Source organism: uncultured Ferrimonas sp. (assembly GCF_947489035.1).
Taxonomy (GTDB): domain Bacteria; phylum Pseudomonadota; class Gammaproteobacteria; order Enterobacterales; family Shewanellaceae; genus Ferrimonas.
The window spans coordinates 1-56,383 of sequence record NZ_CANLCI010000020.1 but is presented as its reverse complement, the minus strand read 5'-3'; the positions used below and the strand labels follow the sequence as shown (position 1 = coordinate 56,383).

The following is a 56,383-nucleotide window of genomic DNA, read 5'->3' as shown; positions in this document are numbered from 1 at the left end:
ATCGTCGGCGGCGTCTTCGTGCCCCCACTTATCCAGCGAGAACGGTGGGTTGGCGGTTACCACATCAAAGTGCAGCAGGCCGCCGCTTTTGTCCTGCAGCTTAGGGTTGCGAATGGTATCGCCCCATTCGATGCGGTGGTTGTCTTCGCCGTGCAGGAACATGTTCATCTTCGCCAGTGACCAGGTAGAGCCAATGGCCTCTTGACCAAACAGGGCGTACTGCTTAGAGCCGTTGTGGTTCTTTTGTACCTGCTTGCCACACTTCATCAGCAGCGATCCCGAGCCACAGGCCGGGTCGCAGATCTGGTCGCCCGGCTTTGGTGCCAGCAGGATTGCCAGTAGGTCGGATACCTCAGCTGGGGTGTAGAACTCGCCAGCCGATTTCCCGCTGCCAGCGGCAAAGTGCTTAATCAGGTATTCGTAGGCGTTGCCAATCACATCCAGCGAACCAACGCGGCTTGGGCGCAGGTTCAGTTCGGCCTTGCCAAAGTCTTCCAGCAGGTGACGCAGGATGTCGTTCTTTTGCTTTTCGTCGCCCAGCTTATCGGTGTTAAAGCTGATGTCTTGGAACACGTTCTTTAGCTTGCTGCCGTTGGCTTCTTCAATGGCGTGTAGCGCCAAATCGATGCGGGTGCCGTTACCGGCTTCGTGGCGAGATTCATACAGATCCCAGAAGGTTGAGCCAGCAGGTACTTTGAATGATTGGGTCGCCATCAGTTCGGCGATCAGCTCTGGTTCGTCGCCGTATTCCGCCTTTAGCTGGTCGTATTGGTCTTGATGCACATCCGAGATGTACTTCAAAAACAGCATGGTCAGGATAAAGTCTTTGTAGATGGATGGATCTACGGTGCCACGGAAGGTGTCACAGGCGCCCCATACGGTTTTGTTGATCTGATCTTGGTTAATGGTCGACATCAATTTTTCCAATTGTCTTGTTATTCAGTTAGTTAAATAAGTTTTGAGTGACGGCGTTGATCTCTTGCTGCCGTAGCTCGATAAGTCGTTGAAAGGCTTGTTGCTCTTGTTCGGCACACTGCACCAACTGCATGATCTGTTGTTGCTGGCTAAGTGGCGGCAATGCTATGGGCGTGTTTTCCAAAATGGTACGGCGAATGCTTAGTTGCACAGAGCCTTCCCCCGACATTTGGAAGTAACGCTGTGCTGCCGCTTGGTTAAGTTGCCATGCTAGAAAGCTTGGCAAGATAACGCTGTTATCTTTTACTTCAATCACATAGAAATAGGGTGAACACACCACCGGCTGGCTTACCCCAGCTAGCAGCGATGCCACGTTGTTACCACCCCGAGCCAGAAAGAGGATGTCGCCATCTTTAAGCCATTCTGGTGGTTTACGCCCTGTTACTTGGGCTTTTATTAGGTTGGCCCAGTTGATGCGGCCATCGGCAGATTGATCCCGCGGCTGGATCACCAAGCCATTGCCATCTTCCGCAGGGGCTATTGCCCCACGAAATCCATGTCCGGCTCTCACGTTAGCGACTTGATCTAAGGTCATTGGTCAAATTGCTTCATTTAAAATGATGCAGAAAATAATGAGGGTTTGGCGGCTGAACGTCAATGTGAATTAGCCAATATGTTTTGATTTTTTGTGCATCATCAAAAAAATGCATATCACATCGGTCGGATCCAACGTCAACTTTGGTGGCGGCCGCTCAGCGACAAACCGCGACTTTTAGCAGCGATGCCCAGTGGTGATTGTTGCTGGGGGAATGGCCGTCGCCGATTGCCGCGAAGGCTGCCGAGTAACGGTGATGTACTGGTGGTGATGATGTGGCAAATTTAGGGCAGAAAAGTTGGAAATTCAGAACCGCCAATGGCACAAAAAAACGGTGCCCAGCGAACTTTATGAGATCGCGTTTCTCCCCCTTCAAACTCAGCCTAGTTATTTATAGTTCCTCCCCCCGTTACTCGGAATACGAGCATTGTCTGAGTAACGGTGTCTAGTAACGGTATCGGCATAGTCCGAGTAACGCTGTCTAGTAATGGTATGGGCATAGTCCGAGTAACGCTGTCTAGAACGGAATGGGCATAGTCCGAGTAACGGTGTCTAGTAACGGTATCGGCATTGTCCGAGGTCTGGTGTCGAGTAACGGCCAGGTCGGCTAAAAGCGATGCCTGAATGATTGGATGATTTCGGTCGATCGCCAGTGCCGACAAAATAGGGATCAGCGAGCTGCAGTCGGATTGTGGCTAGGAGTGCATTCCAAGGCGCGTCGAGCCAATCATTGCTTTAGGCGAGGTTCAATGATTGAAGGGGGAGGGGGGCTTCAATCTCCGTCAATGGAAGTTAGCGACTCTAAGGGCGGTGTGATTGCTTAATGGTGAGGGCGTGCTTGCGTGCTGTAGGTTTGGGCTCTTATTATCGAGGGAGTGTTCATCATCAACAGGATCTTACGCCGATCTTTTGTAAACCGGACGACGCCAGTTGGCATTTTCGGGGTTTTAATAGGTTGGGTGTTTTTCTGGGTTCATATAAAAAAAGCGGCTTTCCCATGGTAGGAAAACCGCCATTAAATCAAAAACTTACCCCCTTTGGGGTTAGTTCATGCCGTATTTCTTCAGCTTCTTACGCAGCGTGCCGCGGTTGATGCCCAAGATGTTGGCTGCGCGGGTTTGGTTACCGCGGGTGTACTGCATCACGATGTCCAGCAAAGGCTGTTCAACTTCGCACAGTACCATTTCGTAAACTTCAGAGGCTTCTTGGCCATCCAATTGGGCAAAGTAGTTGCTTACAGCGCGCTTTACGCTATCACGCAGCAGCTGTGGCTTTACAGTGCCGTTAGGGGTCTCGATTTGGCCAACGGTCAGTTGGTGTGCTTCAGAAAAGGAGTTCTGCTGATCAAACATACTGTCTTTGCTCTGTCTCTTAACTAATGTTTACTTCAAAAAAGCGGGCGAGAGCCTCTCGCTGCGCCATCGCCGAATCCAATTGATTGAACTGACGACGTAAATCCGGTTGTTGCTGGTTATCGAGATACCAGCCCACGTGTTTGCGGGCGATACGCATGCCGCGTTCATCGCCGTAGAACTCGTGTAACTGTTGCAAGTGTTCCTGCATCAGTTGCCAGCGCTCGTCTAACGACGGTTCTGGCAAGTGTTCTCCGGTGTCCAAATAATGGGCAATTTCGCGGAATATCCACGGTCGACCCTGCGCCGGACGGCCTATCATCAGGCCATCCACGCCAGTCTTGTCCAATACTTGGCGTGCCTTCTCTGGGCTGTCGATGTCGCCATTGGCAACCACCGGCAGTGAGACGGCATGTTTTATTGCCGCAATGGTGTCGTACTCGGCTTCGCCTTTGTACATGCATTGTCGTGTTCGACCATGCACGGCAAGCGCAGCGATGCCGCTTTGCTCTGCAATACGAGCGATATCAACGCCATTGCGGTTTTCCGGATCCCAACCGGTTCGGATCTTCAGCGTTACCGGCACTGCTACGGCGTTAACCACAGCGGCACAGATGTCGGCCACAAGCTCCGGGTGGCGTAGCAGGGCGGAACCTGCCAGCTTCTTATTAACTTTTTTTGCTGGGCAACCCATATTGATGTCGATGATCTGAGCGCCACGTTCCACATTGAAACGGGCGGCCTGAGCCATCAACTCGGGTTCGCAACCAGCGATTTGCACGGATCGGATCCCACTTTCGTTAGTGTGGTCCATACGTGACATCGATTTCTCTGTCTTCCAAACCTCAGGATTGGAGGACAGCATCTCACTCACGGCCAGTCCGGCACCTAAACGGCGACATAACTGACGAAAAGGTAAGTCAGTAACGCCGGCCATCGGTGCCACGATCAGCTGATTCTGCAGTTGATAGGGTCCAATTTTCATAGTCACTTTTTAACCCGCTCCGAAACGAGGGAGCGAATATTACTCTTTTTTGGCGGTGGTGGGAAGGTCAGAAAATGTACGCAGCGCAAATTAATTCGCTTGACTTTCAAAGTGGGGATCTAGAGCGGCTAAGCAAAACCACGTTAGCGGTTACTCACTTCCGTGGTTTTGCTTGGGTTGGCTAAATTTTGCCCGCTTTAGCAGGATCAGTAAGATTTAGCGTTTTGTGCCATCTAATCGACACCAATCGCCTTCGATTGCGGTTGGATTCAGATCAAACCATTGGCTGTAGATCGCGCGCAGTTCATCGGCTTGCTCTTGCAGTAACCCAGACAGCGCCAGTTGGCCACCGGTTTTTACCAGTGCGGCAATCACCGGAGCCAGTTCACGCAGCGGCCCCGCTAAGATGTTGGCCACTACGGCATCCACTTGCAGGTCTTTAGGCTGATCTTTTGGCAGGTAAACCGTCAGCTTGTCTTTAATGCCGTTGCGTTCGGCGTTATCGGCCGAGGCGGTCAGTGCTTGCGGATCGATATCAAGGCCGATCACCTCTTTGGCGCCCAGCTTGATGGCGGCGATGGCCAAGATGCCAGAGCCACAACCAAAGTCGATCACCTGTTTGTCGGACAGATCTTGCCCATCCAGCCAAGTTAGGCACAAGGCGGTGGTGGGGTGCGTGCCGGTACCAAAGGCCAAGCCTGGATCCAGCAACACGTTAACGGCGTTCGGCTCTGGGGCTTGGCGCCAGCTTGGGCAGATCCACAGGCGGTTACCAAACTTCATGGGGTGGAAGTTGTCCATCCACTCGCGTTCCCAATCCTTGTCTTCCAGCGCTTCGACTTTGTAGACCATCTGGGTTGCCAGCTCTGGTACCTGCTTCAGCTGCTCGATAACCGGCGCCATGTCGGTAATGGCGTCGTACAGGCCAACCACGTCAGTGTCGCCCCACAGGCGGGTTTCGCCCGGTGCCGGTTCAAACACTGGGGTGTCTTGTGAATCAAGGAAGGTGACCGAAACGGCACCGGTTTCCACTAAGTGATCGCCGATGATCTCGGCGGTTTCAGAGGTGGCGTTTAAGCGAATTTGGATCCAAGCCATGAATAACTCTGTCGATTGATGAGGGCAATTGGCGAATTGTAAACGCAAACGACGATCTAGGCAGCGGCTTTTTCGGCGTGATTGTGGTCACGAGGTGAAGAACAGGGGCTAGATTGAGTTTTGCCAGCATGATCACGGTCATGTTTACCGATGCCATTGCTGCGTAAACTTCCATCGAGTTGGACTCGTTTAGTGGCCTTGACCACAACCTCAGTTCAATTGGCTTACTTTATTTAGGATTGCTATCGAATGCCGCAGCCTGCTCCGCTGGATCGTCGCTTGCCTAGAATGGAGATCCTACAAGGGATCAGTGGTGCCATTCTTACCCTGTTTTTGTTGGTGCACCTGCATCTGGAAGCCAGCGTGTTGTTTGGCCCCGGTGCGTTTGATGCCATGGCAGACTTTCTGCACGCCAAATGGGCGGATCCCGCTGGCCACGGCTTCAGTGCGTTAGTGGTTATCGCCGCTTCGCTTATGTTGTTGATTTTGCTGGTTCATATCTATGCGGTGGCGCGCAAGGTGCCGCAAAAACTGGCGCAATATCGGCAGCTACGGCAGCACCTTAAAGTGATTCATCATGGCGGCACTCGGCTGTGGTTGTGGCAGCTGGGCAGTGGCTTAGCGCTGCTGTTATTGGTGCCGATCCACCTGCTGACCATGATGCTGATCCCAGAGCAGATCGGCGCTGATGCCTCGGCCTACCGAATTGTGTTTCAAGGGGGCTGGTTGCTGTACGGCTTAATGTTGCCGCTGTCGGTGCTGCACGCCACTGCGGGGATCACCCGCTTATGGCTGAAGTGGTGCCCCATCTCGGAACCGCGCTTTATTGGCCGCAAATTGATGCGCGGCATCACCATCTACCTGATTGTGCTGGGGGCGGCGAGCATTGCGATGCACGTTGTTCACGGCCTGCTGGCTTAAACGGAGTCGACTGATGAAAACCATCACCACCGATGCGCTGATCATCGGCGCCGGCTTAGCGGGATTGCGTATTGCGCTGGCCTGCCAACAGCAGGGGCAGCAAGCCACCGTATTGTCGCTGGTGCCCGCCAAGCGTTCTCACTCGGCCGCGGCTCAGGGCGGCATGCAGGCCAGTTTGGGCAACAGCGCCAAAAGCCAAGGCGACGATGAAACCGCCCACTTTATTGATACCGTAAAAGGATCCGATTGGGGCTGCGATCAAACCGTGGCGCGCATGTTTGCCCATGTGGCGCCCAAGGCGGTACGGCAAGCGGCGGAGTGGGGCGTGCCTTGGAGCCGCATTCAGGCGGGGCCACGCGCCGCGGTGATCAACGGCAAGATCACCACCATTAAAGAGTCGGCCAAAAGCCACGGTTTGATTCATGCCCGTGATTTTGGCGGCACCAAGCACTGGCGCACCTGCTACACCGCCGATGGCACTGGCCATTCGCTGCTGTACAGCATGGACAACAAAGCGATCGCCGCAGGCATCGACGTGCATGAACGGGTGGAAGCACTGCAATTGATCCACGATGGCGAGCGTTGCCATGGCGCCATTGTGCGGGATCTGATCAGCGGCGAGTTGATCACCTACCTGGCCAAAACCACCACCATCTGCAGCGGCGGCTATGGCCGTTTATGGGCGGCATCCACCAACGCATTGATCTGCGAAGGCACCGGCACCAGCATGGCGTTAGAGACTGGCTTGGTGCCGGTGGGCAACCCCGAAGCGGTGCAGTTTCACCCCACGGCCATCGTGCCAGCGGGGATCCTCGTTACTGAAGGCTGCCGTGGCGATGGGGGGGTGCTGCGCGATGTGGATGGCCACCGCTTTATGGTGGATTACGAACCCGACAAAAAAGAGTTGGCCTCGCGCGATGTGGTGGCACGGCGGATGACCGAGCACATGCGCCGTGGCAAAGGGGTCGCAAGCCCTTACGGTGAGCACCTGTGGCTGGACATCACCCAGCTTGGGGCGGCACACATTGATAAAAACCTGCGCGAAGTGAAAGAGATCTGTCAGAACTTTTTGGGGATCGATCCGGCCAAAGAGTGGATCCCGGTACGGCCAACCCAGCACTACTCGATGGGGGGCATTCGCACCAATGAACGCGGCGAAGCCTACGGCCTGGCGGGGTTGTTTGCGGTGGGCGAAGCGGCCTGTTGGGATCTGCACGGCTTTAACCGTTTAGGCGGTAACTCGCTGGCAGAAACCGTGGTTGCGGGGATGATTGTTGGCGAATACGTGGCCACCACCAGCGCCAGCGCGGCGGCACCGGATCCCACCGTGGCGGCGCCTTTTGCACAGGCAATCGCCACGGAAATCGACGAGTTGCTGCAGGCAACGCAAGGCCACGATCCCTATGCCCTGCGAGCGCAGATGGAGCAGATCATGATGGCCAAGGTGGGGATCTTCCGCCGTGGTGACGAGCTCAGCCAAGCGGTAACCGAGCTGACCGAGCTGCAACAACAAGCGCAATCGCTGCAGTTGCAACACCGGCAACGTCACAGCAACCCAGAGCTGGTGGAAGCGCTGCGGCTGCGGAAGATGCTAAAGCTGGCGTTGGCGGTGGCAACGGCCGCTTTGGCGCGTACTGAGTCCCGTGGCGCTCACGCGCGCGAAGACTACCCTCAGCGCAACGACGCCATCTGGTTGAAGCGCAGCTTGGTGCATTGGCGCGATGGGGCGCCGCAATTAAGCTACGAACCGATGGATGTGCATGCCATGGAGCTGCCGCCGGGCTTCCGTGGCTACGGAGAGGATCACAGCATCCCTCACCCCGACAGCGCGGTGCGCTTAGCCGCCATAGAGCAGTGGCAGCAGCAACACCCCAACGCCACCCCCGAGCAACGCCAGCACGCGTTGATGCCGTTTAGCCTGCCTGCGCTGTTAAGCCAGCCCAACCAACGCAAAGGAGCGGGCAAATGACCGGCCGCACATTAACCTTCAACATTTTCCGCTGCGATCCGCAGCACGCCAACAGCAGCGCTCGCATGCAAACGTTCGAGCTGACTGAAACCGCAGGGATGACGGTGTTTATTGCACTGCAGCAACTGCGGCAAGAGCAAGATCGTTCGTTGCAGTTTGATTTTGTTTGCCGCGCGGGGATCTGCGGCAGCTGCGCCATGGTGATCAACGGCATGCCAACGTTGGCCTGCAAAACCCTAACCAGCCAGTTTGATTCCAGCACCATCACCTTGATGCCGTTGCCGGGCTTTGAATTGATTGGCGATCTGTCGGTGAATACCGGCAAATTTATGCGCTCGCTGAGCGAACGCTTGCAAGGCTGGTTGGTGCCAAATGGCGAAGAGCGCAGCTTTGATGCGGTGGAAGCCACCATGGAGCCAAACGCCGCCGAGATGGTTTACGAAGCCGAACGCTGTGTCGAATGCGGCTGCTGCGTGTCTGCCTGTGCAGCGGCGCAGATGCGCGACAGCTTTATCGGGGCAGTGGGGATGAACAAGATCGCCCGCTTTGCGCTGGATGTGCGCGATAAGCGTGGCCCCGATGATTTCTACCATGTGCTGGGCACTGCGGATGGGGTGTTTGGCTGCATGACCCTGCTAGGTTGTGTCGACTCCTGCCCGAAGGGGCTGAATCTGCAGATGCAGATCAGCTACCTGCGTCGCAAATTGGCGCTGAACCCGGATCGGATCATCTAGCCGATTCGCTTGCCGATCGCCACGAACAGGCCGCAAGCGGCATGAGCCGAGGCTCAGCCCTGCAACACGCGATTGAAGCGATCAATGCTGTCGCGGATCGACAGGATCGCGCTGGCGTTGCGGCGAAACGCAGCGCCGGTGCTGAGATCGATGCCCAACCCCATGATGGTTTGATCCAGCAACACCGCGCCAGTATGAGAATCCGTTAGGGTGTAGTGCAGTAAGGTGGCGGTGGTGGCGCTCAGTGGTGCCTGCTGTTGCTGCTGCAAGGTAACCTGCAACTGGTAACGACCATCGCGATTCAACCGCTGCTGCTGGTGCAAGCTGCGCTGCAGTTGTTGGCTTACCTCAAAGGCACCGGGGCCATCGGCTAACCACCGATCGGCGCCAATCAGCTTATCGCCGTTCAGGCGGGTGGTTTGCGGTGGCTGGATTGGCAGCAGGGCAATGTTGCGGTAGAAGTCGCTGCGATAGATGCGGTTGCTGTCCTCGGTGCGGCTGGCGCTAGCCTTCGGCTCCGGATCTGGAGCGACCGGCACGGTGCCAAGGATGCTGTAACACCCACTTAAGCTGATGGCAAAAATGGCCGCGCTTAGCCATAACCGTGTGCTCATGTTGCCCCCTTATCGCCGTTGCGATCCCATCCTATTGCGTTGCTTAATCCCTCTTTTGCTGTGGTTTGACTATATCCCGCTTCAAGGTACTCGCCAAATTTGTGATTGCTGTCACGGTTGGTGCGCCGTGCTGTGCTTACCAAGAACCGTGGCGAATGGCGCTGAGTAAAGCCAGTAAACCTTCTTTTTGCTGCCGGTGAGTGGCTGTTCGACCAGCGTGAAGTGCGGCAGAAAATAGCGGCATTCTTGTTGGAGTCACAGCAAAGTGGCACTGCGTTAAATCGCGACAGTGATCCAGCTAACCCTTTGCGCCTGTACTGATTGTGTACAGTGCTCAACCCAGCAACACTAGCGCCAATCAGTAAATGAAGATGTTTCAACGTTAGGGGTAACAAATGACAACGATGATAAAACGGATCCTGCCACTGGCTATTGCCGCTGCGTTAGTAGGTTGTGGCGGCGGTGGTGGTGGCAGTGACACCCCAGCGGCAGCCGCAATGGGCAAAGTGATCGATGGCTATGTGTCTGGTGCTACTGTATTTCTGGATATGAACGGCAATGGTCAGCTTGACGGCGCCGAGCCACGCACTGTCTCGACCGAGGGGGGCGACTACCGCTTAGAGCTGAGCACTAAACAACAACAGTGCGCCCAGTATGTGCCAATTGTGGTGGACGTACCGGTTGGTGCCGAAGACGAAGATTTAGGCCCAGTGGAAGACGCCTATCAGATGGTGATTGCGCCGCCGCTGCAGACTCTGTCTGACGAGTATCTGGTTAACGTAACCCCATTAACCAGCTTGGTGTGGCAAACCGTGCAGCAAGAGCTGTATAAAGAAAGCGCCTTTATCGGCGACAGCTGTGATGCCTTGCTGGCGGATGCCGCCAAGCGCGAGCGGTTAGCCACACTGCTGGCCGATGCCACGGCTTATGTGGTGGATCACTACAACATCGCCGCCGATAAGATTGCGGCGGATTACATTGCCGACAACGATCAGGCTGCCTACGACACCGCCCAAGCGGTGGTTAAAGGGTTGCAGGCGTCTCTGAAAGGCACGGTAGCCCTGCAGGAGCTGCACCCACAAAAGCACGTGAGCGTTAATTTCGCTCGCTTTAGCGCGTTAGATGCTGAAGAAGCGTACCCGTTGGCGTGGTACCGCACTTCCTACATCTCCGATAACAGCGGCAGCCAGTATGAGCACATGAAGATGAATGACGCGCTTACTGTGGCGCAGCGGCTGATCATCAGTGATGAAATCGAGAAAGGGCTGTTTGACGGCGGTGACTTTTTGCAGTCGATCATTTACCAATCTCGGGGCGGAGACGACAGCGACTATAACTGTGATTTAAGCGAACAGATGAGCTTTATGGTTGCTGGCAAACAGTACACCATCAGCAATTTAGAGGATGCCGGTGACACCGGTAGCATAGATGCTTGTCAGTTGCAGGACTTTGCCAGTGCAGACAGTCGCTACCTGTTCGTCAACTATGAACAGGGTGAAACGCGCTTCAGCGCGCAGTACATCTTCTTCAGCGACGGCAACCCATTCAGCATCGCGCCAGAGGCGATCAACTTCCCTGAAACCGCCTCGAAGCTGAATTTGACCGAGCTGGCAGCCGAGATCGCCAACTTACCTTACGGCTGGGACGATGGCCAATCGGTGCCATACGACGTGAGCCGGTGGGTGAAAAGCAAAACCTACCCTCACGGCGACGACGAGTACCGTGATCAGCAAAACAGCGACGGCGAGTGGACCCGCACCATCACCTACGCCAACGGCACGCACGAGCAGCAATGCAGCGACGACGGTCAAAGCTGGGGTGATTGCGGTCAGTAACGGCCAGTGAATCGACCATAAAAAAGGGAGCCATCAGGCTCCCTTTTTTGATCCGCTCATTGGCGTCGAGATTAAGACTCTTGCTCGAGTTTCTTTTCCAAGTAGTGGATGTTCTGCATTAAACATTTATTAATCAATGTGTTGTGTGTTTTGTGGTGGTTCTTTTTTATTCAGGGTACGTCGTGGGGTACAAAAAATCACACTTAATCGACTTCAATCACCCCACTCTAATTAGTGAATTGGCCTGCTAAGTTGCGAATGGTGCTTTTTAGATTGAAATACTGCCAAGTAATCGAGCTGGCCGTGGTTCACTTTGAAATACAAAAAGGGGAGGGGGGGACACCCCATCCCGCCGATGCACGTCGAGTTAGCTTCACTGAGCCCCTCGGAAATTCTCAGTAAATTTTTCAAACCAGCAGTGGCAATTTTAATGGCTTCATTTGTGTCTGAAGCTGATTATGGGTGGGCCACCATCATAAGGACAAACACCCGACACCTTTAGCTTCCTTGTTGTATCGATCCACACCGTTGCACTGCCAATCTGTGAAAGTTGCTTAAGCTGATTCATTTTCAGGCCAAGCTGCTCGATGTATGCGGAATAATCTGTAGGTTTTCCAAATGTACAGTTTGCGTTTTCTGTAAAATCGATGGAGATAAAGCTCACTGAGTCAGGCTTGTTTAGCTCAAACAACAGCTTTACGTTGCCCTTGATAACAACAAAGTTTCCCCCTTCATTTGGCTCAATACCATATCGATTCTTTAGCTCGTTACGGCTAAGTCCTAGATGCTTTTGGGGCAACCAAAGCATCTCTTCAAACAGTCCTGAAGCCAATGGGGTGTCATTTGTTTGAGCTTGAAACTCAGCAAGACATTGCGCCTGTTGTTGAGCCGTTGAATAGGCATTGCAGATTTGCTCTTCAATGGTATCGGCGTACAGTGCTGGTACCAAAATAAGGGAAAATAAAGCAATAGCCGAGAGAGAAATGCGCCGCATGCGTCATCCTTGAACTGTGCGAAAATCTCACCTTAACGAGGTTACATTGCCTGTTGCAAACCTTTAACTAACGAACAAAATTACTGGCTTATCAATGCCAGTAACCACTTCCTCGATCTCCGTTATTGTCACAGCTTGTTGCCACCATTAGACTCGCTCTACTTTAGTAATACTCCGATCATCGCGTCGGTATAAAAGACGGTTCATCTATGCCCCACCATCTCACACTGAAACAGCTTGAATCCTTCCTTTGGGAAGCCGCCGACATCTTACGTGGCAACATGGATGCGTCCGAATTTAAGGACTACATCTTTGGCATGATGTTCTTAAAACGCCTATCCGATGCCTTTGATGAAGAGCAAGAACGGGTGATTGCCCACTATTTGGCTGAGGGTGAGACAGAAACCGAAGCCAAGGCGCTGGCACAAGATGAGGACGAGTACGATTCGACCTTCTTCATGCCAGAGAAAGCCCGTTGGGAAAAACTGAAGGATTTGAAGCACAACATCGGTGAGGCACTGAACACCGCAGCAGATGCGATTGAAGAGCACAATCCCGCTCTTGAAGGGGTACTGGCGAGCATCGATTTCAACATCAAGAACAAGCTGTCAGATACCAAGCTGCGGGATCTGCTGTCGCACTTTAATCAACACCGTCTGCGCAACAGCGACTTTGAAAAGCCGGATCTGCTTGGCACCGCCTACGAATATCTGATCAAGATGTTTGCTGACAGCGCCGGTAAGAAGGGCGGCGAATTCTACACCCCATCCGAGGTGGTGCAACTGCTGGTATCCCTGCTTGAGCCTCATGCCGGTATGCGGATCTACGATCCCACCTCGGGCTCTGGCGGCATGTTGGTGCAAACCCGCAACTACTTGGCTAACCACGGTGAGAACCCTGCCAACCTGTCGCTCTATGGCCAAGAGATGAACCTTAATACATGGGCCATCTGTAAGATGAACATGTTCCTGCATGGGGTGATGAATGCCGATATTCGCAAGGGCGATACCCTGCGCGAGCCACAGCACACCCAGCACGGCACTTTGATGACCTTTGACCGCGTGATCGCCAACCCGCCGTTCTCGCTGAAGAAGTGGGGTAAAGATGAGGCCGATGCCGATAAGCAGGGTCGCTTCCCGTATGGCACACCGCCGAAAGACGCCGGTGACTTAGCCTTTGTGCAACACATGATCGCCAGTACCAACGCAGAAGGTATGGTCGGGGTGGTGATGCCACATGGGGTGTTGTTCCGTGGCTCAAGCGAGAAGGCCATTCGCCAAGGCATTCTGCAAGACGACCTGTTAGAGGCGGTGATTGGCCTGCCCTCTGGCTTGTTCTACGGCACCGGCATTCCTGCCTGTCTGCTGATCATCAACAAAGCCAAGGTGGCCGAGCGCAAAGGCAAGGTGTTGTTTATCAACGCCGAGCTGGAGTGTGAAGAAGGCAAGAACCAAAACAAGCTGCGCCCGCAAGACATCACCAAGATCGTTGAGACCTTTGAGCAGTACAGCGAGATTGCACGTTACTCCACCGTGGTGGCGCTGGCGGACATTGCCGACAACGATTACAACCTCAATATCCGCCGCTACGCCGACACCTCGCCACCAGCGGAAATCTTCGATGTTCGTGCATTGCTGCACGGTGGCGTGCCAGTGCGTGAAGTACAAGATAAGTACATCCAAGAAGCAGTGCTGCAAGGCTTTGATGTGTCCATTATATTGGAGCCTCACAACGCCCCAGCGCAGCGTAACGACTACCTGCAATTTAAAGCCGAGATCACCGATAAGGCGCAGATCCGAGCTCAGATTGAAGCCGCTGGTCTAGAGGTTGAAGCCAAGGTAATCAGCCAACTCGAGCGCTGGTGGGACAAATACCACGTGTCACTGGCTCAACTGGACAGCCAAGTGAGCGAAGCCGAGCAGACCATGCACAGCTACTTGAAGGAGCTGGGGTATGAGTGAGGTGTTACCAAACGGATGGGGTCAATGTAAATTTGGCAATCTATTCGAAATCGCAATTGGAGGAACTCCAAGTCGGAGCGAGCCCAAATACTGGGACAGCTCAAAAACAAGCGGTAACAGTTGGGTGTCTATTAAAGACCTTAAAGGGCGCTACGTACAGGATACTGCTGAGCAAATCACTGACATTGGCGTCTCTAACTCTAATGTAAAGCTCATTACTCAAGGCACGGTCATCATGAGCTTCAAGCTTTCTGTTGGCAAAGTGGCTTACGCTGGGAAAGACCTATATACAAATGAAGCTATTGCTGCATTTAAGCCGACTACAGATCAAATTGACGTTGACTACTTTTACCACGGTTTGCACTTTTGGGATCTTCTTAGTGACATAGACCAAGCCGTGAAAGGGGTCACCTTAAATAAAGAAAAGCTAAAAAATATCGATGCTTTGCTACCTCCACTCCCAGAACAACGCAAAATCGCTGAGATCCTAACCTCGGTCGATACGGTGATTGAGCGCACGCAAGCGCAGATTGACAAGCTGAAAGCGGTCAAGACCGGCATGATGCAGGAGCTGCTGTCGCCTACTCCAGAGAACTATCGAACCGGTGATGGCAGCAATACCGCCTTCAAGGACTCCCCCCTTGGCTTGATTCCGGAGGGGTGGGAGATTGAAACTCTAGAAACCCAATTGGCTTCGACAAAGTATCCAATGCGCAGTGGACCATTTGGAAGCGCCCTACTTAAGAACGAGCTCGTACCTAAAGGACATCCGTATCTAGGGATCGACAATGTTCATGTTGAACACTTTGAATCTACCTATCGGCGATATGTGAGCGATGAAAAATTCGCAGAGCTAAAGCGGTATGCCGTATTCGAAGGCGATGTAATGATTACTATCATGGGTACTGTTGGCCGTTCCTGTGTCGTGCCTCGGGGAGTCGGGAAAGCACTATCTTCTAAACACGTTTGGACGATGACATTTGACCAGAGCAAATACCTATCGGTGTTGGCATGCTGGCAACTTAATTATGCCACTTGGGTTCAAGAGCAGTTTAGAAACGAGTCCCAAGGAGGAGTAATGGAGTCCATTAGTTCGAAGACACTGAAGAATCTTTTATTACCGATTCCACCAATCGCCGAACAATTGAAAATAGCTAAAGCTCACAATACGATTTCTCGAACAATTGAATTTAGACTTGCGCAACTCGAGCAAGCCCAACGGCTCAAAAAAGCCCTCATGCAAGACCTGCTCACTGGCAAGGTACGAGTGACGGTCGACAGCTAAACTCGCACAGCCAACGGTAAACACCCACTGTTGGCTAACACCCAATTTTGCGAACAATAAAAGCCACTACAATGAGCACGGATGCTTCAAAACTCAACTCTCAACAGTCGTCCAATCTATCGGATGAGTCGGAGTATTACGATCCATTTACCTTTCTCTCTGACGACCTAAGTCAAGAGCACCGTCGTGGCGAAAAGGTCCACTTTACTCCCCTTAAACATAATCACTTGTTCTTACCGCCAGTTAACAAGTTCATTGAATTTATTGGTGTGCAGTTCTCCTACCCACGATTGTTTAAGCTCTTGGAGAAACAAAGCGGCTACAGACTGAATCTGAGCAATAGCACCATTGCCAACTTCATTGGCAGCACTGGCATAAGCCAAAAGTCTGCCAAGAAACTTAATGAGTGGCTGACGCAAGCTGCAGAGCCATTGAGAAAGATGTTCTCAGTGCCAGAGTCGAAGGAGGTTGAGCGCGCACAGCTCGCCCGTTCTAACGGGGCTGATTGGCTTTCGGCAAGATTGGGATTAAAGGGGAGCCCAGCGATAAAGGGTAGCTCAAAAAGTGAACTGCTACTGACGATGCAGTTTGTTCAGCAACGAGCCAATGCCGATACTGAGTTATTTGAAATAGTGCGCGCTTTTGTTGCGACCAACCCCAACAACAAAGAAGACCCGCAAGTTCAATGGCAACTCATCAAGCCGGTCTGGGAGCAGTTCAGCCTTATCCCGCAAGCTGAGCTGGAGCGGTTTGGCCGTTATATGCTCCAAAGGGATTCACTGCATCAACTTGCCGGTAGCGACAAATTGGCATTGGTGAAATGCGGCTTTTATCTGGTGCTGGATTTTTATCTGCACATGTTAGCCAGCTTTGAAGTTGGCACCGTTGTACTGAGTGGGGAACCCGAAGACAAGCTTCGCAAGGTACCTTGGTTACTTTGCCGGGCGCTCAGCCGAGTTGCAGATCCAGATGGGGCACCTGTGACTTGTTTCGGCGCATTACTCGAAGAACTGCGACTGAGCGTAGCTAAGCTGTGGGAAACGGATATCGGTGAAAGGGAATTTGCCCAATATATTCCGATGGCCAATGACTCCAGCACCTTATCGTTTGAGAATGAGCGGGACCGCCGCTACAACGTGTTAAAGGCATGGCGCAAAGGCGAAGATCTACCTAGCTTTGAGCGACTGGAAGCATTCATTGCTAATGCAACTGAACCGTTGCAACCCGTAAATAATGCGCCGATTGCCCTGATGGGCAGAGTAGCAATGGGGTTAGATAAATTAACAAGTCAGCTACAATGCGGAGCAGTACGTGACGTAAACAACCCAGAAGCCGTAGCTCATGCAATGGAAGAGGTGCTATCACGCTACCCCGTTTACTATCAGCATTATCTAGACAAGCATTTCAGTGCAATCGCCAAAGCCTAACCTTAGCGATTACTACCGAGCCAGCTAAGGCTTGGTATTGCCACGAGCGCAGCGCTACTGCCAATCCTTGGGGCGCCTGTTGAATCCGTGAGATCTCCAATATTGATCGTTATTTGGATTAAGTTGGTTACTGCGGTTAGTGTTGTTTCTTTCCATCTGAGTGCCCTCTCAAGTCGATGCGAAATAGGCACTGCGGCAGCAGTGCCTAACGGTGTTTGCTAACGATTACTCATCTTCCAAACGCTCTTGCCAGTCATCGGGGCGTTCGTCTTCACCACGGCTTTGCCAGTAGGCGTCGTGTTCTGGGTTCAACTGGCAGCTGCGGTTGTCGTCGTCATGTTTAGGCATGTTACTTACCTCCGTTCTTAGACGAGTTCTTAGCGGCGGCGCTTTGCGCCCGTGAAGCCACGCTGCCCTTAGGCACTGAACCACCGTTTTGCTTGGCAACTGTGCTTTGAATACGAGCGGCTGCATCGCTGGTCATTGGGGTTTTACTTTTGGTCATTATTTTTTCTCCATTGTGTGAATGACGCTGGCAGAAGCCTCTACCAACGAAGGAGATAATGCAGAATTGATTAGCGCCTGCAGTGGGGGGGGAAGCGTACAAGTTTTGAATAGGCGCAGTTTTTTACTTAATTGCGGAGCTGTTTGCTGGATATGTCGCTATCTGGCTGTACCATCGTGAAAAGATGTTTTGCCCAACCACTCGGCCAGTAGTACTAATGATCCAAGACGAACTCATTAAAGTTGAACAACCCGCGCTAGAGCAACTGCAATCCCTTGGCTGGCGTTACGCCGCTGGGGCAGCATTGTCGCCAGAACATGCACAACAGGAGCGTGACTCGTGGCGCGATGTGGTGTTGACCAAGCGATTGGCGCGGGCAGTTAAGAGGCTCAACCCTTGGCTATCTGCGGATAACCTGCGCAAGGTGATGCGTGAGCTAACCCACCCGACCCAAACCGGTTTGATGGAGTACAACCAAACCCTGTGGCGCTTGCTGTGCGGTGATGGGATCTCGGTTGAGCAAGACCTTGGCAAAGGCAAGAAAGGCCAAACGGTAAAGCTGATCGACTTCGACCAGCCAAGCAATAACGAGTTCTTGAGTACCAGCCAGTTCAAGGTTGAAGGGGCACAGAACATCATTCCCGACATCCTTGGCTTTGTGAATGGCTTGCCGCTGTTGGTGATTGAGTGCAAATCTCCTTACATCACCAATCCGGTGGATGACGGCATCGATCAACTTCGGCGTTATGCCAACCTGCGCGGCCAAGAGAGTGACGAGGGCGCGGAGCGCCTGTTCTGGTACAACCAACTGATGGTGACGCTATGCCGGGATCACGCCAAGGTGGGCACCATTAGCTCGGCAGCGCAGCACTACGGTGATTGGAAAGATGCCTACCCCGTTACCGATGAAGATCTTAAACGGCAGAACATCTCTAACTTCATTGCAGCCAAGGCAGCGCCCTCTGACGCTGTGCTTACTCATGCTGCTGAACAGCCCTCCGTGGCTTATGGTGAGTCGCTGACCCCAGAGGTGGATGCGCTTACGGCAGTCACACCACAGCAGCGTTTGATCGCTGGGATGCTAACCCCGTCTAACTTCCTCGATATCATTCAAAACTTTGTCTTGTTCGAGCCCATCGAAGGACGGCTGGTTAAGAAGGTGGCGCGTTACCAGCAGTTTCGCGCGGTGAATAAGATCATCCATCGATTGAAGACCGGCACCGATCGCAAATCCAAGTCTGGGGTGGTGTGGCATACCCAAGGCTCGGGTAAATCGCTCACGATGGTGATGCTGGCGGTGAAGCTACGCCGCGATCCACAGCTACGCCATTACAAGTTGGTGTTCATTACTGATCGAACCCAGTTGGATGAGCAACTATCAAGCACCTTTAAGGCCGCACAAGGGGAAACCGTTCATCACGCTGGCTCGGTGAAGCAGTTGAAGGAGCTACTGAAGCGAGACAGCTCTGATTTGGTTACGGCGATGGTGCAGAAGTTCTTGGATCTCGAGCAAGAGAGCAAAGAGAGCGAGTTCCGCGACTTGAACCCAAGTGACAACATCATCGTCTTGGCTGATGAAGCCCACCGCACTCAGTTTGGTGGCTTGGCGACCACCATCAATCTGGCGTTACCCAATGCCCCCAAGATTGGTTTTACCGGTACGCCGTTGATGAAGACCCAGAAGATGAGCAAAGCCTTTGGCGGCTACATCGATGCCTACAAGATCAATGAAGCGGTGGAAGATGGCGCAACGGTGCGGTTGCTCTATCAAGGCCGCGAGGTGCAATCCAAGGTTGAGGGCGAATCCCTCGACAAGCTGTTCGAAGAGTACTTTGGCGACTACAGCAAAGAGGATCAGCTCGAGATAAAGAAACGCTATGGCGTTGAACGAGCAGTGCGAGAAGCACCCGCGCGCATTCGTTGGGTCTGCCTTGACCTACTTAATCACTATCGAGAGCACATCCAACCGGATGGCTACAAGGCGATGATTGTGGTGGGTAGCCGCCATGCGGCGGTATTGTTCAAAGAGATGTTGGATGAACTGGAAGCACCGCCGTCAGAGGTGGTGATCTCTGGTGATCATAACGACAAGCCTTACATCGCTAAGTACACCGATAAAGCCAAGCAGAAGCAGGTTATTAAGGACTTTAATAAACCGCTGTCCGAAAACCCCGTTGCCTTCCTTATCGTCAAAGACATGCTGCTTACTGGCTTTGATGCGCCGTTGGCGCAAGTGATGTATATCGACCGCAAGCTGCAAGATCATACCTTAATGCAGGCCATAGCCCGGGTTAACCGAACCTGCACCTCACCAGTGAGTAAAGCAGCCAAGGAGTGCGGTCATGTTGTCGATTATTACGGGCTGGCGGACTACCTCAAAGCAGCGCTGGATCAGTTCAGCAGCGATGACATAGAGGGCAGTTACGAAAGCTTGAAGGATGAGATCCCCAAGCTAAAAGCGCTGCACACCGTTGCGATGGCATTCTTCAAAGAGATTAAGACGGCCAAGGATGATGAGGCATACATCGATCTATGCGTCTTGGCTTTGAAGGAGGAATCGGTTCGCGCTCAATTTGAGATCGCCTTTAAGCGCTTCGCCAAGCAGATGAACTTGATCCTACCCGACACCGCTGCCGCAGATTTCATTGGCGACTTAAAGCGCCTTGGCAAGATCCACAATGCGGCGCGCAATCGCTACCGAGACCCGGCATTAGATTTAACTGGAGTTGGTGAGAAGGTGCGCAAACTGGTGGATGAGCACATCATCAGCACCGGCGTAGATCCTAAGATCCCGCCTGTGGATCTGTTGGCTGCCAACTTCAAAGAGGAAGTGGCACAAGCCAAGTCGGATGAATCGAAAGCCTCTGAGATTGAGAGTGCCATCAAGCATCACATCACCGTGAATCTGGAGGAAGACCCCGAGTACTACAAGTCGCTCAGCCTGCGCCTACGCGACATCATCGAGAAGACCGCTGGTAAGTGGGATGAACAGTATCAGTTACTGCTTCATTTAGTGGATACCATCGAAACCGATCGCTCGGCAGGCGCGGAGCACGTTGGTTTATCTGAAACAGAGTACGCCTTCTACAACATCCTTATGGCGGAAGTAGCGAACCTTGATGATGTAGATGTGGTAGATGAAACCAACAGTGAGGCGGTAAAGGCGACCACGCAGTTGCTGGTGCAGATGCTCGATGAGGCCACCGACATTGTCGACTTCTTCAATAAGCCCGATGAGGTAAAGCGGATGAAGAAAGAGATTAAGCGGCGAGTACTGAAACAACCCTTTGGCAATAAGGAACTGGTTGCCGTGTTACAAGATCGCTTCATGGAACTGGCGCAGACGAAGTTTGGGAAGAAGTGATGGCGGCTGAAAAGGGGAGGTCTACGGAGTATCTCCAAGGCGATGGCTATGTCGTCGAAGTACGGCGCACCACGCGCCGCAAGACCGCTTCGATTCAAGTCGAGGATGGGCAGGTGATGGTGATTGTTCCCCATCAACTTGAAGTGGAACGCATCAGTAAACTGATTGCAGCCAAGCATCGCTGGATCATTGAGAAGATCGCCTTGCACGACGCGGTGCTACCGCCAAGCAGCAAGAGCTATGTCTCTGGTGAAGCCTTCCCATACCTTGGTCGTAACTACCGACTGAAGGTACTGACTGGGGCTTACATGCCCGCTAAGCTGGTGCAAGGACGCTTACAGGTTACGGTGCCAGCTTATGGCGATCCAGCCAATGCCGTTCGTAACTCCCTGATTCGTTGGTATCGAAGCCATGCCCACAACAAATTGCGGGAAAAATGTGCGCGATACGCTGAAGTAGTTGGCGTCCGCCCTACGTCAGTATCGGTTAAGCAGTTTAAAAGCCGTTGGGGTAGTTGCACCACTAAGGGCGAACTCGAGTTCAACTGGGTGATTGTAATGGCACCTAATCGCATTGTTGATTACGTGGTGGTGCACGAACTGGGTCACCTTAAGCATCATGACCATTCACCGCAGTTCTGGCGTGAGGTTGAGCGAGTAATCCCAGACTATGCCGAATGCCGAGAGTGGCTGCGCGAGAATTCGGGACGGTTGGTGTTGTAACTGCCTAGGACGGCAAGTCGTAATGTCTTCGTATAATGACTACGACCATTTAACCTTGAGGGGCATCATAGGGTAGGAGCCAAGAGTTAGCCTTTGTGCTTTCTTGGCATAAATGTATCGCAGTATCCAAGCGTTGCGCCAGAGGGGCGAATGCGGATGGCGAGGCCATCACGGTCGGTGATTGAGTACTCTTTGTCTCGAGGTTTTAAGCCCTCGATCTGGGTTGCTGATAACACCATATCTGTCACCTTTGTTGCTGGGATACACCTCGGGGTACAACATTTCAGCCGTTAGGATAAATGCACATCGAAATGCAACCGGATACAAAAAAGGCGCAACCCTTTTAAAATCAAGGTTTGCGCCCTTCGTATCGGATGTATGAGTACGCTTAAGACTCTTGCTCGAGTTTCTTTTCCAAGTAGTGGATGTTGGTGCCACCGTTTTGGAAGTTCTCGTCGTCCATGATGCGTTGCTGCAGCATGGTGTTGGTCTTAATGCCGTTCACCACCAGTTCGCGCAAGGCGTTACGCATGCGAGCGATGGCGATGCCACGGTTCTCACCAAAGGTGATCAGCTTGCCAATCATTGAATCGTAATGTGGCGGTACGCTGTAGCCTGCATAGATGTGGCTGTCCCAACGAATGCCCATGCCGCCCGGTGGGTGGAAGTGTTCAATCTTGCCCGGTGATGGCATGAAGGTTTCAGGATCTTCGGCATTGATACGACACTCAATGGCGTGGCCTTTGATCTTCACTTCGTCTTGGGTGATCGACAGTGGCTGACCGGCGGCAATGCGCAGCTGCTCTTTGATCAAATCAACGCCGGTCACCATTTCGGTTACTGGATGCTCTACCTGAATACGAGTGTTCATCTCGATGAAGTAGAACTCGCCGTTTTCAAATAAGAATTCGAAGGTACCGGCACCGCGGTAGCCGATCTCCAAACAGGCACGGGAACAACGCTCACCGATGAACTTACGCATCTCGGCGGTGATCCCTGGCGCTGGGGCTTCTTCCACCACTTTCTGGTGACGACGTTGCATCGAACAATCGCGCTCGCCTAAGTGAATGGCGCTGCCTTGGCCGTCGGCCAACACCTGCACTTCGATGTGCCGTGGGTTTTCTAGGAATTTCTCCATGTAAACCACATCGTTACCGAAGAAGCTACCGGCTTCAGATTTGGTAATGGCGATCGCTTCAACCAGCTCGGATTCTTTACGAACCACGCGCATACCACGACCACCACCGCCACCAGCGGCCTTGATGATCACTGGGAAACCAATGCGCTTAGCGCACTGAATGTTGTAAGCGTCGTCTTCACCCAATGGGCCGTCAGAGCCTGGTACACAAGGCACGCCGGCTTTCTTCATGGCCGAAATGGCCGACACTTTATCGCCCATCAAGCGGATGGTTTCCGCCTTTGGCCCGATAAAGATAAAGCCGCTTTTTTCTACCTGTTCGGCAAACTCGGCGTTCTCAGACAAGAAGCCGTAACCTGGGTGAATGGCGATGGCGTCGGTTACTTCCGCAGCGGCGATCAACGCCGGTACGTTCAGGTAACTTTCGGTGGCTGGCGCCTTACCAATACAGATGGTTTCGTCGGCCAGTAACACGTGCTTCAGATCGCGATCGGCGGTGGAGTGCACCGCCACGGTTTTGATCCCAAGCTCGCGACAGGCGCGCAAAATACGCAGGGCAATCTCGCCACGGTTGGCGATGACCACTTTATCCAACATGGTCGGCTTCCTTATTCGATGATGAACAGCGGTTCATCAAACTCAATTGGGTCGCCGTTTTCAGCCAATACGGCTTTAACCACACCAGCTTTGTCAGCTTCAATCTGGTTCATCATCTTCATGGCTTCGATGATGCACAGGGTGTCGCCCACGTTTACGGTGTCGCCAACTTCAACAAATGACTTAGCGCCTGGGGTTGGGGCACGGTAGAAGCTACCAACCATTGGGCTGCGAACTTGATGACCGCTTGGGGTTGCGGCTTCATCGGCAGCGACTGGTGCTGCAGCCACTGGTGCGGCAACCGGCGCCGCCGCAACGGGAGCAGCCATTGGGGCTGGGGCAACTAAGGTGGTGGCGGCAGCCGCCGACGGAGCGGAGATCCGTACGCTCTCTTCGCCTTCGGTGATCTCCAATTCGGCAATGCCGGATTCCTGTACCAACTCAATCAGTTTTTTGATTTTACGAATGTCCATAGCGGCGCTTAATCCTGTTGTTCAATGTTCTGTAGATGACGGCAGGCGGCGTCGAAGGCATAGCGATAACCTTCGGTGCCCAATCCGCAAATCACGCCCACGGCCACATCGGAAAAGTACGAGTGGTGTCGAAACGGCTCCCGGCCGTGCACGTTTGATAGATGTACTTCGATAAAAGGGATGGCTACCCCAAGCAAGGCGTCGCGCAGTGCCACACTGGTGTGGGTAAAGGCGGCAGGGTTGATGACGATGAAATCCGCATCGGTTTGATGGATGGCATCGATCAGCGCTGCTTCGCTGTTGCTTTGTAAATGCGACAGGCGAACCTGTTGTCGGTTCGCTTGATTGGTAAGATTGTCGACCACATCCGCCAGCGTTTGTGAGCCATAAACCTCTGGCTCGCGGCGGCCAAGCAGATTCAAGTTAGGCCCATTAAGAACCAAAATGTGTGCTTGTTGCGACATCGTGCGGCAATCCCCAGCAAAAATAGGCTTAAAAGCAGTGAAGTGCAGCGAATGCCAAACTTCGTTCAGTTTTTTAGGCCATCCTAAATCAGTCGAGCCATTATAACGACATGTTCGGATATAGCAGCATTTTACTGGTCTAATCTCCGCATAATGCCGGCAATCTTTGCCTGTTCTGCCTTGTTTTTAAGCGGGTAGCGCGAGCGTCAGTCGAAGCGTTTGGTACGCAGTGCCTTGGTTTGGCCGTGCTTTGTTTTGCTGTCCATGCGCCGACGTTGCGAGGAGCGGGTGGGTTTGGTGGCGATGCGTTTTCGCTGCACCACCATCGCTTGCAGCAAAATGACCTTAAGGCGTTCGAGCGCGTCTTGTCGATTCATCTCTTGGCTGCGGTATTGCTGCGCTTTAATGATCAGCTTGCCCGAGGCGGTCAGGTTTGCGTGGCCGCGGCTGAGCAGTTGCTGCTTGTAGGAGTCCGGCAACGCTTTGGAGGCATTGATGTCGAAGATCAGCTGAATGGCGCTGCTGGTTTTGTTGACGTGCTGACCCCCAGGCCCTTGGGCGCGGATCATCTGCATCTCGATTTCGTGTGCAGGAATGGTAACGCGGGCAGACAGTTGCAGCATGGCCAAGCACTATATATTGATCGGGGTAGATAGGAATTGTCGCTTGCCACCGGCACAGAGGCAATAAAAAAGCGATGCCGAAGCATCGCTTTTTTGGTCTCGCAGCCAGCATTTACATGCTCAGTGCAGCGTGGACCGCTTGGTCGCCATTGTAGAACTTGGCCGCAACCGCGTTGCCGTTGCTGGTCAGTTCGAACTTTTCACCAGTTTTAACGATCTGGTAGTTAGCAGACTTGTCGGCGTTAAATACTACGTACATCGGTCCGGTAACGGTGTAGTCGTTACGTTCACGGCTGTGGATCACGTTCTCTTCGTAACGAACGGTGATCACTTGCTTGCCGTTAGACAGGTCGTGAGCATCTGCAGTAACGGAAACCTCGTTGCCGTTCACGGAGGTGGCGAAGAAGCCATCGTCCAGTTGCAGTTGTGCCGCAGAAGCGGTGGTGCTTAACAGTAGTGCAGTGGCAGCGGTGGCCAGTAAAGTTTTGGTGCGCATTGATGATTCTCCTTCCTTGTTACAGCTCCAGAAGGTACACCGTCGGCATCTAAACCGGGATGAACCCCATTTACCCCGTGACTTTTCTTAATCCAATCTTAGTCACTTGTTGAACAAAGATTGCTCTCTTTGTTCAGGGTTATGCATGTTTTACCACCGCCGGACCGTGAAGTGAACACACTAGTGAGAGCAACCTGTTAATTTGATGTTATTCAGTGTGAAAATATTGGAAACGGCACGGTTAACAGATCGGATCGTCGGTTTAACTTTGCTGTGACCTAAGTCACATTTCTCTGTTGGGGTGAAAAAAGTGGCATTTGCACCAAATTTTAACAAATGGCGTTGAATTTTTATGCAGATGTTAATCGTTTGTGTGTGTTTTGAATTTGGCTCAATTGACATGGCGCCATTGGCAACGGAATATCGTGCTGTTGTGAATCAAATCAGCCGCTTAAAGGAGCATTAACGGTGTCGTTGTTGCAGTTAGTGGTGGGGCCAGAAGCGCGCTACCAAATAGAACATCATGGGTTGGCCTCTGGCTTATTTGATAAGTGGATTGCCGCCAGTGGTGGCCCCAAATGGTTGCCTTTAGCCCCGCTGGAACGCCACTTGATTGAGCACTTTATTCCGGCACAGCAACCAATGACCTTTATGGGGACCTCGTCGGGGGCGTGGCGTTGCGCGGCTTTGTGCCACCCCGATCCGGTCAATGCCCATCAGCGATTGCAGCAAGGTTACATTGGCCAGTGGTACGAAGTGCAGCCCAGCCCTGAGGAAGTGGAACAGCAGTGTCGAGCGCTTCTTAGCCAAGCCTTTGCGGAAGCGGATCGTGCGGCGATGCTGGCGCACAGCCACCGCCACTTAAACCTGATTGTCTGTCATGGGCGCGGCTTGGTCGCCAGCGATAAGCGAGCCGTTGTTGCGGCTGGGGCGGCGATGAGTTCGCTGCTGAATCTGTTTGGCCGCCGTAATCTGGCGGCCTTTTGGCGGCGCTGGGTGCTGCACGCCAAAGCAGACACCCCCTTTGCAGGCATGACCGATCTGCCCAGCAGCAATACCCAGTTGACCGCCAATGGCTTGTTGGATGCGTTGCTGGCCAGCGGCAGCATTCCAATGGTACTGCGTGGGGTCAAAGATCTGCCCAATACCGAGCCAGGCTATTACTACGACGGCGGCGTAACCGATTACCATCTGGATCTGCCCGCGTTGCAGCACGGCGGTTTAACCCTTTATCCGCACTTCTATGCCAATGCTGCCCCGGGTTGGTTTGATAAAGCACTGCCGTGGCGTCGAGCCAGTGCCAACTTCCGTAAAGTGGCGATGCTGGTGCCTTCGCCGCAGTTTGTGGCGCGCCTGCCCGGCGGCAAACTGCCGGATCGCAGCGACTTTGCTCAGTGGAGCAATCAGCAGCGTACCGATAATTGGCATCGAGCCGTCGACATGGGCCACGAGCTGGTAGAGGCATTTACCCAGCTGCAGCAGGATCCCCAGCGTGGCATGGTGTCGTTAGGGCAAGCGTAATCGATTTAGGCGATGAGTTAAGTCGGCATAATATTATTGCAATGCAAATGATAATCACTACCATTAGGTCATTCTGTTTTGTTGCTGCCGAGGCTCGCCATGTTGAAAACCACTACGTTTGCGTTAATGCACTTCTCTATTGCGTTCTCTTTGGCGTATTTGATCACCGGCAGCCTGATGATTGGTGGCTTGCTGGCGATCATCGAACCTGCGGTGAACACCGTTGGTTACATCCTGCATGAAAAGCTGTGGCGTCGCGTTGATCAGCGCAAAGCAAGCCAACGTCGCGCTCAGCAAGGCGCAGACAGCCCCGCGTTAGTGCTTTAGCCACTATCGATTAGCACGTTCTGTTTTATCCACTTTTATTGAGGGTGATTGGCGCTATCCTAGTCGCCATTCCCCCAGTGCATTAGAGGCCCGCCATGTTACGAACCACCACCAAACTGCTGCACGTATCGATGGCATTCATGCTGGCCTATCTGCTGACCGTTACACTGTTAGTCGGTGGCTTATCGCTGGCAGGCTAAGCGTTGCACCCCAATCCATACCCGAGTAATGCCCTTGGTTTTTATCCCGAAAAAGCAGTGACTGTCTACACTTAGTCAGTACCGCTCTAGTAGGAGGCGCTATGAAACGCATAGATGCCACATTGTTGCCTATCGACGCACCGGTGTTGCCCCGAGGCCGCAAAGAGTTGCGGATCGTCACTCCGGGTCAATTACGGATGTTGGCGCAAAGCATGAAACAAGCCAACCAATGGTTGGTGGTGTGCATGAATCGAGAAGAGAAGGGCAGTTTGCCCTGCTATCCGGTTGCTACTCAGGTACGAGTGGTCGATTTTTACGTGTTGGAAGACGGCACCTTGTCGGTGGTGGTTGAAGGCCAGCAAAAAGTACGGATCTCGCAAGTGTGGGCCGAAGCCGATGGTGTGTGGATGGGAAAGGTGCTGCCGATGCCTAACTGGCCATCGCGGCCACTGGAGCAAACCTACGCCATGGTTGGGGAAGCACTGCAAAAGCTGTATCAAGAAGAACCGACCCTAGGCGAAATGTACCCCGAGCCAGAGTTAGAGGACGCCTGCTGGGTGAGCGAACGTTGGTTAGAGATCTTGCCGCTGGTTGAGCAAGACAAGCAGATGCTGATGGATCAGCCCGATTGCCGCAAAACCATGCGTTACGTGTTGCAGTTGATCCTAGCCAAGCACAGCGGCGCCTAAGTGGGGTTGGTTTAGCCTAGCTCAGCGCCCACCAGCCCGACGCAACTCAGAAAGAACAGCCCAGAGACAGCAACGCCCACAGGATTGTGGGCGTTGCTGTTTTGGTTATGGCGAACGGTTAAGGCGCCAACACCTTATCCAGATGCTCGGCAAATTTATCTGGCCCCATAAAGCCGGTAACCCGCAGGGTGCTGATCTCGTTGCCCTGTGGATCGAAGAACAACAGCGTGGGCAAACCCAGCACGTCGTAACGTTCCATGATCACCACGTCGATGTCGTCCATGGCGGTTAAGTCTGCCTGCAGCATCACCATGGTATTGGTGCGCTCGAGCACCTGCGGCGCTGGGAAGGTTTTGTGTTCAAACTCCTTACAAGCGACACACCAATCGGCGTACAAGTCCAGCATCACCGCTTTGCCTTGGGCGTTGGCTTTGGTCACTTCGGCGTTCAGATCGTCAATGGATTTGATCTTCACAAAGTTCAGCTGGGCATGTTCGGCGTTGTTCGATTCCATCACCGAGGTTAAGCCGTAAGAGATGCTGCCCATAAACGCCATGGTTAACACCACAAAGCGGCCAGCCTTCCACCAGCTGTGGCCGGTGTTGCTGTTGCGCCACAGCAGGTAGCCAAACAGGCTCATCCCCAGTGCCATCCACGCCAGATCCAAGTAAACCCCAGCCCAGATCCGCTCCAGCATGATTAAGCTGACCGACAGCAACAGGAAGCCAAACACGTGTTTGATGGTTTCCATCCACGCGCCCGCTTTAGGCAGCAGCTTGCCGCCAGAGGTGCCCAGCAACAGCAGCGGCAGGCCCATGCCTAACGACAAGGCGTACAGCGCCGAACCGCCCACCAGCAGATCGCCAGACTGAGCCACGTAGATCAGCACCCCAGACAGCGGCGCGGTGGTGCAAGGCGAGGCCACCAAACCGGAGATCAACCCCATCAGGAATACCCCCATAAAGGAGCCGCCCTGCTGCTTGTTTGATGCCAAGTTCAGTTTGGTTTGCAAGCTGGCCGGCAGTTGCAACTGGTACAGGCCAAACATCGACAGCGACAGCACCACAAACAAGACGGCTAAGCCAATCAGCACCGTTGGGCTTTGCAGCACCGCTTGGTACTTGGCACCGGCCGACGCCACCACCAGCCCTAAGGCGGTGTAGGTTAGCGCCATGCCTTGCACGTAGGTCATCGACAACGCAAACGCCTTGGTGCTGGATAACTGCTTGCCTTGGCCGGCGATGATGCCGGTTAAGATTGGGTACATCGGGAACACACAAGGGGTGAACGCCAGTAAGATCCCCAACCCAAACAGCGTTGCCAACACCAGCCACAGGCTGCCATTAGCCAGCATGGCGGCTAAGCCGTCTTGCTCGGTTTGTGGGGCGGCAGGGGTGCTGAGGTGAGCGGCAACGACGCCATCGTTGGCGGCCACCGCATTCAGCGGCACCTTAATTTTGGTGGGTGGGTAGCACAGCACCTTATCCAAACAGCCTTGGTAGCTGATGGTCAGCTCGTCGCCGCTGCTGGCTTGCAGGATCGGGACGCTCAGCTCGGCGCTGTTAAAGAACACCGGCAGATCGCCGAAGAATTCATCGCTGTGGATGGTGGCATCGGGGTAAGCCACGTCGCCCAACTTGGCGGCGCCGCTGACACTGAATTTGAACTTGTCTTGATACAGGTAGTATTGATCGCTGGCCATGGTGAAGTTCAACAGCAGCTGGTTGCCTTGCTGATCAAACTCGAACAGATAGGCCTGTTCTACCGGTAAGACTTGCGGTTCGTCCTTGAGAAAGTCAAAGCCAGCTGTGGCACTGCAACTGGCCAGTGTAAGCAGCAAATAGGTAAACAGATTTTTCATAATCAGCAGTTTTGTTTCATCCAATCCAGATAGGGCTGATGTCCCCATTGCACCGGCAATGCGATGATCTCCGGCACATCGAAGGGGTGTTGTTGACGGATGGCCGCCTCCAACTCAGGTAATTGATCACTGTGGGTTTTAATCAGTAGCTGGGTTTCGGTGTCCCGGCATAGCTGCCCTTGCCAGTGGTACATCGACACCACCCCCGGCACCATATTCACGCAAGCGGCTAACCCTTGGCTTAGCAATGCGGTGGCCACTTGCTCGGCAACGGCGTTGCTGGGGCAGGTGCACAAAACCACAACGGCTTGGTTCATATTGGCGAATTCTCTGGGGTTGATGGCGATCCAATGCCCGTCACTTTACTGCAGAAGCTGCGCTGGTGCACAGGATCTCCACGCAGTTCGTGAACTGACTTGAAATCAGACCAGCAATCCCCCATCTCTGTTGCATTGAAGATGAAAAAATGAGGTCGCTGTAGTGTTTCCACTCTTTGTATTGTTCGCGTTGATGCCGATCATTGAGATCTACGTATTGATGGAAGTGGGCTCGGCGCTGGGGGCTGGGGTTACCATTGGTATCGTACTGCTTACTGCCGCGTTGGGGGCATCATTAGTACGCAGCCAAGGGCTAAGCACCTTGATGAGCGTGCAAAGCCGCTTGAACCAAGGGGAGCTGCCCGGACTGCAGATCATGGAAGGCGTACTGCTGGCAGTGGCTGGGGTGTTGTTGGTGACCCCCGGGTTTGTGACCGACTTTTTAGGCTTGCTGATCCTGACCCCATTCACCCGAAAAATCATTGCCGCCGCCCTGCTGAAGCGGGTGAAAGTGGGTGGCGTTGGCGGCCAAGGTTTTGGTGCCCAGTTTGGCCAAGGGCCATTCGGTGGGCAAAGCCCGTTTGGTGGCCAGAACCCCTTTGAGCAACAGGGCAACACCTTTGATCACGAAGGCGACAGCCACAGCCCCTATGGCCGCGAACAGCAGCTGGGCGATGGCAACGCCACCAGCGCCAAAGGCAATGCCAAGCAAGAGGACGACGACATCATCGACGTGGATTTCAAACGCAAAGATTGATGCTGTACTTCTGCACGACATAACGCCGCTTGCGCTCAGCGCCAAGCGGCGTTGTTGTTGGTGCTGGCGGGGTGTCGTCGCTCGGGGGTGTTAGGGGTTGCAAAGGGGCTCGCCCTTGCCCACTGCCGGGCGATCCCGGCAAGAACCTGTACGGCCAACGGTTCACGCAAAACTGGCGTAACAGCTATGGGGACACCGCCGATCGCAGCTACAACCCAATCGACGCCGCGTCAGCACCGGCCCAAGGTGCGGCGCGGCGTTTTGCTAACTGCCAACACACCAAACCGGCAAAGCAGTTGGCGGCGGTCATGGCGATAAACACCCCTTGTGCCCCCGCCACGTATTGGCCGACAAAGGCCGCAGGCAGCAAGGTGCCCAAGCGGATGATGTTCAGCGACAGCGCTTTCAGTGGCAGATGCTGGGCATTAAGCAGCACCGAGTACAGAATCACCACCGCCAACAAGCCATAGCTGGCGGGCAGCCACAGCAGGTATTGGCTCAGCACCTGACCGGTTTCCGCTTCCACCGCAAACAGCGCCGCAATCTGGCTAGAGCACAGCCACACCAACAGATACAGCGCCATCTGCCATAACAGCAGCAGCTGCAAGCAACTGAACAGCGCATGGAACGCGCGCTTCATCTGCCCCGCGCCAATGTTCTGCGCCAAAAACGGGGTTAAGGTGCCAGACAGCGCCGTTACCGCAATCAGCATTACTCCTTCAATCCGCATGCCCACCCCAAGGGCAGCAACCGCGTGGGTATCAATCCGTGCCATCAAGGCGATCAACACCGCCCCCGCAGCGGGGTTAAGCAGGTTCGACAGGGTGCATGGCCGGGCAATGTGCAGCAGTTCGCGCCAATGTTGGCGCAGCCGCGTGAACTGCGGCTTGCTCGGCAGCTTATGTTTTATCAACAGCAGATACGCGGCCGCGCTGAACGACACCACCCACGCCATGAAAGTGGCCACCGCCGCCCCATGAAAGCCCAGCTCAGGGAACGGGCCGATGCCGAAGATCAGCAGCGGATCTAAGATGCCGTTGGTAACCGCAATCAAAATAGTGACCAAGGCAGGGGCTAAGGTGTAGCCGCTGGCGCGCAGCGCTTGGTTGGCTTGGATCTGTAGGATCAACAGGGTGATCCCCGCATACCAGGTGAACATGTAATCGTGAAACAGCGGCAACAGCGAGGCGTCGGCCCCCAGCAAGGCAAACAACGGCTTGATGGTGGCGATCCCCAGCAGCGCAATGCTGACCGAGATCAACAACGTCAACAGCAAGGCGTGGCTAACAAACTGCTTCGCTTCCTGCTGCTTGTTTTGCCCCAGCAGTCGCGCCAGATTGACCGAGACACCACTGCCCAACCCCAGCGCAATCGAGATGGTCATCAAGGTTGGGGCAAGGGTTAAGCCAAAGGCAGCAAGGGCATCACTGCCTAAGCGCGAAATAAAGAAAGCATCGGTAAGTTGAAACGCCAGCAGGCTTATCACCGCCAACAGGTTTGAACTGGTCATTCGGCTTAGGGTTGGCACCAGCGGACCGTTGAGCATGTCCAGCTTCTTCCTCATTCACCAACCTCTTTTTCTACCGTCGGCGTGGCTGCCGAACCGTAACTGCACAAAAATGAAGGGCGAGTTTACCAAGAGCGGCTGCACTGCGGCAAAGATCACGAAAGTAAATCGCGGCACAGCTAACAGCGGCAACTTTTTTCAGCCCCGCCCCTTGTATTTATACAGGCTAACCCCATATCCGAAATCAGTTAGCAGCTTGCTGCATTATGAACCCCTTACCGGATCCGTTTTAGGAGAGATAACAGATGACAATCCGTCCGTTGCACGACCGCGTTATCGTTAAGCGCACTGAAGTAGAATCTAAGTCCGCTGGCGGCATCGTATTAACCGGCAGCGCTGCCGAGAAATCGACTCGTGGCGAAATCGTTGCTGTAGGCAATGGCCGCGTACTGGATAACGGTGAAGTAAAAGCGCTGGACGTGAAGGTTGGCGACACCGTGATTTTCAATGAAGGCTACGGCGTTAAAGCTGAAAAGATCGACGGCGAAGAAGTGTTGATCATGTCTGAATCCGACATCCTAGCGATCGTCGAATAAACCTTTTCTGTAGCAAGATTCTAGAAGGAGCTAACAATGGCTGCTAAAGACGTAAAATTTGGTAATGACGCCCGCGTAAAAATGCTGGCTGGTGTAAACGTACTGGCTGACGCGGTAAAAGTAACTTTGGGGCCAAAAGGCCGTAACGTGGTTCTGGACAAAGCCTTTGGCGGTCCAACCATCACCAAAGATGGCGTATCTGTAGCGAAAGAGATTGAACTGGAAGACAAGTTCGAGAACATGGGCGCACAGATGGTGAAAGAAGTTGCTTCTAAAGCCAACGACGAAGCGGGCGACGGCACCACCACCGCCACCGTACTGGCGCAAGCCATCGTGGCTGAAGGCTTAAAAGCCGTAGCGGCGGGCATGAACCCAATGGATCTGAAGCGCGGCATCGACAAAGCCGTAGTGGCTGCCGTTGCCGAACTGAAAGAGCTGGCGTCCCCATGCGCTGATTCCAAAGCGATCGCACAGGTGGGCACCATCTCGGCTAACTCCGACACCATGGTGGGTGAAATCATCGCCACCGCGATGGAAAAAGTTGGCCAAGAAGGCGTGATCACCGTTGAAGAAGGCCAAGCGCTGGAAAACGAACTGGATGTGGTTGAAGGCATGCAGTTTGATCGCGGTTACCTGTCGCCTTACTTCATCAACAACGCCGAAAACGGCAGCGTAGAGATGGATTCCCCGTTCATCCTGCTGGTTGATAAGAAAGTATCCAACATCCGTGAATTGCTGCCAATTCTGGAAGGTCTGACCAAAGCCGGTAAGCCACTGCTGATCGTTGCTGAAGACGTGGAAGGCGAAGCGCTGGCCACCTTGGTTGTCAACAACATGCGCGGCATCGTTAAAGTTGCAGCGGTTAAAGCCCCAGGTTTTGGCGACCGTCGCAAAGCGATGCTGCAAGACATCGCTATCCTGACTGGCGGCACCGTGATCTCTGAAGAGATCGGCATGGAGCTGGAAAAAGCCACTTTGGAAGATCTGGGTACCGCCAAGCGTATCGTTATCTCTAAAGACAACACCACCATCATCGATGGCGCTGGTGAAGAAGCACAGATCAGCGGTCGCGTTGCTCAAATCAAAGCGCAAATCGAAGAATCCAGCTCTGATTACGACAAAGAGAAGCTGCAAGAGCGCATGGCCAAACTGGCTGGCGGCGTAGCAGTAATCAAGGTGGGTGCCGCCACCGAAGTGGAAATGAAAGAGAAGAAAGATCGCGTTGAAGATGCCCTGCACGCAACCCGCGCAGCGGTAGAAGAAGGCGTAGTGGCTGGTGGTGGTACCGCACTGGTACGTGCCGCAGCGAAACTGGCGGATCTGACTGGCGACAACGAAGATCAAAACGTCGGCATCAAACTGGCACTGCGCGCGATGGAATCGCCATTGCGTCAAATCGCCTACAACGCCGGTGTAGAAGCCTCTGTGGTAGCCAACAACGTGAAAGAAGGCCAAGGTAACTTCGGTTACAACGCCGGTAACGACACCTACGGCGACATGATTGAACTGGGCATCTTGGATCCAACCAAGGTAACCCGTTCTGCGCTGCAATTTGCCGCTTCCGTAGCTGGCCTGATGATCACCACTGAAGCGATGGTATCTGAGAAGCCACAAGAAGCCGCAGCAGCCGGTGCCCCAGACATGGGCGGCATGGGCGGCATGGGTGGCATGGGCGGCATGATGTAATCGTGCGGTAGCCCGTTGGGATAAACCCCGACCTACCTAGAAAACGCCGACTGAGGAAACTCAGTCGGCGTTTTTGTTTGTCTGGCGTTTAGGGGATAAATCTCGCGTCATTGTTCGATTACGCCTGCGGCTAATCAAACCTACGGCATGATGGGGGAACCGGAGCGCCGAGGTGGTGGCTATAGGTCGGATCAGCCCGTGTTTTTGGGGCGTTAACCGGCGTTTGGCTGCTGCAACCCCGTACCAGCGTTCGATTACGACTGCGGCTAATCAAACCTACGGCATGGTGGGGAAACTGTAGTGTGAATGTGATCATCGTAGGTCGGATTAGCCCGTGTTTTTGGGGCGTAATCCGACGTTTTGTTGCAACCCCGCCCCAGTGTTCGATTACGCCTGCGGCTAGTCAAACCTACGGCATGGTGGAGAAACCGTAGTGCGAATGTGATCATCGTAGGTCGGATTAGCCCGTGTTTTGGGGCGTAATCCGACGTTTTGTTGCAACCCCGCCCCAGTGTTCGATTACGCCTGCGGCTAATCAAACCTACGGCATGGTGGAGAAACCGTAGTGTGGATGTGATGGTCGTAGGTCGGATCAGCCCGTGTTTTTGGGGCGTGATCCGGCGTTTGGCTGCTGCAACCCCGTACCAGTGTTCGATTACGCCTGCGGCTAATCAAACCTACGGCATGGTGGGGAAACTGTAGTGTGAATGTGATCGTCGTAGGTCGGCATTAGCCCGTGCTTTTTGCGGGCGTAATCCGATGTTTTGTTGCAACCCGCCCCAGTGTTCGATTACGCCTGCGGCTAATCAAACCTACGGCATGGTGGGGAAACTGTAGTGTGAATGTGATCATCGTAGGTCGGATTAGCCCGTGTTTTTGGGGCGTAATCCGACGTTTTGTTGCAACCCCGCCCCAGTGTTCGATTACGCCTGCGGCTAATCAAACCTACGGCATGGTGGGGAAACTGTAGTGAGAATGTGATCGTCGTAGGTCGGCATTAGCCAGTGCTTTTTGCGGGGGTAATCCGACGTTTGCGCTGCGACAGGGTATCTACGCCGTACCGTGCTCTTTCGCCAACAGCACAGCGTTGAACGGTGTACTGCAACGTGAGGCTGAGCAACAGGATGTTGCGAGTGCATCGCAAAACCAAGGATGGTGTATCGATGCCGTGCCTAAGGCAATGGGGATCCCAAAGGGAGGATCCCCCTCTTTTCTACGAGCTTGTGTGCCGTCGCCACCGCGACCGCTCCCTTGGGTAAGTTACCGGCAACGCTGAAAAGGCTCTATTGCCGCACCGTTACTGCTTCTGCAGCACAAACATCTGATAGCCAAATTCCCCAAGGTGGTTGGCGTAGATGTCGAGCTCGGTTTCAATGTCGGCAATGGCTTGGGAGTCGCTCATGCTCGGCTTCAGTTGGTTGACTCGTTGCTGCAGTGGCTGGGCGTAACCGGCCCACGCGGCCTCGCTTAAACTGAAGTGAGTAAGCACTTGATAACCTGCGGCTTCAATCTGCTGCAGCCGTGTGCTGACGTTGGTCATGGCGGGGTAGTCGTTGTGCCAAAACGCTTTGGCGGCGGCGCTGGGCTGCTCGGTTAGCCACACCAGATCGCTCATGACCAAGCAGCCTTGGGCTTGCAACAGTGGTCGCCACTGCTGCAGGGCTTGTTCTACCCCCATGATGTAGGCGCTGCCTTCACACCAGATCAGATCAAAGCGGTTTGGTTGGAATGGCAGGGCGGTCATGCTGGCACAGTGGGGCTGCACCCGCTCGCCAAAGCCCAGTGCGGCCATCTTTTCGCTTAGCTTGGCCAGCGCGGTCTCTTCGTTGTCGATGGCGCAGATCTGCGCTTGGGTGTGCTCGGCCAATAGGGCGGTGGCAAGGCCATTGCCACAGCCAATTTCCAGCAGCTGCTGAGGGGCAGCGGGCAGGGCGGCCAGCGCGCGCAGGCTGTCGGTTGCAGAGCCGGGGCCCCAGCGTTCTAGGCCGTTAAAGATGGCCATAAAGTCGGCCATGTAGCTGTCGTGTTGATTCATCTCTTTTGATAACCATCGTAGTCGTAGGGCTTGTTTCTCGGTAAACCCTTGGGTGATTAACCATTGCATGTGTGCGTCTGGGGCTAGGGCATCTAACTGTTGGTGCCACTGCTGCAAATTGGCGTTGCCGAGCAAGCCGTTCAGCAGGGCATGGGCTTGCTGCTTAGCGGCGATCTCTTGCTCTAGCTGTTGCAGCCGCTCGCTGAGCATGGCCCGATCAAGCTTGGCTTCCAGGCAGCGTTTGCACTGGGCGAGGGTAAGCCCGCCCGCTTGCAGTTGCTGGATCAGCCGCACCTGTTGCAGATCGCTGTCGTGATAGACGCGATAACCGTTGGGCTGGCGCTGACCGTGGATCAGCCCCAGCTTTTCGTAGTAGAGCAAGGCGGTGCGAGACAAGCCGCACAGCTTGGCCAGTTGCGTTATCTGGTACATCCGTAAAGTGGTTCCTTAGCGGCAAACTGCCCCGACGTGATGGTTACGATAAAGTATAAAGCTATAGACAGGTCAAGCGGCTTAGGCGGCAAAGTGGGCTTGGTTCGTCGCTGGGGGTTCATCGCTGGGGATTCGCCGCTGGGGATCCGCCCGTGGGTATTCGCTCGTGGGTATTGCTCGGTACAGCGTAGCCGCCGCGGTTGGCGACAAGGGTTGAAACCAAAAACCGACGTTCGAAAACGTCGGCGATATGGGGGATTGCCAATCGCCTTGGCTCAGCTGGCTTGGCGTTAGCCCGCGCCGGTGGCGGGCGTAAGCGGATGGGTTAACCCACGCTGCGGGCACAACCACGCCCGGCTTCTTTGGCGGCATAGACTCCAAGATCCGCCTGTTTGATCAGCGCTTCAAAGTTGTCACCGCAGGGCAGTTGGGTAGCAACGCCTAAGCTGATGCTGCCGTGCCAGTGGGCGTCGCCGGTTTGCACTTGCAGGGCGGCCACCTTAGCCACCAGCTGCTGGGCTAAGGTGTTGGCGCCAGTGGTTGAGGTATTAGGGCAGAGGATCAGAAACTCATCGCCACCAAGGCGACAGACCATGTCGTCGGTGCGTACTCCCGCTTGCAGATTGCGGGCAAGTTCTATCAGTACCCGATCGCCGCTGTCGTGGCCGTAACGGTCGTTCACCTGTTTGAAGTTATCGGCGTCCACCAGCATCGCGGTCAGCGGCCGTTGCTTGATGGCGCCTTCTTGCCACATCGCTTCCAGCGCCTGCATGCCATGACGGCGGTTAGGCAGCTGGGTCAGACTGTCGGTTAACGACAGGGTCTTGAGTTCGTGGTTGGCTTGGTGCAAGTGCTCGGTACGCTCGGTTACCTTGGCTTCCAAACTTTGGTTCAGTTGGAACAGCTCTTGGTTGCGGGTACTGACTTGGGTAAACAGCCGACTAATGGCATCCAATAACGTGCTGGTGGCGGGATCTCGGCTGCGCTGCTGGGCCTCAAACGCCGCTGCTGGGCTTACCCCGGCGTCGATCTGTTCTAACTGCCGCGCCATGTTTTGATCTTGGCCAAGAATATGGAACGCGAGCCAATGGGTTAGAAAATCCAATAAATAGGTGGCGGAGGTTTCGTTATTCACCGCCTGCAGCGCGGTTACTTCGCTGAGAAAGTGGTGATGCTCTTCAACGTGGGGCTGCAGGTGGCGCGGATCGATCTTGTTCGCCGCCATTAACGCTTCTTCATCTTGAAAGTGATGGGTGGCGTAGTTGGCTAAGGTTTGGATCAACGCTTGCGCTTTGTCTTGTTCAAAGCGGTTCTCGGTAAGCAACTCGCCCAGTTCGTTGATCAGCTCAACCAGTTGGTGGTGCTGGTCATCAACGCTGGCAAAACCGGTGACAAAGTTGCGGTTCCATTGGAAGGAGGTCATGGGGGTAATCTGCGGTAGCAATTCTCGCCGCTATAGTAGCCATTCGTCTGGATTGCGCCTGCGAAGCGGTCGTGATTATTGGGATAAAACCGCCGAAATTGTGGGTTGATGCGGGCAGCGGCGATTGGAGTGTGCTAACGCGGCAGTATCACTTTTAACCATCCGTGTGGCCACCACTGAAAGCAGGGCATCACGTCTTTCTTCGCAACCATAATTGTCGTAAGTTGAAGCGACTTCGACATTATTTACAGCGCGTTAGCGATTTGTTGCTGTGGTTTATTGAACAAAATTGAATCTTTTGCGGCACCCCCCCTCTAAAGATGTGAATGAGTTACGGCAGTGAGGAACGGCAGATGAAAAAACTGGTTTGGTTGGCGGCAGCGCTGATTAGTAGTGCGGCAGTGGCCGCAGAGCAGCCGTGGCCTCAACAAGACGGTGATGTCACCGTGGTGTGGCAAAAGCCCAGTGAGTATCGCGACGTAAAAGCGGCGTCTGGGATCCAGTCTCGTTATCAGAATCATGTGTTCGCCAGTTTGGGCAAGCACATGCAAAAGAAGATCACCCCCAAGCTGCAAGCGGGCAGCACCATGGTGATCACCGTAACCAATTTGGATTTAGCCGGTGATGTGCGCCCCACCTTTGGTGCCACAGCCAATGACATTCGGGTGGTGAAATCGGTGTACCCACCGAAAATGGATTTCACTTACCAACTTAAAGACGGCAACGGCAAAGTGGTTGAACAGCAGCAAGTGAAGCTGAATGATTTGGGTTTTGATTCTCGCAGTTCGCTGCGTTACAGCAATCAGGCGCTGCACTTTGAAATGACCATGATCGACGGGTGGGTTAATCGTAAGTTGGTGCCTTCGCTGGCAAACCGTTAACGCTACGCAGATTCAAGAACAACAACGCCGCCCCTGTGGGCGGCGTTGTTGTGTGTGCAGTGCCGTTATTTGGCTTTAATCTGCGCGCGCAATTGCGCCAAGGTGGTTAACAGCAGTTCCAGCTGTTTGACCATCTTGGCCAGTTGCTGATTGTCTGGCTGCTGTTCAAAGGCGATGAGGGTTTCACCGAGCTCTTTAATGTAGGGGCCAAAGCGGTTGGCGCTGGTGCTAAAGCCTGCGTCGTCGGCAAAGATCGTAGCGAATTTTCCCTGACCATCTTTTTGCAGTTGATCCAGCACTGCATCGGCGTCGATCCCTTGTCGGTAAGCTGTTTGTAAGCTGTTGCGGAATTGATCAATGATGGTTTGGTAAGACACGGCGATTCCTCTTGTTGAATTGGGGGGAATTATAGGTAGCACGCTATTGGGACTCAATAAGAGGGTAAGGATGATCCGCTTTTTATCTATCACACTGATGCTATCGGTGCTGTTGTTGCCCAGTCGCTTGCTGGCGGCGCCATCGGATCGGCCGCTGTTTTATCAATTGCAGCTGGGGCAACAACAGGGCTGGTTGCTGGGATCTATCCACGTGGGCAAAGCCGACTTCTACCCGATGGCGGCGATCATTGAACGGGCCATTGTTGATGCCGAGGCGTTGGTGCTGGAAGCCAATCCGAATGATCCCCAGTTGCCGCAGTTGTTTGCCCAGTACGCGCTGGCTAAGCAGCCATTGCCCGCGGCGTTGGCGAAGCAGATCCAAAGCCGCTGCGATCAGCTGCAGTTGCAGTGCAATTTGGATCTGGCGCCGTGGTTGCTGAGTTCGCAAATTGCGGTGGGGCTGATGGCGAAACAGGGCTATTCCGCCCCCTTTGGGGTGGAAAGCCAGTTGTCGCAGCGGTTTGCCAACCGACCGCTGTTAGAGCTTGAGGGCATGACGCAGCAGATGCAGCTGTTTGATTCGTTAAGCCGTGACGCCAACTTGCAGATGGTGCAAGCGGCCATCGCCGAGGTGGATATAGAACAGATGGTGTTGGCGTGGCGGCAGGGCGACCGCGCTGCGTTGCAGGCGCTGTTTTTACAAGAATACGAAAACGATGAGTTGATGCAGTTGTTGCTGGTGCAGCGCAATCAACAGATGGCCAAGAAAACCAAAGCCTTGCTGCAGGAGCAATCGAAGCTGTTGGTGGCCGTTGGCGCCGCGCATCTGCTGGGGGAAAGCAGCGTGGTGGCATTATTGCGGCAACAGGGGGTTACCGTTACCGATTGTTGGCGCAGCCAGTGTCGTGCAGTGGAATAGCGGATTCGGTGGAAATGAACGGCCAGTGGCTGCTACTGGCCGTTGCCGAGCTGGCTAGTCTTGGCGCTGCAGATAGCGAATTAAGATGGCCAGATCTTGGGTGGCAGCAATGGGATCGTAGCCTTGGCTGCGGGGATTAAAGTAGCCGTGGGGCTGTTCGCTGATCACCAGATCGGCGTGTTGATTTAACGCACTTTGCTGCGCCTTTACCCCGTCGTCGTCTTGGCATAACCACAGTTGCGTTGGGCACTTGGGCGCCAGTTCGGCTTCGGTTGGGATCTGACTGCCGTACACCAGCGCGGCTTTGTTTACCTTGTTGGATTGCGCCAGCAGTGGCCACGCGGCGTTAGCCCCTGCGCTAAAGGCCAGCAGGTTAATCTTACCGTCGGCGTTATCAAGCCGTTGCTGCAGCTTCTGTTGATAAGCACGGGCGCTGCAGCGGCGTTGAAAGTAGCCATAGGCATCGGCATCGCTGTTAAACACAAAGCGCTGGCCGCTGTAGGGATCCAGCACCGTTACCTGTGGAAAATGCTGCGCCAGCTCGGCCAGTAATGGATCAAGCGTTTGGTGTTGGCCCCAGATGTCGGTAACCAGTAGCAGTGGTGCGGTCATGATACTTCCTTGAACATTCCGATCTGGCGCTAATGCTAGCGTTAGCCTAAGTGCAGATCAATCGGGGTTTTCGATGCTTGGCCGCCCACTTCGCGCACTAACTTTGGCACCAAAAAGCCCGGCAACTCGGCGATAAGCGCCGCCATGATGGTGCGGGCTTGGTCATCACTGACTTCAAAATGGCTGGCTCCGGCCACTTTATCCAACTGATGCAGGTAATAGGGCAGCACGCCCACCTCGAACAGGCGTTCGGACAGTGCCGCTAATATGGGCGCGCTGTCGTTAATGCCCTTTAGCAGCACGCCTTGGTTCAGCAGCGTCACCCCTGCGGCGGCTAATTTGGCCAGTTGTTGCCCCAGAACATCGCAAATCTCATTGGCGTGGTTGATGTGCAGCACCAGCACGATTTTCCACGGCGCCTGCTGGCACAGGCGGATAAAGTCGTCGGTGATGCGATTGGGGATCACCACCGGTAAGCGGGTATGAATGCGTACGCGCTTAAGGTGTTTGGCTTGGCGCAGTTGGGCAAACAGATCGGTTAGGTGATCGTCCCGCGCCATCAACGGATCGCCACCAGAGAGCAGCAGCTCGTTGATGTTGCTGTCGTGATTGAGGTGATCGATGGCGGCGGCAATCTCGGCTTGGCCGACCTTATGATCCTGATAAGGGAAGTGACGACGAAAGCAGTAACGGCAATTGACCGCGCAGCCGCCGCGCAACATCAGCAGCGCCCGCGACCGATATTTGTGCAGCAATCCTGGTGCGGCGGTGTCTTGTTCGTCGGTGGGATCGGTATTAAACCCAACGCGGTCGATAAATTCCGAGCCAATCGGCAACACCTGTTGCAGCAGCGGATCCTGTGCGTCGCCGTGGCGCATTTTGGCGGCAAAGGCGCGGGGCACCCGCATCGGAAACAGCTTGCGGGCTTGCAAACCGTCGCCATATTGCTGGGGATCTAGCCCCAAAAAGGCCAACAGTTGTTCGGGATCGCTAAAGGCGTTCGCCACTTCATGTTGCCAACGGCGGTCAAGGCACTGCACAGAATCGGGATTTCGGGTTATCATTACGCGGTTAATATCAACGGAATTGCTGGAACTAAAGAAGATGGCATCTTACACCACGAACGATTTTAAAAGCGGCTTAAAAATAATGTTAGACGGCGAGCCGTGCAGCATTATCGAAAACGATGTATTTAAGCCGGGTAAAGGCCAGGCGGTAAACCGCGTTCGGATCCGCAAGCTGCTGAGTGGCAAAACCTTCGAAAAGACCTTTAAGTCTGGTGAAGCTGTTGAAGGCGCGGACGTGATGGATTACGACTTGGCTTACCTGTACGAAGATGGTGAGTTCTGGCACTTCATGAACAACGACACCTTCGAGCAGATCGCTGCCGACGAGAAAGCCGTTGGCGATGCGAAGAAGTGGTTGGTTGAACAAGACGTTTGTACCCTGACCCTGTGGGATGGTCGTCCAATCGTGGTTACTCCGCCAAACTTCGTTGAGCTGGAAGTGACTGAAACCGATCCTGGCCTGAAAGGCGATACTCAAGGTACCGGCGGCAAGCCAGCCACCTTGTCTACTGGGGCGGTTATCCGCGTACCACTGTTTATCACCATCGGTGAAACCGTAAAGGTTGATACCCGCAGTGCTGAATACGTTGAGCGTGTGCGCAAGTAATTGCCGCCAACACCCTTAACGACAAAGAGTGGGCCTAGGCCCGCTCTTTTTGTTTCTACCGTTTAAACTGGAGTGCTTGATGAACTGGCAACCCACCGCCGATGTGGCGCAACTGCGCCGCCGTGCAACGCTGTTACGGCAGATCCGTGACTTTTTCGCCCAGCGCGATGTGCTGGAAGTGGACACCCCAGCCATGAGCCAAGCCACGGTGACCGATCCGCACCTGTACAGCTTTGAAACCACCTTTGTTGGCCCCGGTGCATCGCAAGGGTTGGGGCTGCATTTAATGACCTCGCCGGAATTCCACATGAAGCGCTTGCTGTGCGCCGGTGTGGGCAGCATCTACCAGATCTGCAAAAGCTTCCGTAACGAGGAGAGCAGCCGCTACCACAATCCGGAATTCACCATGCTGGAGTGGTATCGAGTTGGCTTTAACGAGCACGACTTGATGGCCGAGATGGCGCAGCTGCTGCAAGCCACCTTGGGGTGCAATGCCCCAGAGCAGGCCAGTTACCAGCAGGTGTTTATGCAGGTGTTGGGGCTGGATCCATTAACCGCCACTGTGGCCGAGCTGCAGCAAGAGTGCGTTAAGCATGGCCTGGGGGATGTCGCCCTAACCGAAACCACCACCGCGCCATTGCAGCAGATGCTGTTCTCGATGGTGATTGAGCCGCAGATTGGGCAAACGGTGCCGTTAATGGTGTTCGACTTTCCCGCCAACCAAGCGGCACTGGCGCGGATCAGCGCCACCGATCCGCGGGTGGCTGGGCGGTTTGAGGTGTATTTTAAAGGGATAGAGCTGGCCAACGGCTTCCATGAACTGGCGGATGCCGATGAACAGCTGGCGCGGTTTGAACAAGACAACCGCGAACGGCAAAGCTTAGGCCTGCCACCGAAGCCGATTGATCAGCACCTGATCGCCGCCCTGCGCCACGGTTTGCCCGATTGCGCCGGCGTGGCCTTAGGGGTGGATCGGTTGTTGATGCTGGCGATTGGCGCCGATCACATCGAGCAGGTAACCGCTTTTCCAGTGCAACGGGCTTAACAAAATGCAGCGGGATGCGATTTGTAACATCCATCCCCTTGTTGTTTACATTCTCACGCCGTACCCTAGCAGCCATTGTTAACTGACTCGCTGACTATGAACTCTCGTCGTTTTCTTACCCCATTGCTGATTGTGTGGCTGGCGCTGTTGTCGTTTGCCACCCAAGCCCATGCGAGTTCGCATATTCTGGGTGAGCACGATGCGGTATGTGAGTGGTGTCAGCAGTACGACAATCTTAACGCTGGGCTTGCCAGTGCCAGCAGCCCCCCGCTGCCGACGGCGCAAGCACTGCAAAGCGATAACAGCCCCATTGCGGCAGCGCCAATCAGGGGTGTTCGCCGCTACGCCATCCGCGCCCCTCCTTCGTTCTGATCACCTCAACTTTTTAACTATTACCCGCCCCTGCGTGGGCGATTGTTGTTGCGTGAATTAGGACAAAAAAATGCGTATTAATCCAATTTTGGCTGGCATGATGCTGGCGACTTCGGCTACCTCAATGGCCACAGAAATGCCTAACATCAGCTTGGTGCTGGATGGCTACTACCAAGATGGCGATCGCGAAAACAGCCATCGCGAAGATGGTTTTGGCTTGGGTGAAACGGAGTTGGCGCTGTCGGGTGCCATTGACGATCAGTTCTTTGGCAAGGTAACCACCATCATTGCCACCGAAGATGGCAGCACCGAGGTGGAGCTGGAAGAAGCCTTTATCCAAACGCTGGCACTGCCGTACGGTTTGTCGCTGCGTGCCGGTCGCTTTATGTCTGACATCGGTTACTTGAACAGCCAACACCTGCACAGTGACGCCTTTGTTGAGCGCCCAGCGGTGTACCGTTCCTTCTTGGGCGGCCACTACTTCGATGATGGTGTGCGTTTGAACTGGGTTGCCCCAACCGACACCTACCTGACGTTCGGCGTGGAAGTGTTCAGCGGTGATCCGTTGATTGCGTCTGCTGACAGCCATGACGAGCATGAGGAAGAGCATGAGGAAGAGCATGATCATGAAGATCACGGCGACGAAGATCATGAAGAAGATGACCACGGTCATGACGAAGAGGCCCATGAAACCGAATCCATCGGCGTGATCCACGGTTACGCTAAATTGGGCGGCGACATCGGCTTAAGCCAAAGCTGGCAGCTGGGTTTATCCTACCTGCATAACCGCAACGGCATGGGCGCAGCCCACGCTGAAGAGGAGCACGCGGAAGAGGACGCGCACGGCCACAGCCATGGCGCGTCTTACACCGGTGAGAAACTGTTGGCGGTGGATGCGGTGTACAAGTGGGCGCCAGAGGGGAACTACAAGCACAATCACCTGACCTTATCCGCTGAGTACATGCGCCTTGAAGACAGCTTCGAAGGCCGCAGCGAAGATCACAGCGGTTGGTATGTCTCTTCGGTGTACCAGATCAACCCAAGTTGGTCTGCGGGGCTGCGTTACGGCGAGGTGGATGTGACAGAGGTTCACCTTGAGCCCCATGACGATCATTTCCATACTCATTTTGAAGACGCCAGTCTCAAAGAGAGTGAAGTGATGGTGGCGTGGCACAACAGCCACTTCTCGACGGTACGGTTGCAATACAGCAATATCGACGGCGCCTTGAACCGCCAAGACGACAACGTGGTTACGCTGCAATTTGTAATGGCCTTAGGAGCGCATGGTGCACATCAATTCTAATTTGATGCGGCCAGTATTGGCGGCGAGCCTGTTGCTCGCCGCCATGCCAGCAGCTGCACTGAACCTGTTTACCTGCGAAAGCGAATACGCGGCGCTGGCGCAAGAGATCGCCCCTGAAGCGACTGTCTTCAGCGCCACCACCGCTTTACAGGATCCTCACCATGTGCAAGCGCGGCCAAGCTTAATCGCTAAGCTGCGCCGCGCGGATCTGGCCATCTGTGCTGGCGCGGAGCTGGAGATCGGCTGGCTGCCGATGCTGCAGATGAAGGCCAACAACGCCCGCGTGCGTGATGGGCAACTGGGGATGCTGTACGCCAGCGATGTGGTTGAGCCGTTGGGCAAACTGGATCATGTGGATCGCAGCATGGGCGACGTGCACGCTGGCGGCAATCCGCACTTTCACTTCTCGCCCCAACGGGTTGGCAAAATCGCCGTGGCCATTCGCGATCGCTTAATGGCGATTGATCCGGCGAATCGCAGTGCCTACCAAGCCAATTGGCAGGACTTTGATGCGCGCTGGCAGCAGGCAACCGCCCGCTGGCAGTTACAAGCCAAACCGCTGCAGGGCCATAAAGTGATCGCCTACCACTCGAGCTTTATGTACCTGTTTGATTGGCTAGAGCTGGAACAGATCGCCGATTTAGAGCCCAAGCCTGGGGTGGCGCCGACGGCTGCCCACTTGGCCACGCTGCTGCAACGCGCGCAAGCGCAGCCGCCGCTGGCGGTGATCTACACCGGTTACCAAGACGCCCGTGGCGCCAACTGGTTAGCCAAGCGCGCTAACGTAACGGCGTTACAGCTGCCGTTTGGCCCAGGTGTGGACGGCATTGACGATCTGTTTGCGTTGTACGATCAGGTGCTAACCCGACTGTTGCAGGCACAGCAGCCATGAGCGAAAACATCAGCATTGTGCTGCCCGCCTTAGTGGCTGGGCTTATCGTGTTAGCCAGCCATGTGGTGATGGGGCAGCAAGTGCTGCGCCGTGGCATCATCTTCATCGATTTGGCCATTGCCCAGATCGCCGCGTTTGGGGCGGTACTGGCCAGTACCTCGCACCTGTTGCACCACCTGCCTGGGGTGCATTGGTGGCTGCCGCTGCTGTTTGCGCTGGCAGGCGCTGGCTTGATTGCGTGGCTCGAACGGATTGCCAAAACAGAACTGGAGGCGGTGATCGGCTGCCTGTATGTGCTGTCGGCGGTGGCGGCAATGCTGGTGTTGGCCAATGATCCTCATGGTGGCGAACTGCTGAAGCAGCTGCTCTCTGGCCAGATCCTGTGGAGCGATTGGCCGGCGCTGTTGTGGCCGGCGATTGCGACGGTGGCGGTGTGTGCGCTGCTGTGGTGGCGACCGTCGCTGCTGGTTGGCCGCGCCTTCTATCCGCTGTTTGCCTTAATGATTACGTTCTCGGTGCAGTTGGTTGGCGTGTATCTGGTGTTTGCCAGTTTGATCCTGCCGGCGCTGGCGGTGAATCGCTTGCACGGAGCGGCGGCTTTGGTGGGCGGTTATCTGGTGGGCGTGTGCGCTTACTTGATGGGCTTGGCGTTGTCGCTGCGTTGGGATCTGCCGGCTGGGGCCACCATTGTGATGGTGTTGGCCGCGGTGGCGTTGGTGATCCGGCTGTTGCCCTTACCGCAGGATCTCAATGTTGAGGTGAAGTCGCTCGATTGAGGATAAGCCATTAAAAAAGCCCGCAGTTGCGGGCTTTTTTGAGCCAACCTTGCGCTTAAACGGCTTTATCTGCCGCCACTTTGCTGGCGAATCGGCTGGCCACCTTACCGGTGCACGCCCACACCAAAACAGCGCCCCAAGCGACAAAAGAGAGCCCCGCGGGCACACACGCCATGGCAATGTATTTAACATGTTTGCGATTAAAAATAAGCGCCAGCAGCGCTGGAAGAAACCACACCACAACAATGGCGAGGGCGGCCAGCGCCATAAAGCCGTAGTTAGCGGAATTGAAAAGTGTCTCTACCTTATCGAACATCTGGGTGGGCTCCTCCGTGAACCGGTTGTGCTGTTAGTAACGCTTAGCCGGCGGGCTGTTGCCCCATTTGGCTTTGTTGGTAATTTTCAATGCCCACTTTTTCGATCAACGATAACTGGGTTTCCAGCCAATCCACGTGTTCCTCTTCGGAATCGAGGATCCGCTGCATTAGATCGCGGCTGACGTAATCGCGGATCGACTCACAGTATTCAATGCCGTCGCGCAGATCGGGAATGGCGTCCATTTCGAGTGCTAAATCGCACTGCAGCATCTCTTGGGTGTGTTCCCCAATGCGTAACTTGCCAAGGCTTTGCAGGTTGGGCAGTCCCTCCAGAAACAGGATCCGCTCAATCAGCCAATCGGCGTGTTTCATCTCGTCGATGGACTCGTGGTACTCGTAATCCCCAAGCTGGTGCAAGCCCCAGTCTTTGTACATGCGCGAGTGTAAGAAGTACTGATTGATGGCGATAAGTTCGTTGCCCAACACTTTGTTTAAACATGCAATAACTTTTGGATCGGCTTTCATGACATTGCATCCAGCAGTGAATGTGTTGGTCAAACATGGCAAAGATTTGGGGACGTGACAAGGCGCAGCGTATAAATACACTGCGCCAAAAGCAGAATTGCCGAGCAACGGCTAAGCAGACAAAGCGCTGGGCTTAGGCTACCTGATAGTAATTAGGGGTAAGATCTTTGGTTTGCTCCATCATCTCAATGGTGGCCTTGATGCACTTGCCGCATTGACGGCCGACCTGCAGCTTTTCCTGCAGACTTTTCAGATCATCAGCGCCTTGTTCGACCGCGTGTTTAACCTGAGAGTCGGTTACGCCATAGCAAACACAGATGTACATCGTTTGGCTCCAGTATCAATTTGAACAACAGGACGAAGCGTAAATGCAAACGATTCGCATGTCCAATTCGATAATAGACCAAAACCTCGCGAATTTGATTCAAGTGGTTATTAAAAACCGTGAACTGGGTGGCAAGGCAGCAGAAGCTGCGATCTGAGTGCGGCAGTTGTCGCACTTTACTCAGGGTTAATAGCCTTTTTGCTTATCCACTAAATGCCATAACGGCTCGCCTTGACGGTCGCGCTGGAGGTTGTCGATAAACTGGCTCGCAACCTGTTCGGGGAAGCTGGCGGCGGCGATGTGCGGGGTAATGGTGAGATTGGGGCAGTGCCACAACGGCGACGACGACGGCAACGGTTCTTGCTCGAACACATCCAGCACCGCAAAGGCCAACCGCTGCTCGGTTAAGGCTGCGGTTAAGGCGTTGGTATCTACGGCGCTGCCACGGCCAACGTTAATAAAGCCGGCCTCGGCTTTCATCGCCGCAAAGGCGCTGGCATCAAACCGCTTTTCGGTGGCGCTGGTGCTGGGCAAGATCGAGACCACCGCATCCCCCTGAGCGAGCGCTTGGTGCAATTGGTTGCTGGGATAGCAGCGCTGAAAGCCGTCGATGTCGCGACCGTCAGTATTCACTCCGATCACGGTCATGCCGAAGGCGTTGGCGGCTTTAGCGATGCACTGGCCAATATTACCGGTGCCAACCAGCACAAGGGTTTGTTGGGCAAGACTGCCGTACCCTTTGGGACGCCACTGCTGTTGTTGCTGGGCTTCGGCGTAGCGGGGCAGTTGGCGTAAACGGCTTAGCAGTTGGGCAAACACGTATTCGGTCATCAGTGGGCCAAACACTTCGCGCACATTCGTGAGCTGATAATCGGCTTCGATCCCGCTTTGCAGCAACGCATCCACTCCAGCATAGACACTGGCGATCCAGCGTGGCCGATGCCCCTGTTGCAGCGCCTTGGCGGCGAGTGCCGGTTCAGCCAGCCACACGTCGGCGGCGGCCGGATCTGCGCTGCACTCAATCTGATGGGGGGCGAGTAAACGCTGGTAGCGGTTAAAGTGACGAGCAGAGAGGATCGCAATCATGTAAGCCAACCTTGGCATGACGTTGTGAGCTGCAGCAGTTCGCGGCTGCGCTTAGGGTGATCGGTAAAGATGCCATCAACGCCAAGGGCGGCCATGCGGCGCACCTCTGTGGGGCTGTTAACGGTATAAACGTACACTGTTAACCCTCGTTGATGGGCGTCATCAATCAGTGCTGGGGTAATGGTACGGCGATTGGCGTGCAGGGCACCGGCGTGTAAGTCGCTGGCAAATTGCGCCAAATCAGCAGGGCACTGTTCGGTTAGGGCACCAATGGGGTATCGCTTGGTCTGCTGACGCAGCACTTGCAGCTGGGCGCCATCGAAGCTCGAAATAATGAATTGCTCGGGCCGATAGCCCAGCCGTTGCTCCGCTTGTTGCAGCAGTGGCGGCAGTGCTTGGGCGCAGTTGGCCCCTTTGAGCTCGATATTGATATCAATGCCGCTGTCGGCCAGCGCTTCGAGCACCTGCCACAGGGTGGGGATCTGGGCGCGCAGCTGCGGCTGGGTTTTGGCTAAGGCGCTGCCGCGCTTGGGGTGCAGCTGCAGGGCTTGCAGTTGAGCCAAGGTTAACTCCGCGATTTGGCCGCGGCCGTTGCTGAGTTGATTCACGCTAAAATCGTGAAACACCACCAACTGCTGTTGGCACAGATGCACATCCAGTTCGATGGCGTCAGCCCCGTGCTCCAGTGCCAGCTGCATCGCCGCCAGCGTATTTTCAATGGCGGCGGCGCTGGCACCACGGTGGGCAATAATCTTCATCCCTGAACACCTTGAGTTAACTGCGAATTAAGCCAGTCTCTTTCACTTCGTTGTTGATGTGCAAGTCCATTTGCGGATAGGCCATGACGATGCCTGCGTCTTTGAACTTGGCGTTAATGCGCATGTGCAGATCGTGACGCAGCGGCCAGCGTTTGCCCATCTCGTCGGCATACACCCGCACTTCGAAGTTTTGGGTGTGGCCGGTAAAGCCATCGAAGAAGATCTCCGCCGCCGGTTGCTCTAACGCGAGTGGGCATTCGCTGACCGCCTGATGCAGCACCGCATCAACCAAGGCCGGATCGGACTCGCGCGCCACCGAAACTTTTAGGATCACTCGAGTAATGGCGTCCGACAGCGACCAGTTCACCAGCTGCTCGGTGATGAACGCCTTGTTGGGCACGATGATCTCTTTTCGATCCCAATCAACGATGGTGGTGGCGCGGATCTGAATTTTAGAGACCGTGCCGGTGAGATCGCGGATGGTGACGGTGTCGCCAATGCGGATCGGCTTTTCAAACAGGATGATCAGGCCGGAGATGAAGTTGGCGAAAATCTCTTGCAAGCCAAAGCCCAAGCCAACGGTCAGCGCGGCGATCAGCCACTGCATCTGGCTCCACGCTAACCCTAAGGCAGAAAAGGTGGCGATGGTGCCGAACAGGTACACCAAGTATTTGCTGATGGTGGAGATAGCAAAGCCGGTGCCGGGGGTGAGATCCAGCCGCTGCAGGATCACCAGCTCTAACAAGCCGGGCAGGTTGCTGGCAATCAGGTAGCTGAAGCCGCCAAACAGCGCTGCGGCCACAATGGATTTTAGGGTGATTGGCAGCGCTTGCTCGACCCCGCCAATCATCTGGCTGCTGGAATACAAGGTGATCGAATCCAAAAAGCTGAACACCGCCGGATGGGTTTGGCTCCATAGCGCCACCAACGAGAACACAAACGCCAAGATCAGCACCGAGCGCATCAGCCCCAACGATTGAGTGGAGATGGTATCCAGATCGATCTGCGGCTCTTCGGGCATGTCGAGGGTGCCATCGATGCTGAGGTTGCCATCCACTTTGTCTTTTTCACGTTGCGCCAGCAGCTCGGCGCGTTTGGCCCGCGCCTGTGCCAGCTGCAAGCGGCGCCGTTCAATTAAGATGCGCCGTTTCACCATCAGGTAGCTGAGCAGGTACAGCGCCCCTACGGTAACGGTGATCTGCGCCTGCCCCAGTGCCTGTTGGGCGCTGTAGTAATAGCCTTGCACCGTCAGCGCTAAGGCCAGCAACGGCAACAGGGTTAAGGCTTGCCACAGCAGCCGTTCCAGCAAGCGCCGGTTGGTGCCGCGATGGCTGTGAAAGCGGTGGTATTCTTCGGCGAATTTGGCCAGCTGGCGATACACCGAAAACAGCAACAAACACAGGCCAATAAAGGCCAATCGCCCTAAGCTGTCGCGCAGCTGGGTCAGTTCGACCACTTGCGTTAAGGCAATGATGGCCACCGCCGGCGCGCCGAGCACGTGCATCCGCGCCAAAAAGGCCAAGGTGCGTGCCACCAAGGGGGGATTGCGGCGAAAGTGCGCCACCAACAGCCCGTTGGGGTGACACAACTGATGCAGTAACCAATAAAACTGGCCAACTAAGGCCAACCCCAGTAACCCCGCGCCAACGGCGTGGGCAAAGTTACTGCCGTCGCCGTGGTAGAAGATCAGCCCAGCCACCCACAGCGGCGCGGGCAGCAACAGGCTGTAGCCAAAGGCCAGTGCCATCGCTTGGGTGGAGGCGCTAAATTTATCTTGGGTTACGTTACCGACAAACCGTGCGTGTGCTTCGCGGCTGCGGGCTAAGCGATTGCGGCTGAGATCCAGCACCGCCGCTAAGAAGACCACCAGCAGTAACCACCACGACCAATACAGGCTGTTGTGGTTGATTGATTGCTGCAACTCCTGCAGACGCTGGCCATCAAACAGCCAAGTCAGGCTGAACCACAGTTCGCTGAAAATAGTGCTGTCCAGCGGCCGAGCATTGGCCAGCCACAACATGTTTTCGGTGATCAGATCTTGGAAGCGCTGGTTTAAGCGGGTGAGCTGATCTTGCTGCAGCTTAAGGCGACTGAAATCCACCATCAGCTGCTCGTTGGCTTGCAGCAGCTGCTGCAACAGCTGGTATTGGCGCTCGACCAGTTTGTGTTTGGCGTTGTTGTCGATGGGTTGTTGCAGCTGTCGTTGCAGCTTTTCGCGCTTGAGCTCGTAGTCGTATCGGTTCACACGAGACTGGGTAATGATGCTGCCATCCAGCGGCGTTGGCCAATTCTGTTGCAGCCGCTTTAAGCGCTGGATCAACGCTTGGCCCAACCCCGCGCTGTTGCTGGGCCAGTCCAATTGTTCGCGGGTGATGTTGTGCTCGGCCGACAGGCTTTGGTGTTGTTGTTCGGTGCGGATCAGGCTGCGGTTGATCTGTTCGAGGCGGCCATTAGCTTCGGCCAACGCGCGGGCGTAGTTGGCGTTTTGCTCGCTGAGGCGCGACAGCGCGGTATCGGCGTTGATCCCTTGATAGGCCGAGGTAATGGCGGCACGGCTTTGGGCTCGACGGGCTGCCGTAGTGGCGTTGCTGAGATTACGCAGCCGCAGCTCCAGATCCGCCTGTTGGCTTTGCACCAGCCGTTGTTGCAGCTGCAGCAGCTGGATCTGCCGTGGCAAGGCTTGTTGTTCCAAGATCAGCGTTTGTTCCAGCTGACGGAAATAACGCTGTTGTGCTTGGGCGATGGGGCTGCTGTTGTTTTGCTGCTGCGCCAACTGCCACTGTTGGTTGGCTTGTTGTTCGGCGTCGGGCAGGGCATCTAAGCGCCCGCGCAGTTCGGTTAGGCGCTCGGTTAAGGTGTTGCTGCTGGTTTTAAGCTGTTGCAACTGGTTGTGAGCCATGGAACTTTGCTGGCTGAGATCTTGGCTTGGATCCACTTGGCTCGACAGTGGCTGCTGCAACTGCTGCTGCAGTTGGGCTTGGCGCTGGCTGAACATCTCGAGCAGTTGCTGATGCTGCTGCCCCTGTTGCTGGAGCTGACTGCTTTGCTGTTGCCACTGCGCGAGGGTGATCGCTTGGCCTTGTTGCACCCCAAAGGGGTTAAGCCGACGTTCCAATGAAAAAGGACCAGCGGCTTGGCTGGTGAAGGTGAGCAACAAAAACAGGCAAAACAGGGAAGAGCGCCACATGGTGTACAACTTAGTCGAAGGGCCAAAATCACGGCATAATATTAGCCGAGATAATGCCCTGAAACTATTGCTGTTAGCGGCTTTTTCGGTGGCAATATTTTGGCTGCGCCAACAAAAAGGAGGCCGATGGCCTCCTTGGTAAATGATGCTGCTACGGCGAACCTTATTTGGCTTTGGTTAACGCCATCATTTGGCCCAAACGGGTTTGCGCGCCAGGGGTAAAGCCAGCAACAAAATCATCGATAAAGTCTGGGGCAAAACAGGCAACAATGGTGCTGCCCAGTTTAAAGCGACCCATCTCTTCGCCTTTTTCTAGCTTAATTGCGCCTAAACCATCCGCGGGGTATTCCCAGCTCATCATCGCCCCAGTTGGTGGAGTAATGGTGCCAGCCCAAACGGTTTCAATTGAAGCCACGATGGTGGCGCCAACCAGTACCATCGCCATCGGTCCTTGTTCGGTATCGAAAATGGTGACCACTCGTTCGTTACGAGCAAACAGCCCCGGGACGTTTTCGGCGGTTAACGGGTTAACCGAGAACAGATCCCCCGGTACGTAGATCATCTTACGCAGGGTGCCGCTGCACGGCATGTGGATGCGGTGGTAATCCTGTGGCGACAGATAGATGGTGGTGAAGTGGCCATCACGAAACGGATCGGCATCTTCAGCGTGGCCGCCCAGCAGGGTATCGACGGTGTAGTCGTGTCCCTTCGCTTGGATGATGCGGTTAACCTTAATCGGGCCCGCTTGGCTAACGCGGCCATCAACCGGTTGGATCACGGTGCTGTCGTCGCCAATTAATGGGCGCAGGCCCGGCTTCAATTCGCGGGTAAAGAAGTCGTTGAAGGTTTCAAACTGGTTTGGATCGTCGATCAACGCTTCATCCATGTCGATCTTGTACTGCTTGATAAACCAGTTAATGGCGGCAGTGGTGGCTTTGCCGCATTTGGCGGCGGCAAAGCGGCCAACCAGTCGAGATACGCCATGTTGGGGCATCAGATACTGCAGTTTTACTTTAAGTTGGTCCAAGGACACGAGCTTGCCTCTATTGTTCTATTTATCTTTAAGCGGGTCGACGAAGTGACGGGTAGAGCGATCCGTATCCATCGTTTCTAAAATTCGTTGATAGTTATCAAAGCGTTGCACGCTGATTACGCCATCTTCCACAGCCTGACGCAAAGCGCAACCGGGATCATTACCGTGCTTACAATCTCGGAACTTGCAGCTGCCCAGCACATCGCGGAACTCTTTAAAGCCCCAGCTTACGCGATCCGCCTCTAGGTGCCACAACGCAAACTCACGCACTCCGGGGGAATCGATGAGATCGCCGCCGCCGGGAAAGCGTAAGAGCTTGGCGGTGGTGGTGGTGTGCTGCCCAAGGCCGGAGTTTTCTGATACTTCGCCCACCTCTAAGTTCAGATCGGGCATCAGGGTATTGACGATTGAGGATTTACCGACACCGGATTGGCCGACAAAGATGCTGATGTTGTCAGGCAACAGCTGCTGCAGTTGCTCTAATCCTTCGCCAGTGGTGGAGCTGACCAGATGGATTGGGTAACCGATTTCGCGGTAAGGCGCCAAAATCTGATTTACCACCTCTAAGCCTTCGTCATCCAACAGATCGATTTTGTTGAGCACCAAAATAGGCGGGATGCCGGTGTCTTCGGCGGCCACTAAGTAGCGGTCGATGATCATGGCCGAGAGTTCAGGCACCACCGCAGAGACAATCAGCATTTGATCGATGTTGGCGGCGACCGGCTTCAGGCCATCGTAATAGTCTGGGCGTTTCAGTTCGCTGCGGCGTGGGTGCACGGCTTCCACCACACCGGCAATGCCTGCGTTGATCTCATTGCCTTGGCGCCATTCCACTTCGTCGCCAACCACAACGCTGCCGATGGTGCGGCGCAGGTTACAGCGAAACACTTCGCCTGCGCTGGTTTCGACATCGGCGTGTTGGCCAAAGCGGCTGATGATCCGACCCCAAATCTGCGGGCCGAGTTGGTCATTTTCCCAAACCGGATCTTTTTTTCCTGACAAACGCTTATCACGATTGGCACGAACGCGGCGCAATTGACCTTTAGTCAGCTTTTTTTTGCCTTTGCTCACGGTGCTCCTAGCTAACCTGTGGGTAATAATCTAAAGAACCCGTATGATACTACGTTCTGATGAAAATGGCTGCGAAGCGAGGGTACGATGTCACTAGATCCCAACAACCTGATCTGGATTGATTTGGAAATGACCGGACTGGATCCGGAACAACATAAGATCATCGAGATCGCCACCATAGTGACCGACAGTCAATTGAATGTGCTGGCTGAAGGGCCGGTGCTGGCGGTGCACCAGAGCGAAAGTGAACTGGCAAAAATGGACGATTGGAATGTGCGTACCCACGGCGAAAGCGGTTTGGTTGAGCGTGTGCGCCACGACAGCGTCAGCATTGAAGAGGCGCAAGCGCAGACTATCGAGTTTCTGCAGCAATGGGTGCCAGAAGGTAAGTCACCGATTTGTGGCAACAGCATTGGCCAAGATCGACGCTTCTTGGTGAAGCAGATGCCGCAGTTGGAAGCGTATTTCCACTACCGTTACTTGGATGTCAGCACCATTAAAGAGCTGACGCGCCGCTGGCAGCCAGAACTGTTGGAACAGTTTAGTAAGAGCGGATCGCACCAAGCGCTTGATGATATTCGCGAATCCATTGCTGAATTGTCATTTTATCGCCAAACTGTTTTCAAAATTTGAGCAAGCAGTAAAAAATTGCTGTTTCGGGGGTTGTCAGCATGAGGATTTCCCTTATAATGCGGCCTCGCTTTTGACGACAACTGTTCGTTGCAAAGCGTTGTGATGCGGCACTAGCTCAGTTGGTAGAGCGCGACCTTGCCAAGGTCGAGGTCATGAGTTCGAACCTCATGTGCCGCTCC

The 56,383-nt window shown here is 54.5% G+C and carries 54 protein-coding genes and 1 tRNA gene (1 of these 55 cut by a window edge); 25 read left to right on the top strand and 30 right to left on the bottom strand.

Features of this window, described 5'->3' with window-relative positions; all coding sequences use genetic code 11:
* The 5 genes from Q0796_RS12750 to prmA all read right to left on the bottom strand — a co-directional run.
* A protein-coding gene (locus tag Q0796_RS12750) for a type I restriction-modification system subunit M (RefSeq protein ID WP_298443875.1) crosses the window boundary here: on the bottom strand, positions 1-915 show its 5' portion. 612 nt of this gene lie to the left of the window's left edge; the window shows 915 of its 1,527 coding nt (coding positions 1-915); its start codon is at positions 913-915; its stop codon lies beyond the left edge, outside the window.
* Between the two features lie 28 nt (positions 916-943).
* Positions 944-1,510: a restriction endonuclease subunit S gene (locus tag Q0796_RS12745; RefSeq protein ID WP_298443874.1), complete on the bottom strand. Its 567-nt coding sequence runs from the start codon at positions 1,508-1,510 to the stop codon at positions 944-946.
* Between the two features lie 1,043 nt (positions 1,511-2,553).
* Complete coding sequence (gene fis / locus Q0796_RS12740) at positions 2,554-2,862, bottom strand: DNA-binding transcriptional regulator Fis (protein WP_013343972.1); 309 nt, start codon at positions 2,860-2,862, stop codon at positions 2,554-2,556.
* A 19-nt stretch (positions 2,863-2,881) separates the two neighbouring features.
* The gene (gene dusB, locus Q0796_RS12735) at positions 2,882-3,847 is read right to left on the bottom strand and encodes a tRNA dihydrouridine synthase DusB (RefSeq protein ID WP_298443866.1); all 966 of its coding nucleotides are present in this window, start codon (positions 3,845-3,847) and stop codon (positions 2,882-2,884) included.
* A gap of 216 nt (positions 3,848-4,063) precedes the next feature.
* Positions 4,064-4,945, bottom strand: a complete 882-nt coding sequence (prmA, locus tag Q0796_RS12730) for a 50S ribosomal protein L11 methyltransferase (RefSeq protein ID WP_298443863.1) — start codon at positions 4,943-4,945, stop codon at positions 4,064-4,066.
* A gap of 249 nt (positions 4,946-5,194) precedes the next feature.
* Between prmA and Q0796_RS12725 the strand changes: the two genes are divergently transcribed.
* Genes Q0796_RS12725 through Q0796_RS12715 form a run of 3 tightly spaced genes read left to right on the top strand, consistent with a single transcriptional unit; the run spans position 5,195 to position 8,569 of the window.
* Positions 5,195-5,866: a succinate dehydrogenase/fumarate reductase cytochrome b subunit gene (locus Q0796_RS12725; protein ID WP_298443860.1), complete on the top strand. Its 672-nt coding sequence runs from the start codon at positions 5,195-5,197 to the stop codon at positions 5,864-5,866.
* A gap of 13 nt (positions 5,867-5,879) precedes the next feature.
* Complete coding sequence (locus Q0796_RS12720; protein ID WP_298443828.1) at positions 5,880-7,835, top strand: fumarate reductase flavoprotein subunit; 1,956 nt, start codon at positions 5,880-5,882, stop codon at positions 7,833-7,835.
* Entirely contained in the window at positions 7,832-8,569 is a 738-nt protein-coding gene (locus Q0796_RS12715; protein WP_298443827.1) for a fumarate reductase iron-sulfur subunit, read from the top strand. Before Q0796_RS12720 ends, Q0796_RS12715 begins: the two co-directional genes overlap by 4 nt.
* 53 nt (positions 8,570-8,622) lie before the next feature.
* Here Q0796_RS12715 and Q0796_RS12710 read toward each other — a convergent pair whose 3' ends face one another.
* Positions 8,623-9,183, bottom strand: coding sequence for a hypothetical protein (locus Q0796_RS12710; RefSeq protein ID WP_298443825.1), 561 nt, complete (start codon positions 9,181-9,183; stop codon positions 8,623-8,625).
* Positions 9,184-9,578: 395 nt separating this feature from the next.
* Between Q0796_RS12710 and Q0796_RS12705 the strand changes: the two genes are divergently transcribed.
* Positions 9,579-11,018 carry a hypothetical protein gene (locus Q0796_RS12705; protein ID WP_298443823.1) on the top strand — a complete coding sequence of 480 codons (1,440 nt, stop codon included), beginning with the start codon at positions 9,579-9,581 and terminating at the stop codon, positions 11,016-11,018.
* A 436-nt stretch (positions 11,019-11,454) separates the two neighbouring features.
* Here the strand turns inward: Q0796_RS12705 and Q0796_RS12700 are convergent, their stop codons facing one another.
* Positions 11,455-12,012: a hypothetical protein gene (locus tag Q0796_RS12700; protein ID WP_298443820.1), complete on the bottom strand. Its 558-nt coding sequence runs from the start codon at positions 12,010-12,012 to the stop codon at positions 11,455-11,457.
* A 209-nt stretch (positions 12,013-12,221) separates the two neighbouring features.
* Between Q0796_RS12700 and Q0796_RS12695 the strand changes: the two genes are divergently transcribed.
* The 3 genes from Q0796_RS12695 to Q0796_RS12685 all read left to right on the top strand — a co-directional run bounded on the left by Q0796_RS12695 (position 12,222) and on the right by Q0796_RS12685 (position 16,685).
* Complete coding sequence (locus Q0796_RS12695; RefSeq protein ID WP_298443817.1) at positions 12,222-13,973, top strand: type I restriction-modification system subunit M; 1,752 nt, start codon at positions 12,222-12,224, stop codon at positions 13,971-13,973.
* Positions 13,966-15,258: a restriction endonuclease subunit S gene (locus Q0796_RS12690; RefSeq protein ID WP_298443814.1), complete on the top strand. Its 1,293-nt coding sequence runs from the start codon at positions 13,966-13,968 to the stop codon at positions 15,256-15,258. Before Q0796_RS12695 ends, Q0796_RS12690 begins: the two co-directional genes overlap by 8 nt.
* 71 nt (positions 15,259-15,329) lie before the next feature.
* Entirely contained in the window at positions 15,330-16,685 is a 1,356-nt protein-coding gene (locus Q0796_RS12685; RefSeq protein ID WP_298443811.1) for a hypothetical protein, read from the top strand.
* A gap of 225 nt (positions 16,686-16,910) precedes the next feature.
* On the opposite strand, the gene Q0796_RS12680 is transcribed toward Q0796_RS12685, so the two are convergent.
* Both Q0796_RS12680 and Q0796_RS12675 read right to left on the bottom strand, forming a co-directional pair.
* Positions 16,911-17,033: a hypothetical protein gene (locus tag Q0796_RS12680; RefSeq protein WP_298443808.1), complete on the bottom strand. Its 123-nt coding sequence runs from the start codon at positions 17,031-17,033 to the stop codon at positions 16,911-16,913.
* A 1-nt stretch (position 17,034) separates the two neighbouring features.
* Positions 17,035-17,190: a hypothetical protein gene (locus Q0796_RS12675; RefSeq protein WP_298443806.1), complete on the bottom strand. Its 156-nt coding sequence runs from the start codon at positions 17,188-17,190 to the stop codon at positions 17,035-17,037.
* A 217-nt stretch (positions 17,191-17,407) separates the two neighbouring features.
* On the opposite strand from Q0796_RS12675, the gene Q0796_RS12670 reads away from it, so the two are divergent.
* Positions 17,408-20,554 (top strand): type I restriction endonuclease subunit R, encoded by a 3,147-nt coding sequence (locus Q0796_RS12670; RefSeq protein ID WP_298443803.1) that lies wholly within the window; start codon positions 17,408-17,410, stop codon positions 20,552-20,554.
* Entirely contained in the window at positions 20,554-21,276 is a 723-nt protein-coding gene (locus Q0796_RS12665; RefSeq protein WP_298443800.1) for a SprT family zinc-dependent metalloprotease, read from the top strand. Before Q0796_RS12670 ends, Q0796_RS12665 begins: the two co-directional genes overlap by 1 nt.
* 388 nt (positions 21,277-21,664) lie before the next feature.
* On the opposite strand, the gene accC is transcribed toward Q0796_RS12665, so the two are convergent.
* The 5 genes from accC to Q0796_RS12640 all read right to left on the bottom strand — a co-directional run bounded on the left by accC (position 21,665) and on the right by Q0796_RS12640 (position 25,067).
* Positions 21,665-23,011 carry an acetyl-CoA carboxylase biotin carboxylase subunit gene (accC, locus tag Q0796_RS12660; protein ID WP_298443797.1) on the bottom strand — a complete coding sequence of 449 codons (1,347 nt, stop codon included), beginning with the start codon at positions 23,009-23,011 and terminating at the stop codon, positions 21,665-21,667.
* Positions 23,012-23,022: 11 nt separating this feature from the next.
* A complete protein-coding gene (gene accB, locus Q0796_RS12655) occupies positions 23,023-23,484 on the bottom strand; it encodes an acetyl-CoA carboxylase biotin carboxyl carrier protein (RefSeq protein ID WP_298443794.1) in 462 nt (153 codons plus the stop codon).
* Positions 23,485-23,492: 8 nt separating this feature from the next.
* Entirely contained in the window at positions 23,493-23,948 is a 456-nt protein-coding gene (aroQ, locus tag Q0796_RS12650) for a type II 3-dehydroquinate dehydratase (protein ID WP_298443792.1), read from the bottom strand.
* Between the two features lie 206 nt (positions 23,949-24,154).
* Positions 24,155-24,571: an alternative ribosome rescue aminoacyl-tRNA hydrolase ArfB gene (gene arfB, locus Q0796_RS12645; RefSeq protein WP_298443790.1), complete on the bottom strand. Its 417-nt coding sequence runs from the start codon at positions 24,569-24,571 to the stop codon at positions 24,155-24,157.
* Positions 24,572-24,683: 112 nt separating this feature from the next.
* Positions 24,684-25,067 (bottom strand): DUF2057 family protein, encoded by a 384-nt coding sequence (locus Q0796_RS12640; RefSeq protein ID WP_298443787.1) that lies wholly within the window; start codon positions 25,065-25,067, stop codon positions 24,684-24,686.
* Between the two features lie 468 nt (positions 25,068-25,535).
* On the opposite strand from Q0796_RS12640, the gene Q0796_RS12635 reads away from it, so the two are divergent.
* The 3 genes from Q0796_RS12635 to Q0796_RS12625 all read left to right on the top strand — a co-directional run bounded on the left by Q0796_RS12635 (position 25,536) and on the right by Q0796_RS12625 (position 27,804).
* On the top strand, positions 25,536-26,588 hold the full coding sequence (locus Q0796_RS12635; protein WP_298443784.1) for a patatin-like phospholipase family protein: 1,053 nt from the start codon (positions 25,536-25,538) through the stop codon (positions 26,586-26,588).
* A gap of 99 nt (positions 26,589-26,687) precedes the next feature.
* Positions 26,688-26,915, top strand: coding sequence for a DUF2061 domain-containing protein (locus Q0796_RS12630; protein WP_298443782.1), 228 nt, complete (start codon positions 26,688-26,690; stop codon positions 26,913-26,915).
* Positions 26,916-27,216: 301 nt separating this feature from the next.
* Positions 27,217-27,804: an LON peptidase substrate-binding domain-containing protein gene (locus tag Q0796_RS12625; RefSeq protein ID WP_298443779.1), complete on the top strand. Its 588-nt coding sequence runs from the start codon at positions 27,217-27,219 to the stop codon at positions 27,802-27,804.
* Positions 27,805-27,922: 118 nt separating this feature from the next.
* Here the strand turns inward: Q0796_RS12625 and Q0796_RS12620 are convergent, their stop codons facing one another.
* Positions 27,923-29,665 (bottom strand): protein-disulfide reductase DsbD, encoded by a 1,743-nt coding sequence (locus tag Q0796_RS12620; protein WP_298443777.1) that lies wholly within the window; start codon positions 29,663-29,665, stop codon positions 27,923-27,925.
* Between the two features lie 2 nt (positions 29,666-29,667).
* Entirely contained in the window at positions 29,668-29,982 is a 315-nt protein-coding gene (gene cutA, locus Q0796_RS12615; RefSeq protein WP_298443774.1) for a divalent-cation tolerance protein CutA, read from the bottom strand.
* A 163-nt stretch (positions 29,983-30,145) separates the two neighbouring features.
* Here cutA and Q0796_RS12610 point away from each other — a divergent pair, with 163 nt between their 5' ends.
* Entirely contained in the window at positions 30,146-30,739 is a 594-nt protein-coding gene (locus Q0796_RS12610; RefSeq protein WP_298443771.1) for an FxsA family protein, read from the top strand.
* A gap of 208 nt (positions 30,740-30,947) precedes the next feature.
* Here the strand turns inward: Q0796_RS12610 and Q0796_RS12605 are convergent, their stop codons facing one another.
* On the bottom strand, positions 30,948-32,303 hold the full coding sequence (locus Q0796_RS12605) for an MATE family efflux transporter (protein ID WP_298443768.1): 1,356 nt from the start codon (positions 32,301-32,303) through the stop codon (positions 30,948-30,950).
* 248 nt (positions 32,304-32,551) lie between these two features.
* Here Q0796_RS12605 and Q0796_RS12600 point away from each other — a divergent pair, with 248 nt between their 5' ends.
* A complete protein-coding gene (locus tag Q0796_RS12600; protein WP_298443765.1) occupies positions 32,552-32,842 on the top strand; it encodes a co-chaperone GroES in 291 nt (96 codons plus the stop codon).
* Positions 32,843-32,878: 36 nt separating this feature from the next.
* Positions 32,879-34,528 (top strand): chaperonin GroEL, encoded by a 1,650-nt coding sequence (gene groL / locus Q0796_RS12595; protein ID WP_298443762.1) that lies wholly within the window; start codon positions 32,879-32,881, stop codon positions 34,526-34,528.
* A gap of 1,297 nt (positions 34,529-35,825) precedes the next feature.
* Here the strand turns inward: groL and Q0796_RS12590 are convergent.
* Positions 35,826-36,995 (bottom strand): MerR family transcriptional regulator, encoded by a 1,170-nt coding sequence (locus Q0796_RS12590; protein ID WP_298443759.1) that lies wholly within the window; start codon positions 36,993-36,995, stop codon positions 35,826-35,828.
* A gap of 325 nt (positions 36,996-37,320) precedes the next feature.
* Positions 37,321-38,418 carry a GGDEF domain-containing protein gene (locus Q0796_RS12585; RefSeq protein ID WP_298443755.1) on the bottom strand — a complete coding sequence of 366 codons (1,098 nt, stop codon included), beginning with the start codon at positions 38,416-38,418 and terminating at the stop codon, positions 37,321-37,323.
* A gap of 353 nt (positions 38,419-38,771) precedes the next feature.
* Between Q0796_RS12585 and Q0796_RS12580 the strand changes: the two genes are divergently transcribed.
* Positions 38,772-39,299, top strand: coding sequence for a DUF3016 domain-containing protein (locus tag Q0796_RS12580; protein ID WP_298443754.1), 528 nt, complete (start codon positions 38,772-38,774; stop codon positions 39,297-39,299).
* Between the two features lie 65 nt (positions 39,300-39,364).
* Here Q0796_RS12580 and Q0796_RS12575 read toward each other — a convergent pair whose 3' ends face one another.
* Positions 39,365-39,676, bottom strand: coding sequence for a prephenate dehydrogenase (locus Q0796_RS12575; protein ID WP_298443751.1), 312 nt, complete (start codon positions 39,674-39,676; stop codon positions 39,365-39,367).
* 70 nt (positions 39,677-39,746) lie between these two features.
* Between Q0796_RS12575 and Q0796_RS12570 the strand changes: the two genes are divergently transcribed.
* A complete protein-coding gene (locus Q0796_RS12570) occupies positions 39,747-40,595 on the top strand; it encodes a TraB/GumN family protein (protein ID WP_298443749.1) in 849 nt (282 codons plus the stop codon).
* Between the two features lie 54 nt (positions 40,596-40,649).
* Here the strand turns inward: Q0796_RS12570 and Q0796_RS12565 are convergent, their stop codons facing one another.
* Positions 40,650-41,207: a dienelactone hydrolase family protein gene (locus Q0796_RS12565; protein WP_298443747.1), complete on the bottom strand. Its 558-nt coding sequence runs from the start codon at positions 41,205-41,207 to the stop codon at positions 40,650-40,652.
* Positions 41,208-41,248: 41 nt separating this feature from the next.
* Complete coding sequence (gene epmB / locus Q0796_RS12560; protein ID WP_298443744.1) at positions 41,249-42,271, bottom strand: EF-P beta-lysylation protein EpmB; 1,023 nt, start codon at positions 42,269-42,271, stop codon at positions 41,249-41,251.
* Between the two features lie 40 nt (positions 42,272-42,311).
* On the opposite strand from epmB, the gene efp reads away from it, so the two are divergent.
* The 6 genes from efp to Q0796_RS12530 all read left to right on the top strand — a co-directional run bounded on the left by efp (position 42,312) and on the right by Q0796_RS12530 (position 47,269).
* Complete coding sequence (efp, locus tag Q0796_RS12555; protein ID WP_298443741.1) at positions 42,312-42,881, top strand: elongation factor P; 570 nt, start codon at positions 42,312-42,314, stop codon at positions 42,879-42,881.
* 79 nt (positions 42,882-42,960) lie between these two features.
* The gene (gene epmA / locus Q0796_RS12550) at positions 42,961-43,926 is read left to right on the top strand and encodes an elongation factor P--(R)-beta-lysine ligase (protein WP_298443738.1); all 966 of its coding nucleotides are present in this window, start codon (positions 42,961-42,963) and stop codon (positions 43,924-43,926) included.
* Positions 43,927-44,022: 96 nt separating this feature from the next.
* On the top strand, positions 44,023-44,298 hold the full coding sequence (locus Q0796_RS12545; RefSeq protein ID WP_298443734.1) for a DUF2946 family protein: 276 nt from the start codon (positions 44,023-44,025) through the stop codon (positions 44,296-44,298).
* 97 nt (positions 44,299-44,395) lie between these two features.
* Complete coding sequence (locus Q0796_RS12540; RefSeq protein WP_298443893.1) at positions 44,396-45,601, top strand: hypothetical protein; 1,206 nt, start codon at positions 44,396-44,398, stop codon at positions 45,599-45,601.
* Positions 45,585-46,493, top strand: a complete 909-nt coding sequence (locus Q0796_RS12535) for a zinc ABC transporter substrate-binding protein (protein ID WP_298443732.1) — start codon at positions 45,585-45,587, stop codon at positions 46,491-46,493. The genes Q0796_RS12540 and Q0796_RS12535 overlap by 17 nt, the downstream gene beginning before the upstream one ends.
* Positions 46,490-47,269 (top strand): metal ABC transporter permease, encoded by a 780-nt coding sequence (locus Q0796_RS12530; RefSeq protein ID WP_298443730.1) that lies wholly within the window; start codon positions 46,490-46,492, stop codon positions 47,267-47,269. Before Q0796_RS12535 ends, Q0796_RS12530 begins: the two co-directional genes overlap by 4 nt.
* 55 nt (positions 47,270-47,324) lie before the next feature.
* Here Q0796_RS12530 and Q0796_RS12525 read toward each other — a convergent pair whose 3' ends face one another.
* The 8 genes from Q0796_RS12525 to rsgA form a co-directional block, all read right to left on the bottom strand.
* Complete coding sequence (locus Q0796_RS12525; RefSeq protein ID WP_298443727.1) at positions 47,325-47,585, bottom strand: superinfection immunity protein; 261 nt, start codon at positions 47,583-47,585, stop codon at positions 47,325-47,327.
* 43 nt (positions 47,586-47,628) lie between these two features.
* Entirely contained in the window at positions 47,629-48,111 is a 483-nt protein-coding gene (gene bfr / locus Q0796_RS12520; RefSeq protein WP_298443724.1) for a bacterioferritin, read from the bottom strand.
* A 133-nt stretch (positions 48,112-48,244) separates the two neighbouring features.
* Positions 48,245-48,436: a (2Fe-2S)-binding protein gene (locus Q0796_RS12515; RefSeq protein WP_298443722.1), complete on the bottom strand. Its 192-nt coding sequence runs from the start codon at positions 48,434-48,436 to the stop codon at positions 48,245-48,247.
* A gap of 186 nt (positions 48,437-48,622) precedes the next feature.
* Positions 48,623-49,522 carry a D-2-hydroxyacid dehydrogenase gene (locus Q0796_RS12510; protein ID WP_298443720.1) on the bottom strand — a complete coding sequence of 300 codons (900 nt, stop codon included), beginning with the start codon at positions 49,520-49,522 and terminating at the stop codon, positions 48,623-48,625.
* Positions 49,519-50,280, bottom strand: a complete 762-nt coding sequence (locus tag Q0796_RS12505) for a glycerophosphodiester phosphodiesterase family protein (RefSeq protein WP_298443717.1) — start codon at positions 50,278-50,280, stop codon at positions 49,519-49,521. The genes Q0796_RS12510 and Q0796_RS12505 overlap by 4 nt, the downstream gene beginning before the upstream one ends.
* A 16-nt stretch (positions 50,281-50,296) precedes the next feature.
* A complete protein-coding gene (locus Q0796_RS12500; RefSeq protein WP_298443714.1) occupies positions 50,297-53,467 on the bottom strand; it encodes a mechanosensitive ion channel domain-containing protein in 3,171 nt (1,056 codons plus the stop codon).
* A gap of 163 nt (positions 53,468-53,630) precedes the next feature.
* A complete protein-coding gene (gene asd, locus Q0796_RS12495) occupies positions 53,631-54,494 on the bottom strand; it encodes an archaetidylserine decarboxylase (protein WP_298443891.1) in 864 nt (287 codons plus the stop codon).
* A 24-nt stretch (positions 54,495-54,518) separates the two neighbouring features.
* Positions 54,519-55,571 (bottom strand): small ribosomal subunit biogenesis GTPase RsgA, encoded by a 1,053-nt coding sequence (gene rsgA / locus Q0796_RS12490; RefSeq protein WP_298443711.1) that lies wholly within the window; start codon positions 55,569-55,571, stop codon positions 54,519-54,521.
* An 87-nt stretch (positions 55,572-55,658) separates the two neighbouring features.
* Here rsgA and orn point away from each other — a divergent pair, with 87 nt between their 5' ends.
* On the top strand, positions 55,659-56,204 hold the full coding sequence (gene orn, locus Q0796_RS12485; RefSeq protein ID WP_298443709.1) for an oligoribonuclease: 546 nt from the start codon (positions 55,659-55,661) through the stop codon (positions 56,202-56,204).
* 104 nt (positions 56,205-56,308) lie between these two features.
* Positions 56,309-56,381, top strand: a tRNA-Gly gene (locus Q0796_RS12480).
* The last annotated feature ends 2 nt before the right edge of the window (positions 56,382-56,383 follow it).

Excerpts from the sequence above, each read along its gene's own strand:
- Q0796_RS12695 (WP_298443817.1), top strand. The coding sequence starts at position 12,222 with ATGCCCCACCATCTCACACTGAAACAGCTTGAATCCTTCCTTTGGGAA.
- Q0796_RS12500 (WP_298443714.1), bottom strand. The coding sequence starts at position 53,467 with ATGTGGCGCTCTTCCCTGTTTTGCCTGTTTTTGTTGCTCACCTTCACC.
- dusB (WP_298443866.1), bottom strand. The coding sequence starts at position 3,847 with ATGAAAATTGGACCCTATCAACTGCAGAATCAGCTGATCGTGGCACCG.
- groL (WP_298443762.1), top strand. The coding sequence starts at position 32,879 with ATGGCTGCTAAAGACGTAAAATTTGGTAATGACGCCCGCGTAAAAATG.
- epmA (WP_298443738.1), top strand. The coding sequence starts at position 42,961 with ATGAACTGGCAACCCACCGCCGATGTGGCGCAACTGCGCCGCCGTGCA.
- Q0796_RS12715 (WP_298443827.1), top strand. The coding sequence starts at position 7,832 with ATGACCGGCCGCACATTAACCTTCAACATTTTCCGCTGCGATCCGCAG.
- Q0796_RS12685 (WP_298443811.1), top strand. The coding sequence starts at position 15,330 with ATGAGCACGGATGCTTCAAAACTCAACTCTCAACAGTCGTCCAATCTA.
- Q0796_RS12725 (WP_298443860.1), top strand. The coding sequence starts at position 5,195 with ATGCCGCAGCCTGCTCCGCTGGATCGTCGCTTGCCTAGAATGGAGATC.
- Q0796_RS12640 (WP_298443787.1), bottom strand. The coding sequence starts at position 25,067 with ATGCGCACCAAAACTTTACTGGCCACCGCTGCCACTGCACTACTGTTA.
- Q0796_RS12570 (WP_298443749.1), top strand. The coding sequence starts at position 39,747 with ATGATCCGCTTTTTATCTATCACACTGATGCTATCGGTGCTGTTGTTG.
- Q0796_RS12720 (WP_298443828.1), top strand. The coding sequence starts at position 5,880 with ATGAAAACCATCACCACCGATGCGCTGATCATCGGCGCCGGCTTAGCG.
- fis (WP_013343972.1), bottom strand. The coding sequence starts at position 2,862 with ATGTTTGATCAGCAGAACTCCTTTTCTGAAGCACACCAACTGACCGTT.
- Q0796_RS12565 (WP_298443747.1), bottom strand. The coding sequence starts at position 41,207 with ATGACCGCACCACTGCTACTGGTTACCGACATCTGGGGCCAACACCAA.
- orn (WP_298443709.1), top strand. The coding sequence starts at position 55,659 with ATGTCACTAGATCCCAACAACCTGATCTGGATTGATTTGGAAATGACC.
- Q0796_RS12665 (WP_298443800.1), top strand. The coding sequence starts at position 20,554 with ATGGCGGCTGAAAAGGGGAGGTCTACGGAGTATCTCCAAGGCGATGGC.
- cutA (WP_298443774.1), bottom strand. The coding sequence starts at position 29,982 with ATGAACCAAGCCGTTGTGGTTTTGTGCACCTGCCCCAGCAACGCCGTT.
- Q0796_RS12540 (WP_298443893.1), top strand. The coding sequence starts at position 44,396 with ATGATGCTGGCGACTTCGGCTACCTCAATGGCCACAGAAATGCCTAAC.
- Q0796_RS12745 (WP_298443874.1), bottom strand. The coding sequence starts at position 1,510 with ATGACCTTAGATCAAGTCGCTAACGTGAGAGCCGGACATGGATTTCGT.
- Q0796_RS12580 (WP_298443754.1), top strand. The coding sequence starts at position 38,772 with ATGAAAAAACTGGTTTGGTTGGCGGCAGCGCTGATTAGTAGTGCGGCA.
- Q0796_RS12605 (WP_298443768.1), bottom strand. The coding sequence starts at position 32,303 with ATGAGGAAGAAGCTGGACATGCTCAACGGTCCGCTGGTGCCAACCCTA.
- Q0796_RS12505 (WP_298443717.1), bottom strand. The coding sequence starts at position 50,280 with ATGAAGATTATTGCCCACCGTGGTGCCAGCGCCGCCGCCATTGAAAAT.
- Q0796_RS12630 (WP_298443782.1), top strand. The coding sequence starts at position 26,688 with ATGTTGAAAACCACTACGTTTGCGTTAATGCACTTCTCTATTGCGTTC.
- Q0796_RS12675 (WP_298443806.1), bottom strand. The coding sequence starts at position 17,190 with ATGACCAAAAGTAAAACCCCAATGACCAGCGATGCAGCCGCTCGTATT.
- Q0796_RS12515 (WP_298443722.1), bottom strand. The coding sequence starts at position 48,436 with ATGTACATCTGTGTTTGCTATGGCGTAACCGACTCTCAGGTTAAACAC.
- Q0796_RS12710 (WP_298443825.1), bottom strand. The coding sequence starts at position 9,183 with ATGAGCACACGGTTATGGCTAAGCGCGGCCATTTTTGCCATCAGCTTA.
- Q0796_RS12705 (WP_298443823.1), top strand. The coding sequence starts at position 9,579 with ATGACAACGATGATAAAACGGATCCTGCCACTGGCTATTGCCGCTGCG.
- Q0796_RS12545 (WP_298443734.1), top strand. The coding sequence starts at position 44,023 with ATGAACTCTCGTCGTTTTCTTACCCCATTGCTGATTGTGTGGCTGGCG.
- Q0796_RS12510 (WP_298443720.1), bottom strand. The coding sequence starts at position 49,522 with ATGATTGCGATCCTCTCTGCTCGTCACTTTAACCGCTACCAGCGTTTA.
- bfr (WP_298443724.1), bottom strand. The coding sequence starts at position 48,111 with ATGAAAGCCGATCCAAAAGTTATTGCATGTTTAAACAAAGTGTTGGGC.
- prmA (WP_298443863.1), bottom strand. The coding sequence starts at position 4,945 with ATGGCTTGGATCCAAATTCGCTTAAACGCCACCTCTGAAACCGCCGAG.
- Q0796_RS12590 (WP_298443759.1), bottom strand. The coding sequence starts at position 36,995 with ATGTACCAGATAACGCAACTGGCCAAGCTGTGCGGCTTGTCTCGCACC.
- Q0796_RS12600 (WP_298443765.1), top strand. The coding sequence starts at position 32,552 with ATGACAATCCGTCCGTTGCACGACCGCGTTATCGTTAAGCGCACTGAA.
- efp (WP_298443741.1), top strand. The coding sequence starts at position 42,312 with ATGGCATCTTACACCACGAACGATTTTAAAAGCGGCTTAAAAATAATG.
- Q0796_RS12680 (WP_298443808.1), bottom strand. The coding sequence starts at position 17,033 with ATGCCTAAACATGACGACGACAACCGCAGCTGCCAGTTGAACCCAGAA.
- Q0796_RS12625 (WP_298443779.1), top strand. The coding sequence starts at position 27,217 with ATGAAACGCATAGATGCCACATTGTTGCCTATCGACGCACCGGTGTTG.
- Q0796_RS12585 (WP_298443755.1), bottom strand. The coding sequence starts at position 38,418 with ATGACCTCCTTCCAATGGAACCGCAACTTTGTCACCGGTTTTGCCAGC.
- aroQ (WP_298443792.1), bottom strand. The coding sequence starts at position 23,948 with ATGTCGCAACAAGCACACATTTTGGTTCTTAATGGGCCTAACTTGAAT.
- epmB (WP_298443744.1), bottom strand. The coding sequence starts at position 42,271 with ATGATAACCCGAAATCCCGATTCTGTGCAGTGCCTTGACCGCCGTTGG.
- Q0796_RS12690 (WP_298443814.1), top strand. The coding sequence starts at position 13,966 with ATGAGTGAGGTGTTACCAAACGGATGGGGTCAATGTAAATTTGGCAAT.
- Q0796_RS12620 (WP_298443777.1), bottom strand. The coding sequence starts at position 29,665 with ATGAAAAATCTGTTTACCTATTTGCTGCTTACACTGGCCAGTTGCAGT.
- arfB (WP_298443790.1), bottom strand. The coding sequence starts at position 24,571 with ATGCTGCAACTGTCTGCCCGCGTTACCATTCCTGCACACGAAATCGAG.
- Q0796_RS12525 (WP_298443727.1), bottom strand. The coding sequence starts at position 47,585 with ATGTTCGATAAGGTAGAGACACTTTTCAATTCCGCTAACTACGGCTTT.
- Q0796_RS12670 (WP_298443803.1), top strand. The coding sequence starts at position 17,408 with ATGATCCAAGACGAACTCATTAAAGTTGAACAACCCGCGCTAGAGCAA.
- accB (WP_298443794.1), bottom strand. The coding sequence starts at position 23,484 with ATGGACATTCGTAAAATCAAAAAACTGATTGAGTTGGTACAGGAATCC.
- Q0796_RS12530 (WP_298443730.1), top strand. The coding sequence starts at position 46,490 with ATGAGCGAAAACATCAGCATTGTGCTGCCCGCCTTAGTGGCTGGGCTT.
- accC (WP_298443797.1), bottom strand. The coding sequence starts at position 23,011 with ATGTTGGATAAAGTGGTCATCGCCAACCGTGGCGAGATTGCCCTGCGT.
- Q0796_RS12700 (WP_298443820.1), bottom strand. The coding sequence starts at position 12,012 with ATGCGGCGCATTTCTCTCTCGGCTATTGCTTTATTTTCCCTTATTTTG.